This is a genomic window from Archangium lipolyticum (assembly GCF_024623785.1).
Classification (GTDB): Bacteria; Myxococcota; Myxococcia; order Myxococcales; family Myxococcaceae; genus Archangium; species Archangium lipolyticum.
On record NZ_JANKBZ010000008.1, the window covers coordinates 56,813 to 114,483 of the forward strand.

Consider the following 57,671-nt stretch of genomic DNA (forward strand, 5'->3'; position numbering starts at 1 on the left):
GCCTGCTCGGGGCTGATGCCTCCGAGCACACGCACACTGGCCTTGATCCGGGTGGGAGGCTGGCTCGTCGCTTCGAACTCGGGGGCGCCAAAGAAGGCGCAGCGGTGGCACACCCACCACAGCTGGCTCACACTGCCGAGTTTGCTGGCATCAACGTGGAGGCTGGCTTCGGCGAGCGCCGGGAGCGAAGGGGAGCCATCGCTCAGCAGCTCGAGGGGAAGCTCGAGCAGATGGGCGGAGCCGGTGGGTGCCGGTTGCGTCACGGCCTCCAGCCGCCACTGCTGGTTGGATTGACCGCTGCAATCCCACTGGACGATCTGCCCACCCACGGCCTGGCTCATGTCCTTCACGTCCATGCACTTGCCGCTGTGCGAAGCCTCGAACAGGTAGGCAGCTCCCACCGGGGTCACCCTGAAGCGTTGGTTGGGCCCACCGGTGTCGCTCCACTGCTGGAACGGCTCTCCATTGATCGGGGTGTTCCCGCGCACGTCCAGCGGCTTGTCACTGTGGACGCCACGCAACTGGTAGGTGCCCATCACCGAAGGCAGCACTTCGAAGTGTTGATGCGCCACGTTGCCGCAGTCAGCTTGCTGGACCCGGGTTCCATCGGCCGTGCTGGCGCCGGCGATCTCCAGGCACAGGTTGGAGCCCACCGAACGCAGGCTGTACTGGCCCACGGCCAGTGCGCCTCGGCCGTCGCCGCTCCGGGGGTAGAGCAGGAAGTGCTGCGGCGCCTGGCTGTCGCAACTGGCCTGCCGCAGGCCGGCCCCCTCGGTGCTGACTCCCCCCTCGATGGCCACGCATTTGTGGCTGCCCACGTTGACCAGGCTGTGGAGATTGCCCTGGTCACGTCGCAGCAGGAAGCGTTGGGCACTGGAGCCGTTATCGCTCCACTGTTGGATGACGGTGCCGTCCGCGGTGGAGCCACCGTTCAGGTCGAGCACGCGACCGGTGCCCACGTTGACGAACTTGTAGCCTCCGTCGGCTTCCCGGATCACCTCGAAGGTCTGGCTCGGGCCGTCGACGCAGGTGGCTTGCTGGATCCTACCTCCATCGGTGTTGCCGGGAATTGCCTCCACACACTTGCCGCTCAGCGCACTCATGAGCACGTAGCGGCCGGCGGGCAGCGCGGGACCAACATCGTCCGTGCGCATGGCGGCCGGCTGGGGGCTGCTTCCGAGCATCGCGGCTTCGGGGTTCGCCTTCGCCGCTCCCGGGTCGCCACGGTCTCCACATGCCGCCAGCAGGCCCACGACCGTCAACGCCATCGCCCCGCGCAGGATGTGGAGAAAGTCTTTCAAGGAATCATCCGATGTCTCGAGCACGCACTCAGGGTAGAGCGTCAGGCTTTGGGGGAAATCACCCGAAAGAGGGAGCGAACGCTCAAACGTGGTGGTGATGCAATCCGCGAACAGGAATGGGAGATGGGACGGCATGCAATTCCTGGATGCTGAGACGTCGCGAGCGGCCCAGGCGCATGTCCCGACCGCCCCCGCGCGTTGGCCTCTGCTCGGACATTCCTGGCCCCTGCTCACCAGACCGCGTGATTTCCTTCTGTCGCTGGAGAAGATCGGGAGTCTCGTCCGTGTCTACATCGGGCAGATGCCCATGGTGGTCATCACCGACCCCGAGCTCACGCGTCAGGTCCTGCATGACAGCGCCACCTTCGACAAGGGTGGCTCCCTTTACGAGAAACTGAGCGAGCTGACGGGAAATGGGCTGCTCACGAGCCAATCGGAGCCGCACAAGCGGCAGCGGCGACTGGTGCAGCCCGCCTTCAAGAAAAGCTCGATCAAGGACTACTCGTCCGTCATGGCCGGGGTCGCCGAGGGGGCGCTCCCACAACATCGTGATCATCCTCATGCGGCGGCACGGTCATCCGGAGCAGGAGGCGGTCCGTAGGGCGGAGCGGGAGGAGCGCGGACTGGCGCGAGCGTCCCATGGCCTGAATGAGGATACGAAGCGTTACATCCACGGCCTGAAGATCTGGAACCTGGCCAACTACTTCTGGTCGTTGAGATGCCGTCGCTTCATCGTCGGCCAGGTGGAGGAGGCGGCCCGCTGCCTGAGCTGCATCACCCGCGAGTCCCTGCCAGGCCTCACACCTTCACATCCTGACGGACCGTGAGCGGGTCTAAACGGTCCCCGCTGCACCCTGCTGGACTGGCTTGCGTCACCCAGCGGTGTTCACTAGAAGTGAATAACCCAAAAACGACATTCACTCCGGGTGGTAGAAGAAGGCAGCCTCCCTCCGCCCGGGAAGACGGCTTGCACCCACCTCATCCGCGGGAGTGCGTGCGCCTCATTTATCGCCGTCACCCGTGCCCTCTCCCTCACCAGCACAGGAGCACTCATGGCCCAGTGGACCCAGTTCGTCACCCCTGGCGGACAGATCGACTTTCCCGAGGATCCGATGAAGCAGCAGTCGCTCGTCCAACAGTGGACGACGAACCTGACTGGCTTCACCAACCAGGGCATCACTGGCAACCCGTGGACGTCCACGAACGCCGCCAACCAGAATTGGTATTTCAATCCGGTGACGACGGACACCAGTCAGGGCATATACGCCCCCATCCAGTGGAGTCCGTTCCCTGGCCGCATCCAGGCCTACAACCCCAGCATGCCGATGGGCCAGCAGTTCCAGCTGGCGGATACCGGCTACTACGTCGACTCCAACAACACGCGGCAGACGTTCCCCGCCATCACCACCAATCTCTGTCCGAATGGTGATGCTCCCGCCCAGCCCATTCCCTACGGCCCCTATGGTCCGCGCGGCTGGCAGGACGAGTACTGCGAGTGGAGCGTCCTGCGGGATCCCTCCACCGGGAAGATTCTCCGCATCGACTTCACCTGCGAGAACCCGGAGTACTGGAACACGCTGTGGATGGTTGATCCGTTGAAGGTGCTCGAGCTGTACCAGAAGACGCTCGACAAGCCGCAGATCCAGATGGATGACCTGTGCCTGCATGACAGCAACGGGCGAGTGGTGATGGATCCGTCCACCGGGCGGCCGGCCTACAACCCGCTCAACAAGTGGAACAGCGGCCCGTTCTCCACGGCCACGCAAGGCGGGGCGATGCACCTGACCAGCACGCCCAATACCATCCAGACGGAGATCGGCCTGGCCGCGGCGGCCACCATCCCGCGCACGGTGGGCAACGGCAATCCCACCACCCTCATCTGCTGTGCACAGTACGGCCAGATCGGCCGCAACAGCGATCCCACGATCGGCGCCTCGGTGAACCGGCTGACCGCGCCCCAGAGCGGAGAGCCCACCATGGTGACACTTGCCAACCCACCGGGCCTCTACATCCAACAGCCGGACTTCTCGAGCTACACGACGCCCGACAACACGCCCGCGAGCACCTTCTGGCGCATCGTGCGCGGCGCCCCGACGTTGACCGATCCCAACGGCACCCAGCTGCCCGGCAACTTCATCCTCCATGCCGTCTTCGAGGTGCCCCCCAGCTATGGCTATACCGTCAGCGACATCTCCATCAGCGGCGCGCCCATCAAGTGGGCGGGTCAGGTGGCGCAGACGTTCCAGATGCACATCATCGGCATGGGCATCCCCAAGACACCCGGGCAGACCGCGCAGCCCTGCGTCGACTCGCCGGCCACGCCCGCGCCACAACCGCTGCAGTTGTTCCATGCCTCGGTGTTCAACGCCCTGTACAACACGCCCGTCCCCAACCCCGTGGGCCAGCAGATGAGCCTGGCCAGCAACAGCACGCTGATCGCGCCGCTGGTGACGGTGGGCCAGCAGAAGGTGCCCATGGTGCTGGTGGTGGGCATGGATTTGTCGAGCCCCAAGCCCGACGTCTCCTTCGGAGATGGCATCACCGTCGAGGTGCAGGGAATGCGCAGCGTCACCTACGCCATCCCGGGCAATACCTATCCGTCCACTTCGGTGGCCGTGGACATCCTCGTCAGCGTTGCCTCCACCGCCATCTCCGGGCTCAAGGGCGTCACCGTCACCCCGTCAGGTCAGAATGCATCGCAGTTCGTCGCCATGCCCGCGCTCCTGAACGTGGTGGGCCTGTGAGCTGAGCAGGCCCTGCCAGGAATCCATCCCCGAGAAGTCCTCGCGGCGGGAGGAGCCTCTCCCGCCGTGATTCCTCGTCCTGTTCCATGAGGTCTCCCATGCGTTCCCGCCTGCTGCTCGTGTTGATGGTGTTTGCCACCGTGCTGGGCATTGGCGCCTGCGGTGCCAGGCGCTCGTCTTCCACACCCGCTCCTTCCACTCCCGCCCCCGGGCCCGATACCGAGAGCGCCTCCGGAACCAGCCTTCCCACAGCCTCCGCGCCCCCCTCCTTCAATTGCAATGGAACCGAGGTGCCGATCAACCCGGTCATCCCTCCAGATTTCTCCGAGAACACCCAGCAGGCGGCCAATTGCTTCGCGTGGTCCGAGTTCATCTCCCTCAACTGGCCGGTTTCGGCGCTGGATGGAGGGACGGATGCGGGCTTCGGTACCCCGGGAGATCTGAGCCCCACGCAGTGGCAGACGTTCATGAGCGCGGATGATCTCTTCCCTCCGGACGGGAGCGCGCCGCCCCCCTGGGGCACCCAGCCCCAGGTGACACCGGAGTGCGCCGCCGAGGCCGGACTCACCGCCGAGCAGGCACGCAAGGTGATGCCGCTGATGATGATCTCCAAGTTCTCCACGCAGTTCCGCCCCCCGGACAACGCGCAGGCGTTCCCGCAGAATGCGCCCTCGTGGCTCGGATCCCAGAATGGCAAGGCGGTCTGGTATGAGATCCGTGTCAGCCAGCCCGAGTATGACTTCGTCGCCAACAATGGGCTCTACACCGCGCAGGGCCAGCAGGCCTGGGTGGACGGCGGCACTGGCAAGCCCATCGTGCTCCCCAAGGGCAACCTCTCCACGGGAGAGCTCGGCTCCATCGAGCTCAAGGCGGCCTGGATGGAGGTGACGGACTCGCAAGATGCGAAGTGGAACCGCTACAAGCTCATGCAGGCGATCGTCCCGGATCTCGTCACCCAGAAGTGCCGCACGGCCACGGTGGCACTGGTGGGGCTGCACATCATCCACAAGACGAACAACCAGGACACCTGGGTGTGGGCCACGTTCGAGCACGTCGACAACGCGCCCACCCAGGGCCAGTCCCCAGGCACCACGGACTGGAACTTCCACAACCCCCAGTGCCAGCCCCAGGTGGTCAACAACGTCGCGCCGCAGTGCTCGCCGGACGGAGGAAGCTCCTTCACGATCGGCTGCACCCCGAACATACCGCCTCCCTATTACCTGGGAGCGGGCTGCCCGCCTCCAGTCCCCATCCAGGTCACGCGAGTGACGGCGATCGACTCGTATGCCGCGAGCCAGAATCAGGCCACGCAACAGGCGATCGCGCAGAACTACCCGGGCTCCGTCTGGCAGTACTACCAGCTCATCAACGTGCTCTGGTCCACCAACCCGACTCCGGAGCCGACCGCGCCCAAGAAGGTGCCGCTGACGTTCCAGAGCATGCAGCCCTCGTCCAACACCGCGGTGGCCAACACCACGATGGAGACCTACTTCCAAGGTATCGACCCGACGACCTACGAGGCCAGACACTGCCTGACGTGCCACAAGTTCGCGTCCATCGCCGGGACGACGCAGAACCCGAACCCGGGCTGGGACTCGGACTTCAGCTTCATCTTCGGCACCGCGGCGGATGTGTCCGCCACCGGCGCCAAGGCCGTGCCGAAGAGCTCCAAGCAGAAGGTCCCGCCGGCACGGCAGCCTCCCCAGATACGGCGGATCACCCGCTGACACCCACTCCGCTCATCGAACGCACGGCATTCCCGCGCCTCTCGAGCTTGGAGCCGCGTCGAGAAGTCCCTCGCGGCCGACGAGAAACCACCACGAATCATTATTCCAGGACCGTGGGGTGCGCACCGCCGCCGGAGAGCGCCGCTCAATGGAGCCACCAGGTTCAGCTCCTTCCTGCTTCAGACCCACACCGCGCTGCACCCGACCAGCTGGTGCCGTTGAACCAATGTCATGCCTCCGCCGGGTCGAACGATGCATGAACGCCGTCCCACGCGTGAGCCGATTCGCGCGCGGTGAGACGGTGAGACACGACCGTCCCGAGGGAAACACCGTCGGCACGCGTGTTGCTCTTGTCGCGCCGCGTGGACGGAGGGCGGGATGGAGAGGATGGCGGCGGTGGCGATGGTGGAGTGGGTGGAGTCCGCGGGCGATGGGTCGGTGAGGGAGGAGAAGGAGACGCTTGCGGAGGCGGAGAGCCCCCGGGAGCGCCTCTTCAGGTTGGGGGCGGCGGCCCTCACCGACCCGGAGCTTCTCTCCGTATTGCTGGGTTCGGGCTCGCGCACGCGGGCGCTGGCGGAAGCACTGCTCGCCACGAGCGGTGGGCTCAAGGCGCTGGTGCAGAGGGATCCACGCGAGCTGTGCACACGCATGGGGCCGGCGCGGACGGCGCAGATGATGGCGGCGCTGGAGCTCGGGCGTCGCGCCCAGCGCGTCACCGAGCGGCGGCCCCGCCTGCGCACCCCCAAGGAGATCCACGCCTATCTCGCGCCCCACCTGAGCGCGCTGCGGCGCGAGGTGTTCCACGTGCTGTGCTTCAACGCGCGCAACGTGCTGCTGCTCGATGCCCGGGTGGCCGAGGGCACCATCAACGCGTGCCCGGTGGACCCCCGCGAGGTCTTCGCCGCGGCCATCAGCTCGCGCGCCACCGCCATCGTGCTGGCCCACAACCACCCCTCGGGAGACCCGGAGCCCTCGGGGCAGGACCTGGGCCTCACCGCCCAGCTCATCGAGGCGGGCCGGGTGCTGGGCATCAAGGTGTTGGATCACGTGGTGGTGGGAGACGGGACGTACACCTCGATGCTCGAGCGGGGCGAGCTGCCGCTGCTGGGCGCGGAGACGCGGGGACCATGGAGCATGGAAGGAGGACGTGGATGATGCTGGGTGCGGTGGGCGTGGTGGCGTGTGGCGGTGGCGCGGTGCAGGTGGAGCTGCTGGAGGACGAGGTGGCGCAGGTGGTGCCCCTGGGCGGGGGCCCAGCACGCACGGTGCCTCGCTCCACCCTCCCCTCGAATGTGCGGGAGGGAGACGTGGTGCGGGACGGCCGCCTGGATGCCGAGCTGGGAGCCCGGCTGGCGCGGGAGGTGGCCGAATGGCGGGCGCGCCTGGCCGTTCCAGTACCTATCGGGCTGGACCTCGACTCAGGAGCCTCTGAGTCGTTGACGACCAGGAAGGAGTAGTGAATATGCGGCGGATGCCGGTGGCCCTGCCCTACTTCGAGCAAGCCCAGGAGGGTCTGGTCCGCCATTTCGGACTGAGCGAGTTCAGGCCCGGGCAGGCCCAGGTCATCAGCTCCGTGCTGAGCGGGCGTAACACCGTGGTGGTGATGCCCACGGGCGCTGGGAAGAGCCTGTGCTACCAGCTCCCCGCCATGCTGCTGTCCGGGGTGACGCTCGTCATCTCCCCCCTCATCGCGCTGATGAAGGATCAGGTGGAACAGCTCACCGCGCGCGGCATCTCCGCCACGTTCATCAACTCGTCCCTGTCGGACATGGAGCGCGCGGACCGCATCCGCCGCATGCGCGCGGGGGACTTCAAGCTCGTCTACGTGGCGCCCGAGCGCTTCCGCAGCCCGAGCTTCCTGGACGCCCTCGCCCAGGTGGGGGTGGAGCTGCTCGCGGTGGACGAGGCCCACTGCATCTCCCAGTGGGGCCATGACTTCCGGCCGGACTACGCGCAGCTCGGACAGGTGCGCAAGCGCCTGCGCCCGCCGCGCACCGTGGCCCTCACCGCTACCGCCACCCCCGAGGTGCGCGACGACATCGTCCGCTCCCTGCTGATGAAGGATCCGCAGGTGTTCGCCGAGGGCTTCGACCGGCCCAACCTCTTCCTCGAGGTGTTCGACGTGGGCGGGGACGAGGACAAGCGCCGGGCGTGCGCGGGGCTCGCGTCCCTGGGCGGCGGCAGCGGCATCATCTACTGCTCCACCCGCAAGTCGGCGGAGAACATGCACTCCTCGCTGCTCGAGCGGGGGGTGAACGCCATCCTCTACCACGCGGGCATGGAGGACGACGCGCGGCACCGCGCCCAGGACGAGTTCATGTCCGCCAAGGAGGCGGTGGCGGTGGCCACCAATGCCTTCGGCATGGGCATCGACAAGCCGGACATCCGCTTCGTCGCCCACGCCAACATCCCCAAGGCGGTGGAGGCCTACTACCAGGAGATCGGCCGCGCGGGCCGGGACAGGGGACCGGCCTTCGCCGCGCTCCTCTTCAACCACGCGGACGTCTACACGCAGGAGCGGCTCATCGAGAGCAACCACCCCTCCGAGGCCGTCATCTCGGATCTGTGGAACGTGCTGCGGAGCGTGCCCGAGTACGACAAGGGCCAGTACGTGCTGGCCGCCCAGGTGGGCGCCAGCGAGTTCGAGATCTCCGCCGCGCTGCGCATCCTGGAGCGCGAGGGGAAGATCGAACGTGGCAGCCGCGGCGAGGGCGAATACGGCATCACCCTGACGGAGAAGGCCGCCCAGGCGCAGCCGCATGCCCCGGATGCCCGGCGTCTGCTGGCCTCGCTGTTGGAGACGTTCCCGGTGGGGCGCTCCGCCACCACCGAGCTGCCCATCCTCGCGCGGCGCACCGGGCTCGCCAGTGATGAGATCCAGCACGCGCTGAAGTTGTTGGAACGGGCCGGGGCGCTGCAGGTGCGCCGTCCCTTCTCCGGGCGCACCATCCGCGCGCTGCAGCAGGTGCCCTTCCGCGAGCTGGGCGTGGACCTGAGCAAGGTGCGCGAGCAGGAGCGGCGCTCCATGCTGCTCCTCAAGCGGATGACGGACTATGCCTACACGAAGCGCTGCCGGCGCGCCTTCCTGCTCCAATACTTCGGACAGCAGGACGTGGAGGCCACCTGCGGCAACTGCGACACGTGCGCCGGGAGCCGGTTGAGGCGGCTGGAGGGCATGGGCCGCTCCTCCACCTCCGTGTCCCGCGCCGCGCCCGCGCCCGCACCGGGGCAGCCCAGGGGTTTCAGCGAGCTGGCCGCCACCGAGCTGCGCCGCTGGCGCAAGGAGCTCGCCCGCGAGCTGGAGATGCCTCCCTTCCTCATCTTCAACGACGAGACGCTGCGCGGACTCGCCGCCGCCCTGCCCATCGATCGCGAGTCCTTCCTGTCGGTGAAGGGCACGGGGGAGAGCCGCTGGGAGCGCTTCGGCCCGAAGGTGGTGGAGATCTGCCTCATGGCCCGCGCCGCCGGCCACGAGCCGATCCCCGTGGCCCCGGTGCCCCCCCGCGTGCGCAAGGCCCGGAGCGCCCGCCGCTGAAGCCAGGGGCCCGGGTCAGCGCCGGGAGGACTGGCGCACCACGATGCCGCGCAGCGTGCCCATGAACAGGCCCACCACCACCGCGAGCAGGAAGATGATGATGATGGTGGTGACGCCGAAGATGAGGCGCAGACGGAACGGGGAGATCTGGTTGTCGAGGTAGGCAGCGCGCAGCGGCTGCATCAACCTCACCATTTCCAGCGCCCGGGCCGGCAGCGAGTCGAGCGACAGCGAGAAATGAAGCAGGAAGGGGGAGCCCGGCCACACGTACTGCGCCCCTTCCACCACGATGCCCACCAGCAGGTAGATGACGGAGAGCAGGAAGGCATTGCCGCTCATGATGCGCATGAGCGGCAGGGGTGGCAGTTCGGGTGGGGGGGATTGCCGCACGCTACCGGCCCCCTGCCCGGCGTACGAGGGCCGGCAGGGCCTTCCTCACCCGGCCCGCCTCGGGAGAGGCCGCGGCCAGCTTCAGGAAGGTCTGGTACGCCTGCACCGCCCTCGCCAGCTCCGCGGGGTTGCGCACGAGCGCGTCCGCCTGGGCCAGCCAGGCCTGGCCGTCCACCGGCTCCAGCTCCACCGCGCGGGCGAACGCCTTCATCGCCGCCGCCTCGTCCCGCTGCTTCAGCGCCACCTGCCCCAGCACCAGGTGGTTGCGTCCGGAGAAGGGTGCCAGCCGCACCGCCTCGTCCGCGGCCGCGCGCGCATCCTTCGTCGCTCCGGCGGTGAGCAGCACCCGCGCCATGGCCGCCTGGGCGAACGCCTTGTCCCAGACGGTGGGCGCCTTGTCCGCGATGACCTGCAGCGCCTTCGCCGCGGCCCGCCCGCCCGAGTCCTTCACCCAGTGCTCGCCCACCTGGCCGCACGGGGCGTCCGGCCCCTCGCGCCGCGCCGCCTCGAAGGCCTTCTCCGCGTTGAGCTCGAGCCCCTGGCGCAGGAAGGCCAGGGCGATGCCGCAGAAGGTCTCCGCCGATCTGGAGTCCAGCCGGTTGGCGATCTCCAGCGAGCCGAAGCCCCCCTTGGTGTCCCCCAGGGCGAAGAGCACGTCCGAGCGCACGCGGTGCGCCTCGGGATCGTTCGCCACCAGCTTCACCGCGCGCCCGGACGCCGCCTCCGCGTCCTTCAGCCGCCCGGCGTGGTAGAGCGCCATCGCGAAGCCCTTGTGGGCCGTCGCCGCGCCCGGGTTGTCCAGCTGCCACTCCTCGAACTGCTTGAGGGACTCGTTGGTGCGGCCCAGCGACAGCAGCGCCCGGCCGAGCGCCTCGCGCGCCTCGCCGTGCGCGGCATTGCGCTCCACCGCCTGCGTCAGCGGCTTCATCGCCAGATCCGGCAGCCCCCGGGAGATGAGCAGCCGGCCCAGCGCGCACGGGGCCTCGTAGTCCCGCGCATCCTCGGCCACGGCCGCCTCGAAGAGGGTGCTCGCCTTGTCCAGCGCCTTGTCCTGCAAGTACATCTGCCCCAGCGCCGTGCGCACCTCGGCCTTGGCGCGCTTCGTCGCCGCGAGCGTCTTCTCCAGCGCCGTGCGCGCCCGGTCGCGCTCGCCCTCGGCGGCGTCCGCCTGGGCCAGGTAGACGATGGCCTCGGGGGGATAGTGGTCCTCCACGCGCGTGCGGGCCACCTCCACCCGGACGCGCTTCCAGTCGCCCAGCCGCGCGTACGCCGCGGTGCGCACCAGCGCCACCTGGCGGCTCTCGCCCTCCACCCGGGTGAGCACCTCGCGCTCACGGTCTCGGTCCAGCAGCGCCCAACCCAGACCCGCCTTGGCGTCCTCGCTGTCGGACTTCAGCTCGAGCGCCTTCTCGAAGGCACGCTGGGCGGCGGACATGTCTCCGGCGGCGCGGTTCGCCTCGCCGAGCGCGAGGAAGGTCTCGTAGGCCAGCGGCCCCTTCATTCCCTCTGCCAGCAGCGTCCGCGCGTCGCGAGCTTTGCCGAGCGCCGTCATCAACCGGCCCTGCACCAGCCGCTGGCGATCGCGCTGCGAGACGGGCAGCGCCGGGTCCCCGGCCAGGCCCTGCACGTCCGAGAGGGCCGAGTCCAGCTCCTGGCCGAGCTCCAGCCGGCCCTCCGCGACGCCGAGCTTCGCCACCGGGTGCTCCGGGGCCAGCTTCGCGGCGGAGGAGTACACCTTGAGGGCATTCACTGGATCCGCCGCGTCCCGGTAGTACGCACCGAGCGACACCAGGGCCCGCACGTTGCGGGGCGACAGCTTCAGGGCGCGCGAGAAGCGCTCCAGGGACTCCTTCGCCTTGCCCTGCTCCAGCAGGATGGCAGCGGCCAGCGCCTGGGCCTCCGAGGTCTCCACCTTCGCGCCCAGGAGGGCCCGGCGGGCGGCGTCACGGCCCTGGGCGTCGGCCACCAGCACGTCCACCACCAGGGCGAGCCCCGGCTGCTCCGCGCGCACGCCCGGCTGGTTCAGCGCGTCGAGGGCCCGCGTGCGCGCCTCGGCGGCGCCACCGTCCGCGAAGCGCAGGGCGTGGACGTAGGCCGTGAGGGCCCAGGCCCGGGTGTTGTCATCATCCAGCCGCACCACATGGGTGAGCAGCGAGAGCGCCTCCTGCCGGGAGGGCTCCGTGTCCTTCTCGATGAGCCGGGCGACATGGTCCAACGACGCGGCGAGCGCCTCGCCGCCCTGCTTCGCCCGGATGACGAGGAACACGCCGAACAGCACCACCAGGGCGCCCACCGCCGCCATCACCTTCAGCGTGCGGCCGGAGAAGATGGTGCCAGTGCCCTTGGGGAGGAGCTTCTCGCGCAGCTCCCGTTCGTAGGCCGCGGTGAGGGCCGCCACGTCCTGGACGGGCAGCCGGGTCACCGGGGCGGCGACCGCCGTGGGCGCAACCCGGGTCTCCGCCGTCGCCTCGGGCAGCTCCTCGAGCAGCCCGCGCCGGTTCCCCGCCGCCGTGAGACGATCGGTGAGGGCCTGCGGCGGAGGCGAGAGGACGGGCGCGCGCTTCTCCTCCAATGGAGGCAGATCCGCGAGCAGACCCCCTTCACCCGATGCGGCGGCCGCGTCCGGCGCGGCTTCCGCCCCACCGCCCACCTCGGAGGAGGCCTCCACGGGCGCGGCCGGCGGCTCCTCGTCGAAGGGCAGCTCCACCTCGGCGGTCATGACCGTCGAGGTATCTTCTTCCGGCGCGGCGCCCTCGGGACGAGCCGCCGCCTCCGGCGCGCTCACGCCCAGGGCCTCGTCCGGAATCGCCACGTCCGCGAGATCCAACACCGGCCCGGAGTTGTCCTCCGGGACCGGGGTGGGCGCCGGCCCGGCGGGCGCCGTCACCGCCTCGGCGGCCTGGGCCTCCAGAGCGGGCTCCTGGGGAGCCTCCGCGCCCGCCGCCTCGGAAGGAGCAGCCGGCCCCTCCGCCTCGCCCTCACCGGAGCCCTCCGCCCTGGCGGCGGACTCCTCGGCGGACTGGGGCTCCAGGGCGTTCAGATCACCGAAAGCCGGCGCGGGCCCGCCCGCGAGCGCGGCCTGGGCCTGCTCCATCCACCCGCGCACACGGCCGTCATTGGGCTGTAGCGCCAGCGCCTTGCGGAGGATGGGCAGCGCCGAACGGTAGAGGCCCCGCTGCAACAACACCTCGGCGATGAGGTTGTAGGCGTGCGGGTTCTCCTTGTCGATCGCCACCGCCTGATCGAACTGAGCCATCGCCTCCGCGGGGCGCCCCATGAGGATGAGGGCCTTGCCCCACAGCACCCGACCCGTCACCGAGTTGGGGTGGTGGGTAATGCCCTGCTCGCACACGGCGATGGCGCGGGCATGCTCGCCCTTGGCGACCAAGGCCTTGGCCAGCTCGACGAAAACGGAAGATGCAGGATCCTGGGCGAGGAGCTGCTCGTAGCGCTCCACCAACGATTTGGCCATGCGGCTCGGGACCATAGCACCGCGTCCCCTTCCGTTTCGCCCCCTCTGGAATGGGTGCTAGCGTCCTCCGGGTGATTCGCCTGCTTGCCGTGCTCCTGGCCCTCACCCTGGGTGGGGCCTGTGCCCACACGAAGAATACCTCGGACCTTCAGACGCTGCGTCCCGTGGTGGATGGATTCCACCAGCGGCTGCGCTGGAAGGACTACCGGTACGCCACCCGCTACATCGTCCCCGAGCGCCGCCAGGACTTCGAGAAGGCGCGCCGGGAGCGTCACGACGACAGGGACCTGTCCATCACCGACTACGAGATAGAGGACGTCCAGCTCGTGGAGGAGGGGCAGCGGGCCATCGTCACCAGCCGCATGGAGTGGATGCGCCTGCCCTCGGTGACCCAGCAGAGCGACACCGTCACCTCGGAGTTCATCTACCGGGACGGAACATGGCTGCTGGAGAAGCAGCGCGGCGGCCCCTTCGACGGCGAGCTGCCCTGAAAAAAAACCGCCCACCGCCTCGGGGCCGGCCGAAGCGGTGGGCGTCGGAGGCTCCCCAATGGAACCTCCTAACCAGGCTCGCGGGGTGAGGGGCTGAAGTGGCCCGCCCTCACCGCGCTTCATGCCTGCCCTACAAAGCAATGGGAGTGCCAACCTCGCGTCGGCCCGGTCTCTCCGTGAGATCAAGGGGTTGCGCCCCCACCCCCTGTGAAGCCCCGTGCCAGAAATGCCACGGCCCCTGACGCGCATGTCAGGGGCCGCTGGGAGTGACATCCGTGTCCGACCACGACACGGGTGCCAGGGGGCTAGTCGCCGATGACGGAGCGGATCGTCTCCCGCATGGAGTAGCGGGGGGACCAGGACACGTCCTTGCGCCAGCGCGAGCCGTCCACGTTGCAGAGGAACTGGATGTGATCCAGCTCGGGCGGAGGGAAGTTGGCCAGGCGGTATTTGAAGAGGAGACCGAGGAGGGGCCGGGCGACGGGGTGCGGCACGGGGACGGCGCCGTGGCCGAGCTCGCGGTGGATGGAGGACAGGGGCACCTCGCCGGGGCCGACCACGTTGTAGACGCCCTTGGGCTCGGGGCGCAGGGCGGCCTCCACCATGGCGCGGGCCACGTCCTCCACGTGGATGAGCTGCACCATGGGATCGAACCCCGCCAGCACCCACGGGTGGCGCAGCCGCAGGTAGTTGCTGGGGGCGTTCTTGATGGTGGGGCCCACGATGTGGACGGGCCGGAGGATGACCGTCTGGATGTCGGGGTGCTTCCAGAAGAAGCCGTGCGCGAGCATGTCGACTTCGATCAGATCCCGCACCCCCGAGAAGCGGCTGGCCGCCATGAGCGGCGCGTCCTCGGTGAGGAAGTTGGAGTTGTCCGGGCTGGGGCCGTAGACGTTGGCCGAGGAGAGGACGACCACCTTGGGCACGCGGTAGCGGGCGCAGTACTCGAGCAGGCGCGTGGTGCCCACCACGTTGAAGGAGTGGTGCTCCTCCTCGCTCATGCGCGGGTCGTGCATGATGCCCATGTGGATGACCGCGCGGATGTCGTTCTTGCGGAAGACGTCCTCGGCCTTCTTCTTGCGCAGGTCCAGCTGGTGCATCTCGACATCCTTGGGGCGGCCCACGAAGGGGCGCCGGTCGATGCCGATGATGCGCTCGTGTTTGTGCAGCAGCTTGGCGAGGGTTCTGCCCAGGTTGCCGCTGATGCCGGTGACGACGACGGCCGGTCTCTTGGAAGGATCCTGATTCATGGCGCGCGTGCCGGGCTCTACCAGAAGATGCCCTGGCGCTCCTTGAGTCCCTGGTTGAGCATGGACTGGATGGCGGACTTCACGGTGCGGACCTTCTTGTCCAGCTCGGAGTCCTCGTCGTCCGCGCGGCCGGTGAAGCGCAGCGGCTCTCCGAAGTAGATGCGGTACTTGGTGGGCAGGGGAAGGGGCATCCCGGTGACGGTGAGGGGGAAGGAGGGAAAGCCGAGCAGTCTCGCCAGGGGCTTCACGTCCACGAGGGCCGGGGCCTGCTCCTCGGCGCCCACCACGGCGATGGGGACGATGGGGGTGTCCGTCTCCAGGGCCAGACGCATGAAGCCCAGACCGAAGTCCTGGAGCTGGTAGCGCTGGGGCCAGAGCTTGCCCAGGCCGCGAACGCCCTCGGGGAAGACGAGGATGGCCTCATCGGCCTCCAGCAGGCGCCGGCAGTTCTCCGGGGTGCCGACGATCTGCCCCACCCGGGCCATGAAGGTGGAGACGTATGGCAGCGTGGGCACCCACTTCTCCACCATGCTGCGGATGGCGCGCGGCGGGTCTGCCTCCAACAGCAGGGCCACGCCGATCATCGCCCCGTCCATGGGCAGCTGGCCGGAGTGGTTGGAGATGAAGAGCACGCGGCCCTTGGGCACCTTCTCGATGCCGTAGGTCTCCACCCGGTGGTAGTTGCGGTACAACCAGAAGAAGGGGGCGAGGGCCGACAGGCTGTAGTCGAGGTTGAATCCGAAAGGATCCACCCCGTACTCGTTGCCGGTGCGAGCGAGCGCCTCCAGGCGCGCCTTGCGCTCCGGTCCCACCATGCGCTCCGTCCACTCCCGGAGCTCCTGCTTCACCTTGTCGCCGAGCTGCTCGAGCATGGAGCGTGTGTCTACACCATCGCCCCTGCCTCCGGGAGGGGAACGCGGCGGGGGGGACGCTCCGTTGCCATCCCGAGGACGCCCCCACCGGCCCCTCACCGCTTCTTCGGCTCGGGCGGGAAGCGCTCCAGCATCTCGTCGACGGCCCCGTTGATGAGCTTCTGGCTCTTCTCCGCGTTCATGTTCTCGGACAGCCGGGTCTGGGCCGAGCCACGCCAGACGAGCTTGTTGGAGTCCGCGTCCACGACATCGAGGATGAGCGTGCCCTGCTGGTACTCGCGGATGACGGTCTCGGGGACGAGTCCCGAGCCACCGTACGCGACCGGGCCGTAGAAGGGGTCGTACCAGGGATCCCAGGCGTAGCCGTAGAACCTGTTGATGGTCTCCGCCTCGACCTTGTCCTGGATGGCGCCGTGCCAGCCGATCTTGAAGTCCGGGTTCTCGCCCGGCTCCACCTTTTTATAGCCGCGAGACGCCAGCTCCTGGTCCACCGCCTGCTGGACGCGGGACTGGATGATGGGGTTGTAGATGCGGGTGTCCGCGCCGTCCTTCATGGCCAGCCAGGAATAGGTGCGGAAGGTGCCCAACGCCTGCACGGCGTTGGGATCGTAGTTCGTGCTCGTCTTGATGCCCGAGCAGGCGGTGAACCCCAACACCAACAGCGCTCCCACCAGACGCAATGGCAAGGACATGTCTTTCTCCTCCTGCTCCAAGAGCATCCACTCCTGGACGATAGGCATCCGGGAAGGCCCACACCCGAGGGACGCTCGCCTGCTCCTCCACCTGGACCGGTGCCCCCTGGGAGGGTTCCAGACCGCCTGAGCGCTACAAGGCTCCCCCCGTCCGGGGTATGACTGTCCGGCTGGCGACAGTGCGGACCCAGGAGGCAGGCACATGAGCGACGTGGAGCCGCGAGGGAACAGGGACGCGGACACCGGCGCCACGGAGGAGGCCCCCACCCTCATCCGGACCCAGGATCCGGTGCCGATGCCGGCCAACCCGGACGTGGACCTCCTGGGAGAAGCCGCCACCCAGGTCCGCTCCCTCTCCCCGCTAATGCCCTCCCGGGAGCCCGCCCCCCGGCCGTCCGGGCCCATCTCCCTGGCTCCCGGACAGACCCTGGCCGGCCGCTACACGGTGCTGAGCTCGCTCGGCCGCGGTGGCATGGGCGAGGTGGTGGCCGCCTACGACTCGCGTCTCGACCGGCGCGTGGCCCTCAAGCTGCTCCGCCGCGAGCTGGACTCCAGCCATTCCCCCCAGGATCTCGAGGCCCGGCTGTTGCGCGAGGCCCAGGCCATGGCCCGCCTCTCCCATCCCCATGTGGTGGCCATCTACGACGTGGGCACGCTGGAGGACGGCTCCATCTTCATCGCCATGGAGATGGTGGAGGGGCAGACGCTGCGGCGCTGGTGCGAGCAGACCCCGCGCTCCTGGCGGGACATCCTGGAGGTGTACCTGGCCGCGGGGCGGGGGCTGGCTGCCGCGCACGAGGCGGGTCTCGTGCACCGCGACTTCAAGCCGGACAACGTGCTGGTGGGCAATGACGGGCGGGTGCGGGTGACGGACTTCGGTCTGGCGCGAGCCGGAGCCGTCCCGGCGCCGGAGCCCCTCCCGAGCCTCACGCCCCTCCCCCTGCCCCAGGGAGCGTTGGACAGCCCCCTCACCCTGCACGGCACGCTGCTGGGCACGCCGCGCTACATGGCGCCCGAGTTGCTGCGAGCCGGCTCCGCCGATGCACGCAGTGACGTGTTCGCCTTCTGCGTGGCCCTGTACGAGGCCCTCTACCGGCGGCACCCCTTCGCACGAGCCACCCAGGCCGAGTCCATCCGCGCCCAGCGCGAGGGGCAGGTGAATCCCCCGCCCTCCGACTCGGACGTCCCCGGGTGGGTGGAGCGCCTGCTCCTCCAGGGCCTGAACGCGGACCCCGCGCAGCGCCCCGCGTCCATGCAGCAACTGGTCGCGGCCCTGGAGATCGACCCGATGAGACGGCGCCGGGCCCGGAGGCGCCTGGCGGCGTTGATGGCCTTCGTCGCGGGACTGACGGGGCTGGCCGTCTGGGGCTGGATGATGCGCGAGGAGGAGGCGGGATGCGCGCACGTGGAGCGCAGGCTCGCCGGCACCTGGGATGAGACGGTGAAGGCCCAGGTGAAACGGGCCTTCCTCGGCACCCGCCTGCCCTACGCGCGGGACACCTTCACGCGCGTGTCCACGCTGCTCGACGGCTACGCGGGAACCTGGGTGAAGCTGCGGACCGAGGCCTGCGAGGCCGACGAGGACCAGGCCACGTCACCCAGGGACCCGGCCGTGTTGCAGGTGTACTGCCTGGAGCGGCGGCGCGGCCAGCTGCGAGCCCTGACGGAGCTGTTCGCCCGCGGCTCCGATCCGGGAAAACTGTCGAAGGCCGTGCAGGCGGTGCAGTCGCTGCCGCCGCTGGAGGCCTGCACGGATGTCCGGTCGCTGATGGCGACGGTGCCTCCTCCCGAGGACGCGGCGGTGCGCGCCCGGGTGGACACGCTACAGGAGCAGGTGGATCGCCTGGAGACCCTGTGGCTGGTGGGCGAGTACCGCGAGGGGCTGTCGCTGGGCGAGAAGCTGCTGCTCGAGGCGAAGGGACTCGATTACCCACCGCTCCACGCACAGGCCCTGTACCAGGTGGCCAGCCTCAAGGACGCGATGGGCGACTACACCGGCGCCGAGACGATGGCGCGGCAGGCCATCCCCCTGGCCGCCCGGAGCAAGAATCTGGTGCTGGTCGCCCAGACCTGGAGCCTGCTGTTCCGGGTGGTGGGATGGCGGCAGGCGCACCACCCGGAAGCGATGGAGCTCGCGCTGGCGATGGAGTCGGCGGTGGAGTGCGCGGATGACGACCGCACCCGCGCGGACTCCCTCAACCAGTTGGGCAACGTGCTCCAGCAGATAGGGCGGTATGAGGAGGCACGGGCGCGATACGAGCACTCGCTCGCGCTCCGGTTGAAGGTGCTGGGTCCTGAACACCTCCTGGTGGCGGTCTCGCTCAACAACCTGGGGACCGTGCTCGGAGAGATGGGGAAGTACGAGGAGGCACGGGCCTCGTACGAGCGCGCCCTGGCCATCCGGGAGAAGATCCTCGGGCCCGACAATCCCCTGGTCGCGAACTCCTACAGCAACCTGGGCACCGCGTTCGACGCGATGATGAAGTACGAGGAGGCGCGCGTGCTGTACGAACGCGCCCTCGCCATCCGGGAGAAGGTGCTGGGGCCCGAGCACCCCGATGTCGCCACGCCCCTGAACAACCTGGCCATCGCGCTCGATGCGATGGGCCGGTACGAGAAAGCCAGGGCCCTGCACGAGCGCGCCCTGGCCCTGCGCGAGAAGGTCCTGGGCCCCGAGCATCCCGACGTGGCCATCTCCCTCGGAGGCCTGGGCAATGTGCTGCGGGGAATGGGCCGGTACGAGGAAGCCAGGGCCCTGCACGAGCGCGCCCTGGCCCTGCGCGAGAAGGTCCTGGGTCCCGAGCATCCCGACGTGGCCAGCTCGCTCGATGACCTCGGACTGGTGCTCCAGGCCATGGGCCGGTACGAGGAGGCACGCGCCCGATATGAGCGCGCGCTGCCGATCCAGGAGAAGGCCCTGGGGTCCAGTCACCCCGACATCGCCGTCTCGCTCAACGGGCTGGGCAACACGCTCCGAAGGATGGGCCGGTACGAGGAGGCGCGGGCTCGGCAGGAGCAGGCTCGGGTCCTCCGGGAGAAGGCGTTGGGCCCCGGTCACCTCCTGGTGGCGGAGTCGCTCGGGAGTCTGGGCCGCACCCTGGTGCGTCTGGAGCGATGGGACGAGGCCACTCGCGACCTGGAGCGTGCTCTGGCCCTCTGGGAGAAGGAGTCGAAGCCCCCGCGCCAGGGGTACACCGAGTCACTCCTGGGTATGGGCGAGCTCCTCCTGGCCCGCGGCCGGACAGCCGACGCACTCCCACGGCTCCAACGAGCCTTGGAGCTCGCCCCGGCGGACCTTCGTGAGGAGATCCAAGCCGCTCTGGAGCGCACGCATGTGCGGACGGTTCAGGCTCCCGTACCCTGATTCCACGGGCTCGATCCGGGGGTCGCATACCCTCACCCCGACCCTCTCCCAGAGGGAGAGGGGTGATTGGGCAGATAGGGGGGTTGTGATTACAGGGTCACGGAGAGGTGGGCGGCCGCGTCTCGCAGCGTCACCACGTCGTAGTCGGACTTCAGCCAGCCGAAGAGCGTCCTCAGCCGCTCGAGCTTGTTCCTGGCCGGCACCCGCAGATCCCTCTGCTGGCGCACCAGCTCGGGCGGGATGCCGTCCTCCGCGTCCAGCACGTCCACCGCGTGCAGCTCGAAGTTGAAGAACGTGTCTCCCCTGAGCGCGCGGTACGCCGCCCGGATGGCCGGCAGTGGCAGCGTGATGGCGAAGGTGCCGATGAACGGGAAGCGCACCCCGGGCGTCACCGCCATGGGCAGTTCCAGGACGGGTCCCGCCCCCCGCGAGTAGGGGCGCACCGGGTCCGGCCGGTAGGGCGTGCGTGGCGCGAGCAGCACACGCGGAGAGTCCAGCACCGCCCGCGAGGGCCTCCTCAGCAACGCCAGCGCCCCCATCACCGCCGCCTTCGCCGTGTAGTACGGGGCCGCGGGGAACGTGGATGAGCCGTAGCGGTAGCCGCGCTCCACGGTGGCCGCGTACAGGGCCGCGTTGAGCGTGTAGCCCGGCGCACGGAAGCCCACGGGCCGCGCGCCCGTGGCCGCCTCGAGTACCTCGTCCGCGCGCCGCAGGTCCTCTCGGATGCTCTCGGGGGCACGCCGCGTCAGCGCGTAGTCGTGCGAGAAGCTGTGACTCGCCACCTCCACACCCGCCTCGTGCGCCGAGCGCAGCGCCGCCGCGGCGCCCGCGTCCGCCGCCACGTCCTCGCCGATGGCGAAGAACGTCCCCGGCACCCCCACCGACGCCAGCAGCTCCCTCAGCCGGGGCACCGCCGTCGTGTAGACGAGCCCCCGCGCCCGCGCGTCCAGCAGCGACTCGGGCAGTCCGTGGATGCGGCAGTAGTGCGGCAGCGAGTCCAGATCGACGGAGATGGATGCGAGCCGCCGCGCCACCTTCGCCTCCTCAGGTGCCGCGGATGCGGATGACGTAGAACAGCTTGCCCACGTTCTTCAGCACGTTGGGCACGCGCTTGAAGAGGTGGATGGAGGGCTGGCGCTTCTCGTGGAGCTGGATGGGGATCTCCACCACCCGCAGCCCCTCGCGCCAGGCGCGGATGACGAACTCGCTGGCGAACACGTCCATGTCCACCAGGCACTTGGCCACCACCGGCAGCAGCGCCTCGCGCCGGAAGGCCTTCAGCCCGTGTGTGTCCGTGCCCTGGAAGCCCAGCGCCACCCGCAGCAACCCGTTGTGCACCCGCGTGGCCACGCGCCGCACCAGGGGCCGCTGGTCACTCGCCCCCTTCGCGGCCTTCGAGCCCACCACCATGTCCACCCCGCCCTTCTCCAGCAGCGGCAGCGCGGAGTCATAGAAGCTCAGGTCGCACAGGTCGATCTCGTCACAGAAGACGAAGGTGCCCCGCGCCTTCTCGATGCCGGCCTTCAGCGCCGTGCCGTAGTTGGGCCGCTCCGAGTGGAACCAGCGCAGGCGCGGGCTCTTCGCGCACATCTCCTCGAGAATCCGGGGCGTGGCGTCGCGCGAGCCGTTCTCCGCGAAGATGACCTCGTAGTCCCATCCTCGCGCGTCGAGCCCCTGGGTGAGCTCCGCCGCGGCGGTCGCGATGATGGAGGCCTCGTTGTAGACGGGGATGACGATGGACAGGTACGGGGACGCGGCCATGGGCAGCCGTGCCGCGTAGCACGCCCCCGGCGTTCCGTCGACGATCAAACTTCCGCCCCGCCCCCCTCCGTCAGCCGTTCAACCGGCGCGCGCAGGCCCGCCCGGCGAGGATGGCGTCCTCCATGGACGAGTACTCCCACTGTCCGTAGCGCCCCGCGGGGAGGATGCCCGCGTGCTCCAGGAACTGGAGGATCTCCGTCTTCGCCGGCCCGTATGCCTCGTCATAAAGGACATACGCGTGGGGAATCTCCCGCGCCCGGGCGAAGAGGATGTCCTCCGCCGAGTGCACCATCTGGGAGCCCACCAGGTCCTCCACCGCGTACCGCTCCGCCTGGGCCATGGAGAGCTCGCCGTGGTGGCTGTACTCCACGGAGAAGGTGGCGGTGTCCGGAGGCGCCAGCGGCGCATACACCGCGGAGGGCGCGCCGATGCGGTACGACTTGAACTCGGGCTCGGGCAGGTAGATCCAATGCCACGGCTGGCGGTTCCTGCCCCGAGCGGCCACGCACACGTACGTCACCGTGGTGGCACGCAGGCGTCCGGCGGCGGCCAGCACCGCGTCGGGCACGCCCGAGCCGCCCTTCGCCAGCAGCCGCACCAGCCCCGGCAGCGAGATGGAGGAGATGAGCAGCGAGTAGCCGAGCGTGCGCCCGTCCGACAGCGTGACCCGCCGGGCCTTCCAGTCGATGGCGGTGGGCTCCGTGTTGACGCTCAGCTCCCCGCCCCGCAGGCCGGCGAGCATGGCGCGGGCGAGGCTCTCGATGCCGCCCTCGCGCGGATAGAGGAAGGAGGCGTTGTAGCCCAGCGCATCGCTCCCCACGCCCAGCGCCCCATCCACCACTTCCTTCAGCGTGGGCCGGGGAACGAAGCGTCCCACCCAGGCGGCGGACAGCTCGGACGGGTCCACCGTCCAGAGCTTCTTGTTGTAGGGGACCATGAAGTTCTTCGCGAACCCCTCCCCCATGTAGCGCAGGATGAACTCGGTGAAGTTGCGCGGCTCGCGCTCGCGCAGCTCCCGGCCCTTCTCCCCGTAGATGGCCTCCACGTAGCCGATGAGGTTCTCCGCCACCACCTCGGCCGGCAGCCCGTGCGTGTTCACCTGGTACGGGAAGCGCGTGAAGACGCCCCGCGAGAAGATGGCCGCCTTGCGTTGGATGGTGACCAGCTGGCCCGGTAGCCAGCGGGTGTTCACCAGTTCCTTGATCTCCGGGTCTCTCAGGTGCAACCAGTGCCCGGTGGGGTCGAAGTAGCACCCGTCGAGGACCTCGGTCTTGATGAGACCGCCGACGCGCTCGGACTTCTCGATGAGACGCCAGGGGCGCTGGAGGAAATGGGCGGCGGACAGTCCCGCGAGGCCCGCGCCGAGGATGACGATGGGTTCCATGCCGTCCCCGGGTCTACCACCTTCGCCGCCAGGAGGGGCAACGGAGGTAGAATCCCCGTCCGCTGGCACGCGCTCCCCTGGCCGCCCGCCCGGCCGCCAGGGCGGTGTCCGATGCGGGTGTCGCGTTCTTTGCCGCCTGGAAAATCCCTCTGATAACCTTCGCGGGCCGCGGGAGTGCGGCCGCTCGCGTCCGATGGCCCCCGCTGAAGGAAACCCATGAAAGTCTCCTGCCCGTCTTGCCAGACGAACTACAACATCGATGACAAGCGGATCCCCCCGGGCGGCGCGAAGCTCAAGTGCGCACGGTGCCAGCAAACCTTCCCCATCAAGCCCGGCGAGGCGGTGAGCCCGCCCGCGCCGGCGCCCGCGGCCGTTCCGCTGCCGGGCCCCAGCGCGCCCGCCGCGGATCCGTACGCGGCCTACGATGACTTCCAGCGGCCCGCGGAGGCGGAGACCACGCGCGTCGTCTCCATGCCCCTGCCGAGCGCGGCCTACCGCGACGCGGCGCCAACCGTGGCCGTTCCGCTGCCGGGCCCCAGCGCGCCCTCCACCGGCTACGCGCCGGACCTGGCGTACAACGTCAGCGCGAGCACGGCGCCCCAGAGCGAAGCCATTCCCCTGCCGGGCGCGAGCGACCCGTACGCGGGCGGCTTCGACTACGGCGCGGACCCCTACGCCTCCGCCCCCCAGGCGGGCGCCATCGCCCTGCCTCCTCCGGCCTCGTCGGATCCGTACGCTTCCGCGGACCCCTACGCCCCGGCGGACCCGTACGCCTCCTCGGATCCCTATGCCTCGGCGGATCCGTACGCCTCCTCGGACCCGTACGCCAACGCGCCCCAGGGCTCGGACGCCATCGCCCTGCCTCCTCCGCCCTCCTCTGATGAGCCGTATCCGTACGCCGACGTGCCCGAGGCGCCTTCCGCGGATGGGTATGACGCGGCCGACCCGTTCGCCGCGGCCCCGCGCAACACGTCCGAGGTGGACGCGTTCGGACTGCCGCCCGAGCAGGACGGGGATCCGTACGCCGCCGTGCCCGTGGCCGAGGAGGATCCGTTCGCCCTGCCTCCTCCTCCCGCCGCGCCCGAGGAGGATCCGTTCGCCCTGCCTCCTCCTCCCGCCGCGCCCGAGGAGGATCCGTTCGCCCTGCCTCCTCCTCCCGCGGCGGCTGCGTACGCCGCGGCCGAGGAGGATCCGTTCGCCCTGCCTCCTCCGCAGGCCGACGTGACGAACCTCGACTTCTCGGAGGCTCCACCGGCTGCCCCCTCCACCGTGGACGTCGGCCTCGACTTCTCGGAGCCCCCGCCCGCGGCGCCGAATCCCTCCGCCGACTTCGGGGACGTGGACTTCGGCGCGCCCGCGGGTGCCACGCCCTCCATCCCCGACGCGCTCGAGTTCGATCCCTCCGCGCCCAACCTCCACGGGGGTGACGATCTGGAGGCGGATCTCTCCGCGCCGCTGCCGCCCCCGCCCGGTCCGGGCACGGCCGACGGCCTGGAGATGCTCAGCTTCATCGACGACGCCGCCAAGGACAACGGAGCCAACAAGGCCGCCAAGGGCAACGCGCGCCGCTTCCACGTGCGCCGCCGCTCGGGCAAGGTCTTCGGCCCCTTCGAGGAGGGCGTCATCGTCAAGATGCTCGAGGACGGCCAGCTCCTCGGCAACGAGGACGTCTCCACCGACTCCGAGTCCTGGACGCCCATCGGCACGGTGGCCACCTTCGCCACCGCCATCCAGAAGCTGATGGAGGGGCCTGGCACTCCGCCCGCTCCCGCCGCGGCGCCCGCGATGCCCGCCGCGGAGCCGGGTTCGAAGGCCAACGTGTCCGCCGCTTCCGCTGCCAGCATGGAGCGGGTGCAGCAGCTCTACGGTGGCCGCATGGCCTCGGTGTCCGTGGTGGACAGCACCTCGCGCTTCGAGATCATCGTCGGAAAGATCAAGAAGCGCCTGCCGCTGGTCATCGGCGCCGCCGCGGCGATGGCGGTGGTCGGCGTGGGCCTGGGCTTTGGCGCCACGCGCTACGGCGTCTTCGGGATGAAGAAGTTCTTCCCCGCCCAGGTGAAGCCCGGCTCCCCGGGCCACGCGGACGTGCAGGCCGCGCAGAAGGCGCTGCTCCAGGACACCTTCCAGAGCTACAAGCAGGCCTATGCCCTGAGCTCGAAGGTGCTGGCCGGCAACGAGTACCCCGAGGTGCGTGCCCTCTGGTGCCAGTCCGTCTTCTATTTGCAGCGCCGCTACTCGGCCGCCGAGAGCGCCGATTTCGTGCGCTGCCGCTCCGAGGAGGAGGCCGGGAGCCTCGAGCTGCTGGGCGAGAAGAACGTCGAGTACATCAAGTACCTCGCCGGCCGCGCCCTCACCGCGCGCGAGCCGGACAAGGCCATCCAGCAGCTGCGCGACGCCCTGAGCCGCGACACCAACCAGGGTGACACCGAGCTGTCCTTCCTGCTCGCCGAGGCCTACGCCGCCAAGAAGGAGCGTGACACGGCCATCTCGACGCTCACCCAGGTGCTGGGCAAGAGCCCCGACTCGGCCAAGGCCCACCACGCCCTGGGCAACCTCTACCAGGCCTCCAACAAGGCGGACGAGGCAGCCAAGGCCTACGAGGCCGCGCTCAAGGCGGACGCCACCCACATCATCTCCTCGGTGGAGCTGGCCGCGGTGGAGCTGCTGCTGCGCAAGGACGCCCAGAAGGGACTCGAGGCCGCCGAGCGCGCGCTGGACGAGAAGGCCCAGCCGCAGATGGGCCCGGCGGAGCTGGCCCGCGCCCGCACCCTCAAGGGCATCGCGCTCTTCCAGCTCTTCAAGCTCAAGGAGGCCGAGCAGGAGCTGCGCGCGTCGCTGGAGAAGGACCCCGACTCCTTCATGATCAAGAACTACCTGGCGCGCGTGCTGCACGCCCAGCGCCAGTTCAACGAGGTCCTCCCCTTCTACGAGGCGCTGATCAAGGCCGAGCCGGAGAACATCGAGTACGCGGACGGGTACATCACCACCCTGGTGACGCTCGGCAAGATGGAGGACGCGCTCAAGGCGGTGGAGCAGACCAGCAAGCGCTTCCCGGGCAACGCGCGCATCGAGTACCTCTACGGCCGCATCGACGAGGCGCGCGACAGCAACACCAGCGCCGAGGAGCACTACAAGCGCGCCATCAAGGCCGACGCCGAGCTCGTGGACGCCTACGTGTACCTCGGGCGGCTCCACCTGCGCCTGCGCCGCAACCCCCAGGCGCGCGAGCAGTTCGAGCTGGCCGCCGCCAAGGCGCCCGAGAACGCCGGCGTGCGCACCGGCCTGGGTGAGCTGGCGCTCGCCGAGGGCAACGTCCCCCTGGCCCAGGAGGAGTTCGATCGCGCCGTCGGGCTGGATCCCAACCTGGCCGACGCCCACCTGGGCCTGTCCCGCCTGGCGCTGCTCTCCGGAGACCTGGAGAAGGCGCGCAAGGAGGTCGACACCGCCCTGGAGCTGGACTCGCACACGCTCAAGGACGGCCGCCTGCAGCGCGGCACCGTGATGTGGCGCCAGGGCCAGCTGGACGAGGCCATCGCCGAGCTGGAGCAGGCCAAGAAGGAGGAGCCGCGCTCGGTGGCCATCCCCATGACCCTGGGAGCGGTGCAGCTGGCCAAGGGCAACCTCAAGGAGGCCGAGGCCAACCTGCTGCTGGCCCTCAAGGGAGAGCCCTCCAACCCCGAGACCAACTACTACATGGCCCAGGTCAGGGCGAAGGCGGGCGAGTACACCCAGGCGCTCGAGAACATGAGGATCGCCGTGGAGCGCGCCCCCGCCCCCAAGCGCGCCGAGTACCGCTTCGTCTACGGCACCCTCTTCCGGGACGCCAAGCAGCCGCTGGACGCCATCGATCAGTGGAAGCAGGCCGTGGCGCTCGACCCGAAGATGGCCAACGCCCACGAGGCCATCGGGCAGGCCCACCTGGAGCGCGGCGAGTTCGACCCGGCCATCGCCGCCTTCCAGACGGCGCTCAAGACGGACCCCAAGCTCACCCGGGTGTACGCCTCCATCGGCGACGCGCACTTCAACGCCACGCGCTGGCGGGAGGCCACCCGCGCCTACGAGCAGGCCCTCAAGGTGGACCCGAACCTCATCAGCGCCTACTACAAGCTGGGCCGCGCCTGGAGCGAGCTGAACCAGTACTCCAAGGCCATCGAGTGGCTCACCAAGGCCACCGCCGCCACGCCGGACAACGGCGAGGCCTGGCATGACCTGGGCTACGCCTACAAGGAGAAGGGCAAGAAGAAGGAGGCCGTCAAGGCCTTCCAGGAGTACCTGACGCGCAAGCCCGAGGCCGAGAACCGCAAGGAAATCGAGGACGAGATCAGCTTCCTCGAGTAGTCACTCGCCCCACCCGGGCGTCCGTTTCCGGGCGCCCGGGTGCGACATGCCTTGCCCGGCCCGCGCGGGGTGACTACAACCCGCCCCGCCATGCTGGATCTCAAGAACGTCGCGCAGAACTTCGATGCGGTGGTCGCCCGGTTGCAGTCCCGGGGCGGCAGCCTGGACCTCGGCCCCTTCAAGAACCTCGTGTCGGAGCGGCGAGACCTCTACGTGGCGATGGAGTCGCTCGCCGCGCGCCGCAACTCCGCCAACGAGGAGATGAAGCGCAAGGCCAAGGAGGACCCCGCCGCCCTCGAGGCGCTGCGCGGGGAGATGCGCTCCGTCTCCCAGGCCATCAAGGAGAAGGAGGCGCGCCTCAAGGAAGTGGAGGAGGAGCTCAGCCGCATCCTGCTCCTCATCCCCAACGTCCCTCACGAGTCGGTGCCCACGGGCTCCAGCGCCGAGGAGAACGTCCAGGTCCGCATCTGGGGCGAGAAGCCCAACCTGCCCTTCACGCCCAAGCAGCACTTCGAGCTGGGCGAGAAGCTGGGGATGCTGGACTTCGAGCGGGCCGCCAAGGTGTCCGGCTCCCGGTTCGCCTTCTACAAGGGAGCGCTCGCCCGGCTGGAGCGGGCCCTGGTGAGCTTCATGATCGACGTGCACACCTCCAAGGGGTACGTCGAGATGCTGCCCCCGTACCTGGTGCTGCGCGAGACGATGATGGGCACCGGCCAGCTGCCCAAGTTCGAGGAGGACGCCTTCAAGACGGTGGGTGAGCCCGAGCGCTTCCTCATCCCCACCTCCGAGGTGCCCGTCACCAACTACCACGCGGACGAGATCCTGGAGGGTGAGGCGCTGCCCCTGAAGTACTGCGCCTTCAGCCCCTGCTTCCGCGCCGAGGCGGGCTCGGCGGGCCGGGACACCCGCGGCCTCATCCGCCAGCACCAGTTCCACAAGGTGGAGATGGTGAAGTTCGCCACGCCGGACACCAGCCTCGACGAGCTGGAGAAGATGACGGACGACGCGTGCGACATCCTCCGGCGCCTCGGCCTGCACCACCGGGTGATGCTGCTGTGCACCGGGGACATGGGCTTCGCCTCCCGGAAGACGTACGACATCGAGGTCTGGCTGCCCGGCCAGGGAGCGTTCCGGGAGATTTCGTCCTGCTCGGACTGCGGTGACTTCCAGGCGCGCCGGGCGAAGATCCGCTACCGGGCCCAGAAGGGGGACAAGCCCCAGCTCCTCCACACGCTCAATGGCAGCGGCCTGGCCGTGGGGCGGACGACCATCGCCATCCTGGAGAACTACCAGCGCGAGGACGGAAGCGTGGTCATCCCGGAGGTGTTGGTGCCGTACATGGGGGGGATCAAGGAACTCCGTCCCATGTAGTCATCCTCCCGCTGTCAGATTCCGGGGCCCCACAACGTTGTTGCAATGGGCCCCGGATGATGTAGAAGGGCGGCCCACGCAGTTCGGTGGCCCGCGCGGCTCCAAGCAGCTGGAGGAGTGGCCGAGCGGCTGAAGGCAGCGGTCTTGAAAACCGCAGGTGGCGAAAGCCTCCCGTAGGTTCGAATCCTACCTCCTCCGTTTTTGTTCTTGCTGTACGCGGTTCTTTGACAGTAAAGGCAGTGGAGAGATGGCCGAGAGGCTGAAGGCACAGGTTTGCTAAACCTGCATACTCGAAAGGGTATCGAGGGTTCGAATCCCTCTCTCTCCGCCACTCATCTTGGTTGTGGTAGCGCGAAAGTGGTTGTGGTACAGAGTTCGCGATTGTGGTAGAGCGGTAGAAGGAAACGGCAAGCTCCCTTAGCTCAGCTGGATAGAGCGTCGGACTACGAATCCGAAGGCCGGAGGTTCGAATCCTCCAGGGAGCGCCAACCTTTCCCCTCTTCCCATTTCCCCATGAGTCTGGACGAAGCTTTCATGCAGCAGGCCCTCGCGCTCGCGCGGGAAGCTGCCGGGCTCGGGGAAGTTCCCGTCGGTGCTGTCGCCGTACACGATGGCAAGGTCATCGGCATCGGCTTCAATCGTCGGGAGATCGACCGGAACCCTCTGGCTCACGCCGAAATCTTCGCGCTGGACGCAGCGGCCAAGGCGCTGGGAGCGTGGCGGCTCACGGGTGTCACCCTGTATGTGACGCTGGAGCCGTGCGCCATGTGCGCCGGAGCCCTGGTCCAGTCCCGTGTGACGCGCCTGGTGTTCGGAACCTCGGATCCGAAAGCAGGAGCGGTCGGCTCGCTCTACAATCTCGCCGAGGAGCCACGGCACAACCACCGGCTCCAGGTGATGAGTGGAGTCCTGGCGGACGAGAGCCGCCAGATTTTGAAGGAATTCTTCGAGCGCCTGCGCGAGAAGAAACGCGAAAAGTGAATATTGGAGAGCTGGCCGAGTGGTCGAAGGCACCTGACTCGAAATCAGGCATACCGGGAACGGTATCGTAGGTTCGAATCCTACGCTCTCCGCAGAGTGTCTCATGGAGAGGTGGCCGAGCGGTTGAAGGCGCACGCCTGGAACGCGTGTATATCTGAAAGGGTATCGTGGGTTCGAATCCCACCCTCTCCGTACTTGTTGTAGATTTTGAAGAGCTTGTGGTCGGGACAACGTGGGGACGTGAACCCCGCCAGGTCCGGAAGGAAGCAACGGTAGCGCACCTCCGCGTGTGTCCCGGCCGTTCTTGTGAAGGAGCCGGGTCTTCTGAAAGGAAGACCCGGCTCCTTCTTTTTTTGCCCGCTCAGTCGCGCGCGAGCACCGTCTCCCGGCCCACCTGCTCCACCACCCGGAAGCCGGCCGCCTGGAGCTCGGGTACGGCCCGGCCCTCGAAGGTGACGGCGCGGTTGATGCGCCTGTCCTGCATGGCCGCCTGGAAGTTCGCATCCGAGGGGTGGTCACACGTGCCCCAGGGGATGTTCTTGCCGATGTAGAAGTAGCCCCCGGAGCCCCACAGGCCCTCGTTGACGATGAGCAGTCCGCGGGCGTTGTCGTCCCGGGTGGCCGAGACGATGGCGCGGAACTGGTCCCCGCGCAGGTCCATCGGCGGGTAGAAGTGCGCGGGCACCAGCGTGGCGAGCAGGGCCACCGTTCCCAGCCCCCACCTCGAGCGGGCGTCCGTCTGACCGAGGATGAAAGCCGCCAGGGACGGAGCGGCGGCCACCGCGACGAGCACCAGCCCCGGGTAGAGGAAGCGCTCCTCCTTGTGGGCGGTGGCGGTGATGGCGACGAGGTACACCCCGGCGCAGAAGAGCGGGAGCGACACGGCGAGCCGCTGGCGGAGCGCGAGCAACCCCAGGGGAGCCACGGCCCACATCCAGACGGGCAACCCGGTGACGAAGGGATGCAGGTAGAAGCCCGGGGGTGAGGCGCCGAACTGCCTCGCGGCCTGCCCGGAGAGGACGTTGAAGTCCACGTAGGCGAAGAAGGAGTGGAAGGGCTTGCCCCAGGTCGCCCAGTCGAGCGCACCCAGTCCCAGTGCGACGCCCAGCCCCGAGAGGCAGGTGAAGGCGAGCACCCGCCAGCGCCTCGCCGCCACCAGCCAGACGAGCGCCGCCAGCACCATCACCGCCGAGCCGTAGCGCGCCACCACGGAGAGTCCCAGCGCCAGGCCGCCCACCAGGCCCGCGCGCACCGGACGCTCATCGCGGTCGAGTGCCTCCATGGCCACCACCAGGAAGGCGGTGGAGAGGGACTCGCCGAGCGTCCGGCCCGCGAAGACGAGCACCGGCCCGTAGAGTCCCACCACGAGGAGCGAGAAGAGGCCACCCGCGTGTCCGGCCCGGCGCTCGGCGAAGCGGTACACGGCCCACGACATCCACCCGTGCAGGGCCACCTGGGGCACGGCGAGCAGCGCCCGGTATGCCACCGGGTGCGTGAGGCCCAGCGCGTCCGCCAGCCGTAACAGCCACGCGGCCAGTCCGGGCGCGGCCCAGTTGCGCAGGCCTACCCTCCACTCCCAGGCCAGCACCCCGTAGCCGTGCGCGCGGTGCCAGGCCGGCTCGAGCAACTGGTACACTTCGTCCGGGTGGATGCGCCCGAGCTGCGCCACCGCGATGACGGCGGGCAGCAGCCCTACCGTGCCCAGCAGCAGCATGAGCGGCCACCTCCGGCGCACCGCGGAGGGAGGCGCATCCGGGGTGGGCACGAGGGGAGGCGGAGGAGCGGTGACGGGCGCGGGAGCGGTCATCGGAGTGGGCTCGCGACTCTCCCCGTCCTCTCCAGGAAGCGCAAGCCGTGGAGCGCGAGTCCGCCCGCCCTGGGCTCGGCCGGTGTGCACCCGGAGGGCCTCGGACCTGGAGTGAAGCATCCGACTCCGTGGGTCCCATTCCTGGACGCCCGGAGATGACCCGAAAAGTAGAGCAGCGGTGCATGGAAATCGTGCGCCCGGGTGTTCTCCGTGTTTAGATTGCCGCCCCCCATGAGCTACCTCGTCCTCGCCCGTAAATGGCGCCCGCAGACCTTCGACGACATGACCGGCCAGGAGCACGTGGTCCGGACGGTCGCCAACGCCATCAAGATGAACCGGGTGGCGCACGCCTACCTGTTCTGCGGCCCACGAGGCGTGGGCAAGACGACCGCCGCCCGCCTGCTCGCCAAGGCGCTCAACTGCGAGAAGGGCCCTACCCCCGAGCCCTGTGGCAAGTGCCAGGCCTGCACGGAGATCGCCGCCGGGACGTCCGTGGACGTGGCGGAGATCGACGGTGCCTCCAACAACGGCGTGGAGAACGTCCGGGAGATCCGCGAGAACGCCAAGTACCTGCCGCAGCGCGACAGGCACAAGATCTACATCATCGACGAGGTCCACATGCTCTCGGGAGCGGCGTTCAACGCGCTCCTGAAGACGCTGGAGGAGCCGCCCGGACACGTGAAGTTCATCTTCGCGACCACCGAGGCGCACAAGCTCCCGGACACCATCCTCTCGCGTTGCCAGCGTCACAACTTCCGGCGCATCTCCGCCAAGGTGATGCTCGACCGGCTGAAGTACATCTGCGAGCAGGAGAAGGTGGCCATCTCGGAGCGGGCGCTCTCCATGGTGGTGCGCCAGTCCGAGGGCGGCATGCGCGATGCGCTCAGCCTCCTCGACCAGATCTTCTCCGCCTGCGGCCCCGAGCCCAGGGACGAGGACGTGGCCGACGCGCTGGGCGCCATCGACCGCACGGTGGTGCAGGACTTCGCCGAGGCGCTCGTGCGCAAGGACGCCAAGCGCGTGCTGGAGCGCGTGGAGGAGGTCTTCAACCGCGGCACCGACCTCAAGCGGCTGACGGAGGAGCTCGCGCTGCAGTTGCGCCACCTCTTCGTGGCCAAGACGCTGGGCGAGGCCCCTCCCGAGCTCGCCGAGTCCGAGCGCACCGCGCTCACCACGCTCGCCAAGGACGCGGATCCGGCGCAGATCTCCCGCCTCTTCGACATCGTGCACGGCTGCGTGTGGGAGGTGTCTCGAGCCCCCCAGCCCCGGCTCGCGCTGGAGATGGCGCTGCTCAAGGCCATCCAGCTCTCGCCGGTCGGCTCCATCCCGGAGCTCATCGCCCGGGTGGACCGCCTCGCCTCGGGGCTCGGGTCCGATGACGCTCGCAAGGTGGCTGCCGGAGCGCCCGGAGGTCGCTCCGGTCCCGCCAACTTTCGCGCCCACTGAGCGTCCCCCAGAGCCGCCCCGCCCCACCCCGGCGCCTCGCGCGCCCGAGCCCGCCGTATCTTCCGCGGCGGCTCCGGCCCCGTCGCGTCCGTGGGAGGCCGCTCGAGCTCCATCTCCTGGTGGCCCCCAGCCCGCTCCGGTTCGCGCCCAGGCCCCCAATGGCATGCTGTCCCCCAGGACGGCCTCCGCCCCATCACCCCGCCCGGAGATAGAGGCCCGAGCGCCCGTGCCCTCGCAGCCCGTGGTGCGCGTGACGAACGTGCGCCTGCCTCCACAGGAGACACCTCCCGTCGAGGACGAGCGCCTCTTCCCCGAGGAGGGCCCGGCCGATGGCTGTGCCTCGGGCGAGTGCCTGCCCGACGTGCCGCCCGTCCCTGCCGCCGAGCCGGAACCAGAAGCCGAGTCCGTCCGGCCCTTCGACGTCCACCACGCCTCGCGCGCCGCGGCCCCCATGGCCGCTTCGGGCCGCGACAACCCCCGGCGTCCCCTCCAGGACCGGTGGCGCGCGGCGGTGGACACCGTGCGCAACGCCTCCGGCCGGCACGCCAAGTCGCTCGCGTGTGGCCGCCTTTTGTGGATTCGAGAGGGCGAGGTGGCGGTCGGCTACACGCCCAAGGACGGCTTCCACAAGACCACGGTCTCCGGCAACGGGCGCGCCACCGTCGAGAAGGCCCTCTCCGAGCACTTCGGCCGCCCGACGAAGCTCGTGGTGCAGGATGTCTCCGAGGCGGACAAGGCCGCGGGCCCCGACGCGGGCGCGGGCCTCATCAGCATCGCCGAGCAGGACGCCCAGGAGCGCACCGCCTACGAGAAGAGCACCGAGGGCCGTGTCCGGGGACACCCCGCCATCCGGGCCGCGCTCAAGTTCCTGGGGGGAGAAATCGAGCACATCCAGGTGTACGACCAGCCCGTGCGCCCGGCCGCCGCCCCGGCGAGCGACACTCCCGACGACAGCGCCTGACAACGGACGCGCACGACGCTAGGGTGCGCCCTTCGCACCATCCCGAGCGGTCCCCGATGCCCGCTCGCACGCCATACGAGGAAGCTCATGCCCGGCATCGACCTGAACTACTTCATTCGTCAGGCCAACAAGCTCACGGAGAAGATCGAGCAGCGCAAGAAGGAGCTGGCCGAAGAGACCGTCGAGGCCAAGGCCGGTGACGGCCGCGTCACCGTGGTCGCCAACTGCGTGCAGGAGATCAAGAGCATCAAGATCGACAAGTCGCTCGTCGACCCCAATGACCTGGGCATGCTCGAGGACCTCGTCACCGCCGGCGTCAACGCTGCCCTGGCGAGCAGCCGTGAGAAGATGCAGCGCGAGCTCGGCAAGATCTCCGGCGGCGTGAAGATCCCCGGCATTACTTGATACCGGATGACTCCTGATCCTCTCAACCGCCTGGTCGCCCAGCTCGCGAAGCTGCCCGGTATCGGGGAGAAGACCGCTCAGCGGCTGGCGTTCCACATCCTCCGCGCTCCAGGTGAGTACGCCCAGGAGCTGTCGCAGGCCATCCGCGAGGTGAAGGAGAAGGTGCACCTGTGTGCCCGGTGCTTCTCCCTCACCGACTCGGAGCTGTGCGGCTTCTGCCGGGACAACAAGCGCGACGAGCGCGTCCTGTGCGTGGTGGAGACGTTCGCGGACCTGATGGCGCTGGAGCGCACCCGGGAGTTCAAGGGCCGCTACCACGTGCTGCACGGTGTGCTCTCGCCCCTGGATGGCGTGGGCCCCGAGCAGCTGCGCATCAAGGAGCTCCTCACGCGGCTCGGAGACGGGCACGTCGAGGAGATCATCCTCGCCACCAACCCGGACGTGGAGGGCGAGGCCACCGCGCTCTACCTCACCCGGTTGCTCAAGCCGATGGGCATCCGCGTGAGCCGCATCGCCCAGGGCCTGCCCATGGGTGGAGATCTCGAGTACGCCGACCAGGCCACGCTGGCCAAGGCGCTCAGCGCCCGGCGCGAGCTGTGAGGCCCCCGGCTACCGCGTGACGCGGTAGCCGAAGGGCAGCACCACCGTCACTTCCTTGTCCCGGTGCGCGGGGAAGCGCAGGCGCTCCACCTGCTTCTCCAGGCACTTGCCCACGGGCCGTGTCGCCAGCGCGCCCTGGGTGGCCGCGTCCGCCTTGCCCGACGAGTAGATGGTGAAGCGCACCTGCACATCCCCCTCGTCCGCGGGCAAGTCCCGCTTGTACTGCTCGAAGCACGCCATGATGCGCGCCCGGTTGCGCAACACCACGCGCTGGACGTCCGCGGCCTCCAGGGACACGCGCGTCTTCGGCGAGCGCGTGGACGTCTTCTCCTTCACCTGGGGCCGCGGCTCCGCCTCGTCCGGGGGCCGTGCCCCCGCGGCCTCGGATTCGGGGACTGCCTGGAAGGGCGGTTGGAGCTGGGCGGCCGGAACCCCGGAGGCCTCTGGAGCGGGAGTCGAGGGCGGCGGAGCCACCGGAATCACGGAAGCCGGCGGCGGCGGAGCCACCGGGGCGGACGGAGCATTCCCGACATTGCGCCCCACCACGAAGGCCACACCCGCCAGCAACAGACCGCCCGCCACGGCCGCGACGAGCAGCCCCCGCCGGCGCGGAGCCATCACCACCGTGCGGGTGCCAGTCACGGGCTGGACGGGAACGGCGCTCGTCCTCGCCTCCGCGTGCGCGGTGGGCGTGTCCATGGGGCGGAAGAATGAGCTCTCCGCGGGGACCACCTCCGGAATGGAGTGCCCGGCCTGCCCCAGCGTCGTGAGCGTGGGGATGCGCGTCTTCTCCGTATAGCGCTGCTCGCCGAAGCTGCCGCGCAGGTACGTGGCGAGGTGCGCGTTGGTGGGCGACTGGGACTCCAGCGCCAGGATGCCCTCCAGGTCGTCCGCGAGCTCCGCGGCGGTGGCGTAGCGCCGCGCGCGGTCGAACGCCATCGCCTTGAGCACCACCGCCTCCAGCGCCGGAGACAGGTCGGAGCGCAGCGCGCTCGGCGGCTGGAAGTCGCCCGACAGCAGGGCGTTGAGCACCGCCAGATCATTGTCCCGGGCGAAGGGCCGCACGTGGGTGAGCGCCTCGTAGAGGCACACGCCCAGGGAGAAGACATCCGCGCGCCGATCCACCTCCTCGCCCCGGGCCTGCTCCGGCGCCATGTAGACGTACTTGCCCTTCACCACTCCGGTGCGCGTGTGGGCCAGGCGCGACTCGGCCTTGGCGATGCCGAAGTCCAACACCTTCACCTGGCCCTCGTACGTCACGTACAGGTTGGAGGGCGAGATGTCGCGGTGGACGATGTTCAGCGGCCGGCCCGACTCGTCGGTGAAGTCGTGCGCGTAGTGCAGGCCGCGCGCCGCGTCCGCGAGCACGCGCAGCACCAGCGGCACCGGCACGTACTCGCCCCGGAAGCTCGCCGTGCGCACCGTGGTGGAGAAGTCCTCCCCCGGCAGGTACTCCATGCAGATGAAGTAGCAGCCCTCGGTGAAGCCCAGCTCGTGGATCTGCACCACGTTGGGGTGCACCAGCTTCGCCGCCAGCCGGGCCTCGTCGCGGAACATCTCCACGAAGTCCGGCAGGCCCGACAGGTGGGCCAGCATCCGCTTGATGACGACATTGCGCTCGAAGCCGTCCGCCCCGAGCCGCTTGGCGAGGAAGATCTCCGCCATGCCGCCCTCGGCCAGCTTGCGCACCAGCACGTACTGGCCATAGGGCCGGAGCGCGTCGGCGTTCCCTGCAGGTTCCGTCCGGGCGCGAGGGGTCGTCATCTCAGGGCCTCACTTCAGCGTGCGCACCGTATATACGTCCGGTGCACCAGGGCGAGACATCTTGAATACGACAACGGGAGGCTGTCCCGCCGACGCCACCCAGGTATCGAACCGGTGTTTCGAGTCGAGTGCCAGGGGCTTGCCGTTCACGGAGAGTCGTGCATCCACCGGTGCCACTCCCGTCACGCGGACACGAGCCCCCGCGCGCTGCCCCTCGCGAGGCGCGCTGACGATGAGCGTGGGCACCGAGTTGTCGAACACGAGCTCCAGCTTGTTCATCCGCCCGCCGCGCAGCGGCTGCCCCTGGGGGCCCAGCGGGGTGATGGACCAGAGGAAGCTGCCCTCCTTCAGCAGGCCCGCGTCGAGCGGCACCTGCGGCGAGGTGGCGGAGCGCTCCGCCACGGGCTGCCCGAGCGCTCCGCTCCGGTACACCGAGACCTTGTAGGAGGCCGCGCCCGCCTCCGCCTGACAGGTGAAGGTGATGGCCGGGGGCTTGTCCTGGAAGAAGATGGTCGTCTTCTCCGGCCCCTCGGGCACCCGGTTGCGCAGCCGGCCCAGCTCGCCCTTGGGAGAGCGCTCCGGCCCGAAGGACGCCTGGCCGTGGGTCAGCTCCGAGCCGTCCGGCCGCCGCACCTTCCAGTACAGCGAGCCCTTCGCGGGAGCCGTCACGTTGACGAAGCCGCGGCGGGCCACGCCCGACAGCACCAGCCGCTTGAAGTCGGAATCCGAGGCCACCTCCACCTGGACCTCGCCCTCCTCCTCCCACGTGAGGGCCACCTCCGACAGGCGCCGGTGGAACACCTGCTGGCCCTCGCGCGAGGCCAGCACGACCGGTGCCCGCGCCAGCGACTCGACCCGCGCGGCGGCCTCGCCCTTCACGGTGGCGCGCTCGCCCGCGCGCAGGGGCGCCCGGGCCTCGCCACGCACCAGCGTCACGTCACCCGCGCGCGAGTCCACGGTGAAGCCATCCCCGGTGCGCCGCACGTCGAGCCGGGCGGCCCCGCTGCTCTCCAGCAGGAGCCCCGGCAACACCACGCGGCTGACATGGCCCGGAGCCAGCGTCAGCCCCAGCTCGCCCTTGAGCAGGTCCAACCGCGCCTCGTCCGTCGCGCCGGAGCGGGCCACGCCCTCCACCACCAGCTCGCCGCCCTGGCCCAGCGCGAGCGTGGACTCCGAGCCCTCCAGGTTCAGCAGCGCCGTGCCCTGACGCGCGCGCACACTGTCACCGGCCCCGAGCACCTCGCCCTTCCGGTCCACCCCGCGCCACCGGGCCTGGCCCTTCTGGCGCCACTCCGCGCGGCCCGTCCCGGCGTGCACCGTCACCCGCACGGGCGCCAGCTCCAGCACCCGCGTCGTCACGCTCTCGGCCTTCACCGAGACTTCCTGCCCCTGGGCGGCCCGCACCGTCTGCCCGTTCTTCGCCACCACCTCCACGGAGCCCAGGCGCACTTCCACGTGGCTCTCGTCCTGGCCCACGTCCAACCGCACCTCGCTCTCCTCCGCGCCCTGGCGGGTGAGGCCGAAGGGCGTGAGGAGGGTGAGCTGGACCCGCGGACCCGCCTTCCGACCCACCGCAACCGCCGGGACCCGCGACAGGACGAGGCCGCGCGACACCATCACCACCACGCCGGTCGAGTCCTCGTCGAGGATGAAGCGCGCCTGCGCCCCCACCTCCACCGTGCGCCCGTCGGCGAAAAGCACCGTGGCGCTCGCGCCATCACCCGTCTCCACCGCGTCACCGCGCAGCAGGGGCCCCTGGCTCGCGGGTGCCTGCTTCCCTCCGCGCTCGAGCCGCACCTCGCCCGACATCGACGCGAGCCGCGCGAGCTCGGCCACGCCCGCGTCCACCTCCGCCGTCGCGGGAGCGGGCGCCACCGGCGGGGGCGCGGGAGGCAACGCCTCCTCCTCTCCACACGCGGCGGCGAGCAGCAGGCACAGCGCGGAGACGAGGGGAAGGCGGAAGGAGCTCACCGGGTCTTGGGAAAGAGATCGACGTTGAAGATGGCCTGCTCGCCGTCGCCCACGGTGATGACCTTCGTTTGAGACAGGTGGCCGGGAGCCGAGAAGACGAGACGATACCTACCTTGCTTGAGCTGGACCTGGAAAGTCCCCCTGGCGTCCGTGCGGCGGCGGAGCTTCGCCTCCGGGATGAAGAGCCGGGCCTGGAGCGGCTTCCCCCCACGGACGCTGCGTACCTGACCGGACAAGGTAGCGAGCGCTCCCTGGCGCCCATGGGTCAGTGACACGGACAGTTGCGACACGATGCCCGCGGCGATGACCACGGCCTCCTGCTCGGCGCGGAAGTCCGGGGCCGACACCTTCACTTCCAGTGGACCCGGTGGAAGCTCCTTCAGGAGGGCCAATCCCATCTCGTTGGTGGTGACCTCGGTACCACCCACGGTGACGAGCGCGCCCGGCAGGGGCGTCCCGTTGCGCCCATCCACCACGAACACCTCCAGGGTGCCCACGCGCGGCAGCGGATTCGTCCGCAGCACCAGCTCCGAGCGGCCACCGGCCGTCACCGTGGTGCGAGCCTCCAGGGGCAGATAGCCCTCCACGTCGACGCGAACGAGCACCTCACCCGGCGGCAGCTCCACCCCCGTCAACCGCCCGTCCGCGCCGAGCACGCGCGGCGCCTGCCCCACGCCGCCCACGGTCAGCACCACGCGGGCACCGGGCAGTGCCTTCCCCGACCCCTCTTCCACCACCGCGAGCACGAGCTCCCCCAGCCGCGGCCGCGAGGCCTCCCCACCCCCATGGGTCAGCTCGAACGCCAGCCCCGCGCGGCTGAGGACCTGCGAGGACTTCAACCCGTCCGCCGTCGTCAGCTCGTCACGCACGTACTGGTAGTCCAGCACCAGCGCCCCACCCCACTCGCCCCGCCGCATCACCGGCACGAGCAGCGCGCCACCGGCCGCGAAGCCCGTCGACGAGGCCCCGAGGGCCACGGGCACCTCGCCACGCACCTCCGCGCGCAGGCGCCAGGGCAGCGGCACGAGGACGCGAGCCCCCACCAGCGCGGCGTGGCGCGCCGAAGCCACGAGCCGTGCTCCTCCCTCGGCGCTGGCGAAGGTGGGCAGCTGCGCGAAGCCGTAGCCGGCGCTCACCTCGGCGCGCACCGGCCCCAGCGAGACACGCGCCGCCGGGCCCACCGAGGCCCGCAGCAGTCCCCCTCCGGTGATGAGCCGCGTCTCCTTCGAGAGGCTGAAGCCCTCGCGCTGCACGCTGGCCCACGCCCCCCACCAGCCCTCGCCGAACACCGCGGCCCACAGCGCCACGTCGTTGGGCGTCATGCCCCCATAGGACACCGCCGGCCCGGCCTCCTGGGCGCCCTCCCGGAAGGTCAACCCGTACCGCAGTCGCACCGTGGCGCGCTCCACGGACGCTCCCTCGGCCCTGGCGGTGATCGGCCCCCCCAGGGTGAGCACAAGTAGGAGAATGGAAAAAAAGGGGCGCGGAAGGAACGGCACGGCCAGAGTATAGTGAAGACTCGACAGGTCCCCTCGAAACAGGAAGCGCCCGATTTTCCCCGGCACCCCTTCATGCACGACGCGCTCCCCGGCTCGGCCCGGGCACCCCTACCCCAGGCGCTGGGCAGGCGGCCTCTGTGGGCATGTGCCTGCATGCCAGCCCCGGGAGCACGGGCTTCCACGGAAAGAGGTGGCTTCTTGCCGGGTTGAAAGGGCTTTGCTAAAGCTCCCCCGGTCGGGAGCGCCGCACCTAACCTCCGAAATTCATTCCGGAAACCTTCGGGGGCCGCGGGAGTCAAGGTCGAGCGAGACGCTTAGGAGCGTAAACGCCCATGGGCACGCAATTGGTGATGTATGAAGAGGAGTTCACCAAGATCAACGCAGTTTGCGACCGGCTGACCAAGGACGCGAACGCGAAGGTGGTGTTCCTCGTCGACAAGAACGGGCAGCTCATCTCCTCCGCGGGTCAGACGCAGAACATCGATACCACCTCGCTGGCGTCACTGACGGCCGGTAACGTGGCGGCGATGGGCGGCCTGGCGAAGTTGATCGGAGAGAACGAGTTCCCCCATCAGTTCCACGAGGGGGCGAAGGACTCGCTCTACATGACCATCGTCGGGAGCCGGGTGGTGCTCGTTGTCATCTTCGACAACCGGACCAGCCTCGGCCTGGTGCGCCTGCGCATCAAGAAGGCCAGTGACGAGCTGACCAAGATCTTCGAAACTCTGGTGAAGAAGACTGACGGTCCCGGGGTCGGCTCGCCGTTCGCCGAGATTTCCGACGACGATATCGACAACCTCTTCAGCGAGTAACCCGGGAAGCCATGTCCTTCATCAACTACTCGTCTCGCGAAATCAACTGCAAGATCGTCTACTACGGTCCCGGGTTGTGCGGGAAGACGACGAACCTGCAGTACATCTACAACAAGACCGCCGCGGAGACGAAGGGCAAGCTCATCTCGCTCTCGACCGAGACGGACCGCACGCTCTTCTTCGACTTCCTCCCGCTGTCGCTGGGTGAGATCCGCGGCTTCAAGACGCGCTTCCACCTGTACACGGTGCCGGGACAGGTCTTCTACGACGCCAGCCGCAAGCTCATCCTCAAGGGGGTGGACGGCGTGGTGTTCGTGGCCGACAGCCAGGTCGAGCGCATGGAGGCCAACATGGAGTCGTTGGAGAACCTCCGCGTCAACCTCGCCGAGCAGGGCTACGATCTGAACAAGATCCCCTACGTCATCCAGTACAACAAGCGGGACCTGCCCAACGCGGTGACGGTCGAGGAGATGCGCAAGACGCTCAACCAGCGCAACATCCCCGAGTACCAGGCGGTGGCGCCCACGGGCGTTGGCGTGTTCGACACGCTCAAGGCCGTGGCCAAGCTGGTGCTGACGGAGCTGAAAAAGGGCGGCTAGAGACGTCTGGCGGTCTCGCGGCCGCCAGCAGACGAGGTCGCTCCGTGCGCTCCCCTTCCTCCATCCACGTGCTGGCCCTCGCCAGCACGCTCCTGTGGGCCCCTGCGTTCGCGCAGACGGGCCCTGGTGGCGTTCAGGCTCCCGCTCCCGCAGCCAGCCCCGCTCCCACGGCCTCCACGGCGGCGGCGCCAGCGCCCGCGGAGCCTCCTCCCGGGCAGACGGCGGACGAGGCCTTCAGGACCCGGGTGAGGACGCTCGAGGAGCAGGTCGTCGACCTGAAGGAGAAGGTCTTCCGCTCCAAGGCCCGCCTGCAGCTGTTGCAGGAGACGGTGCTGGGAGGAGACCTCTCCACCGGAGCGAGCGCGGTCATCTTCCACCGCAACGAGATGGGAGACTCCTTCATCCTGGAGTCGGTGGCGTATGCGCTGGATGGCGCGCCCATCTTCACCCGCGCGGACGAGAACGGCAGCCTGGCCGAGCCGGAGGAACTGGAGATCTTCAAGGGCCGCATCGTGCCCGGCCAGCATCAGGTCGCCGTGCGGCTCGTCTACCGCGGCCATGGCTTCGGGGTGTTCAGCTACCTCGAGGGCTACCGCTTCAAGGTGCAGTCCAGCTACACCTTCAACGCGGAGCCGGGGAAGGTGACCACCGTGCGCGTGGTGGGCTTCGAGCAGGGAGGGCTGACCACGGATCTGAAGGATCGGCCGGCGGTGCGCTACGACATCGGCACGGCGCGCGACTCGAGCCCACTGCCCGCCCCGGATGCCGCGCCCGCCGCGGGTGCGCCCCCTCCTCCTCCGACCGCCACGGCCCCCGCCGAGACGAAGAAGTAGAGGGCCGGCCTTGAGCACGTCGCGCCTCCCAGCCCTCCTGCTCGCGGCGGCCACCTTCGCGGCCCCGGGGCCCGCTCGCGCCAAGGAGACTCCGCCCGCCCCCGGCCCATCCGCCGCCGAGCTGTCCGCGCGGCTGGAGCGGGTCTCCGGACAGGTCGGAGCGGCCGAGAAGGAGCTCCGCTTCGTCGAGGCGCAGTACACCGAGCGTCCCGAGCAGAGCGAGGACGAGGTCCGCCTGCGGCGCTTCTCCGACGGAGAGCTCCAGTACCTGATGAGCGACTGGGGCGCCGCGTCGGTGCTCTTCTACGACCTGGTGGGCGACCCGAAGTTCCGCGCCCACGAGCGCTACCCGGACGCGCTCTTCTACCTGGCGGACTCGCTCTACCAGCAGAAGAACTACATCGCCGCGCGCATCTACCTGCGCGAGCTGCTCTCCCTGAAGGACACCCGCCGCTACCGGGACGCGCTCACGCGCTACCTGGAGATCGCCGGCAGGCTCAATCAGTTCACGGGGCTCGACGTGCACATCCAGAAGGCGCGGAGCCTGTCCGGTGGGCAGATGCCGCCGGAGCTGGAGTACGTCTACGCCAAGTGGCTCTTCAAGCGGACGGACCTGCCGGACAAGGAGCGGCGAGAGCGGACCCGCGCCATCTTCCAGTCGCTGGCCAGCACGCCCGGCGGGCGCTTCCAGAAGCAGAGCGCGTACTTCCTCGGCGTGCTGTCCGTGCAGGAGGGTGACTACGCGGGCGCCGTGGAGCACTTCCGTCCCCTGGTCTCCGCGACGCCGGAGGCGCCGGAGCTCGCCGGGCTCGAGGACCTGGCCAACCTCTCCCTGGGACGGCTCCTCTACGAGCTGGGCCGCCATGACGAGGCGCTCGACCATTACTCGCGGATCTCCCGCCAGAGCGAGTCCTTCGTCGAGTCGCTCTACGAGATCGCCTGGGTCCACGTGAAGAAGGGGGACTTCGAGAAGGCGAAGAACGCCATCGACATCCTCCTGCTGGTGTCGCCCGACGGCGCGCTCGCGCCCGACGCCCGCCTCCTCCAGGGCAACCTTCAGCTCAAGATGCGCAAGTACGAGGAGGCCACCTCCGCGTACGAGGACGTCATCAGCACCTACAAGCCGGTGCGAGACCAGGTGGACGCGCTGCTGAGGGTGAACCAGGATCCCATCGCGTACTTCGACAACCTGCTGGCGAACAACGAGCGCACGTTGGACGTCACCATGCTGCTGCCCCCGCTGGCGCTGAAGTCCGCCACCACCCAGAAGGAAGTGGCGGACGCGGTGCGGATGGTGAAGGACGTCGACACCAGCCGCCAGGGAGTGGACGACTCGCGCGCCATCGCCGTGCGCATCCTCCAGGCGCTCGACGAGCGCGGCCTCCAGGTGTTCCCCGTGCTGCAGGAGGGCTACCTCCGGGCGGAGGCGGTGGACAGCGCGCTCGCGAGGGCGGAGCAGCTCCTGGTGCAGGTGGAGGCCGACGTGCTGCACAGCCGCCTCACCCCCGAGGAGCACACCGCCCTGGAGGGCGTGCGCCAGGAGCGGGAGGCCCTGCGCGCCCGCTTCGCCAGCCTCCCCGCCAGCCAGGAGGAGCTCGAGGCGCGGCGCGAGCGGTTGCAGACCCAGGTGGACGAGCTGGACCGCGAGGCCTTCCGGCTGGGCCATGAGCTGCAGAGCATGACGGCCATCTCCGCCGCGGTGCGCAAGTGGGTGCAGGACACGCGCGAGCAGCGCAGCGCCACCCCCGAGGAGGAGAAGGCGTTCCTCGACCAGCTCCGCCAGGAGGAGGAGACGGTGACGGTGCTCCTGGACGAGGTGCGGCAACTGCGCTCGCGCCTGGCCGACGAGCGCAACTCCGCCACTGCCTTCGTCTCGGGTGAGGGAGTCATCCGCGCGAAGTACCGCGAGACGCTCGAGCGGGAGCACGCGTTGCTGAGGGCCGCCGAGGACCGGCTGTCCGGGGACGACGCGGAGCTGGTGCGGCACACCCACGAGGTGCGCCAGCGCTCCGAGGCCCTGCGCGCCCGGGTGGAGCTGGCCCGGCAGGTGCTGCGCGCCCAGGTGGAGCGGCGTGGCAAGGTCATCCGGGACAAGGTGCTGGCCGAGCAGCAGCTCCTGCAGGGCTACGACCAGGAGGTGGCCAGCATGTCCGGCGACGCGCGCAACATGGTGGGCCGCATCGCCTACGAGAGCTTCCAGAAGGTGCGCCAGCAGTTCTATGACCTCGTCCTCAAGGCGGACGTGGGACTGGTGGACGTGGCCTTCACGCGCAAGCAGGACAAGACGACGGAGATGCAGAAGCTGTCCGCGCAGCAGAGCGAGGAGCTGCGCGCCCTGGAGAAGGAATTCGAGGGAGTCCGCGAGGACGCCAACTAGAATGCGACGCCCCCTGCTGCTCACCCTGCTGACGCTGGCCACCGCGCGTGCCGCCGCGCAGGACGCGGCACGTCCGGAGTCCGCCGCGCGGGCCCCGGCCCCGGAGCAGCCACGGGCACGCTCACGCTTCGAGGGCCTGGGCCGCACGCCCGAGCAGGAGAAGCTGTTGGAGGAGCTGAGCGAGGCCGTCCAGCGCTACGAGGAGGAGTCGCGCGCGTTCCGGCAGGAGGTGCAGCAGCTCATCGAGCGCAAGTACCAGCAGAAGCGCGACCAGGTGTCGAAGTCGTACGAGAAGGCCATCTCCGAGCTGGAGACGCAGCAGCGCCAGGATCGGCAGGAGGCCATCGCGCGCTTCGAGGAGTTCCTCCGGCGCTACCCCGACGAGCCGCGCTACACGCCGGACGTGATGTTCCGCCTGGCGGAGCTGTACTTCGAGCGCACCAGCGACACGCAGATGCTGGCCCAGCGCCAGCAGACGGAGCTGCTGAACAGCCTCCCCGAGGGGGCCGAGCCTCCTCCCGAGCCCAAGGCGGACTTCAGCCCCTCCATCGACCTCTACCGGCAGCTCCTCTCCCGCTTCCCGGACTACCGGCTCAACGACAGCACCTGGTACCTGCTCGGCTACTGCCTGGCGGAGCAGGGCTCCTTCGAGGAGAGCCTCGCCGCCTATCAGCAGCTCATCGCCCGCTACCCCACCAGCCGCTTCACCACCGATGCCTGGGTGCGCATTGGCGAGTACTACTTCGACGCCTACAGCGAGCCGGACGCGCTCGCCAAGGCGGCGGCGGCCTACGAGCAGGCCATCAAGAACACCTCGCACTCGCTCTACGACAGGGCCCTCTACAAGCTGGGGTGGACGTACTACCGCATGGACCGCTTCGACGAGGCGGTCACCCGCTTCGTCGCGCTGGTGGATTTCTACGAGGCCCAGAGCGCCGCCAAGGGCGACGAGGCGAACGGTGGAGATCTGCGCAAGGAAGCGCTCCAGTACACCGCCATCTCCTTCGCCGACGAGACGTGGGGTGGCCTCGACAAGGCCCAGGCGTTCTTCGCGAGGCTCGGCCCCCGGCCCTATGAAGCCGAGGTGTACCGCCGTCTGGGCGACGTCTACTTCGACCAGACCCACCACGACGCGGCCATCGCGGCCTACCGGCTCGTGTTGCAGAAGGACCCGCTCGCGCCGGACGCGCCGCTGGTCCACCAGAAGATCGTCCAGGCCTACCAGCGCGACCGCAAGCTGACGGAGGCCACCGCCGAGTCCCAGAAGCTCTCCGAGCTCTACGCACCCGGCTCCGAGTGGTACCAGAAGCACCAGAACGAGCCGGATGTGCTGGCCGCCGCGGACGACCTCGCCGAGAAGAGCCTCACCGCCAGCGCCCTCTACCACCACGAGCAGGCTCGGGTGTTCAAGAAGGAGGGCAGGTTCGACGAGGCCACCGCGAGCTACAAGACGGCCGCCATCGCCTACGGCAAGTACCTGCAGCGCTTCCCGCGCAGCAAGAACGCCTACGAGATGGAGTTCTACTACGCCGACTGCCTCTACTACTCGCTCCAGTTCGGCGAGGCGGCGAAGCACTACGAGGCCGTGCGCGACTCGACCCTGGGCAGGAAGTACTTCGCCGACTCGACCCAGAGCGCGGTGTTCGCCTGGCAGAAGCAGCTCGAGGCGGACATCAAGGCCGGCAAGCAGTCTCCACGCCCCACGCTGCTCTCCAGGGATCGCCCCGAGGGCCAGAAGGTGCAGCCCTCGCCGCTCTCCGACCTGGAAGCGAAGCTGGTGGCCGCCTCGGACGTATACGTGGCGAAGCTGCCGAAGGACGAGCCCGCCCCCAAGGTCGCCTACACGGCGGCGGAGCTGTACTACGCCCACGACGACTTCCCCGAGGCGCGCCGGCGCTTCGAGGCCATCATCCAGACGTACCCCCAGCATGAGGTGGCCCGCTCCTCCACCAACCTCATCGTGGAGACCTTCCTCATCGACAAGGACTGGAGGGGCCTCGAGGAGGTCAGTGGCAAGCTCGCCGACAACAAGGGCACCATCGACCCCAACAGCGACATCCACAAGGAGCTGGTCGGCCACAAACTCTCCGGCCGCTTCAAGCTCGCCGACCAGTTGCTCGCCGAGGGCAAGTACGAGGAGGCCGCCGCCAAGTACATCCAGCTCGTGGACGAGGCCCCCCAACACGAGTTCGCCGACAAGGCCCTCAACAACGCCGCCGTGGCCTACGAGAAGACGCGCCGCTTCGACTCGGCCCTCAAGCTGTACGAGCGCGTCTTCCGCGAGTACCCCTCCTCGTCCCTGGCCTCTGGAGCGCTCTTCCGCGTGGCGGTGAACGCGGAGAGCTCGTACGACTTCGACAAGGCGGTGACCAGCTACCAGAAGCTGGTGAAGGACTACCCCGCCTCGAAGGACCGCGAGGCCGCGCTCTACAACGCCGCGCGCCTGCTCGAGGGCCAGCAGCGCTACACCGAGGCCGCCGCCGCCTTCCAGCGCTACGCCGAGCTCTTCCCCAACGCCGAGGACGCCCCGCGCAACCAGTTCCAGGCCGCCATCGTCCTGGAGAAGCAGGAGGACTGGAAGGGGGAGATCCGCGTGCTGGAGGCCTTCGTCCGCAAGTTCTCCTCGCGGCCCGCCCAGGTGGAGCTCGTGGTGGACGCCAGGCGCCGCATGGGCAACGCGTGGATGAAGCTGAAGAACGAGAAGGAGGCCCTGCGCGCCTACGAGTCCGCCGCCTCCGAGTTCGACCGCCGCAAGCTCCAACCGGAGGCCCAACCGCTCGCCGCGGACGCCGCCGCCTACAGCCGGTTCCAGATCGCCGAGGCCGAGTTCCGCAAGTTCGACAAGCTCAAGATCGGTGGCAGCGGCAAGGCGCTGGAGCGCAGCTTCGCCGCCAAGAAGGCCGCGGCGAAATCCGTCACCGAGGTCTACACACGCGTCATCCCCTACAAGACCGCCGAGTGGACGCTCGCCGCGTTCTATCGCCAGGGCGATACGCTGGAACGCTTCGCCAACACCATGATCGAGACCCCCGTCCCGCCCGAGGTGAAGCGGCTCGGCGATGAGGCGGTGGCGGTCTACCAGGACGGGCTCGCGCAGGAGACGTCGGTGCTGCAGGACAAGGCCGTCGAGCGCTACGCCGGTACCCTCGAGCAAGCACGCAACTTCCGCATCTCCAACGAGTGGACGAAGAAGACGCTCGAGGCACTCAACCGCTTCCGGCCCACCGAGTACCCGGTGCTCAAGGAGGCGAAGAACGCCATCTCCTCGGAGCCGCTCTATCCCGAGGGCCTGTTGGACGGTCCAGGCAACACCCCACGGGCGCAGCAGCCGGTATCAGAGGAAGGTGCGAAATGAAGATGCGCCGACTGCTCGTTCCCGGCCTCCTCCTGCTCGCCTCCGCCTGCGCCACCACGCCCGATGTGGGCCCGGACACGAAGGCCCCCTCCCCAGCCGGTGAGTCCAGCAAGCAGACCGCTCCGGCTCCGGACCGGAAGGCAACCCCTCCCGCCGCCGACCTGCTGTCCGTGGCCCAGCGTGGCGAGCTGAACACCGCCGAGTCCGCGATGAAGACGAAGGCGGACCGGCAACCGAAGGACGCCACCGCGTGGACGAACCTCGGCATTGTCCAGGAGCGTCTGGGCAAGAGCGACGAGGCCGAGCGCGCCTACCGTCAGGCCCTGGCGCTGAAGCCGGAGCAGCAGGCCGCCTGGGACAACCTCACCCGCCTCCAGTGCCGCACCGGCCGCGCTGCCCAGGCCGAGGCGCAGCTCCGTGAGCAGCTCCAGGCGAAGCCCGATGCCATCGCCCCGCACATCGCGCTCGTGCAGGCACTGTTGTGCCAGAAGAAGCTCGACGCGGCCGCCACAGAGGCCAAGCGCGTCCTCAAGGCGGACGAGCGCAACGTGCGCGCCATGCAGTTGCTCGCCCAGGTGTACTACCGCGAGCGCAAGTACGAGCTGGCCAGGATGGTGCTGAACAACGCCCGGGAGATCGCCCCGGACGATCCCGCCACGCACAATGCCCTCGGGTTGGTGCTCCTCGGGCTCAAGGCGAAGCCCGCCGCCCTGGAGTCCTTCAAGAAGGCCTCGGAGCTGAAGCCGGACTTCGCCGAGGCGCGCAACAACCTCGGCGCCCTGCTCAACGAGGCCCAGGACTACCCCGCCGCCATCCAGGAGTTGGAGGCCGCCGTCCAGGCCGCGCCCGACTTCGTCTCCGCCCGGCTCAACCTCGGCAACGCATTGCGCGGCCAGGGAGACTTCGCCCGTGCGCTCGCCGAGTACCAACAGGTGCTCCGCCTCGCGCCGGACCTGCCGGACACCTACTTCAACCTCGCCATCCTCCACCTCGACGCCGAGCCGCAGGACCTGGACGCCATCGTCCGGCTCCAGACCGCCCTCACCTTCTTCGACCAGTACCGCTCGAAGGGCGGCCAGGACGAGCGCGTGGAGGATTACGTCAAGGAGGCCAGGAAGGGCATCACGCGGGAGGAGAAGCGGCGCGAGCGCGAGAAGCAGAACCAACTCCGCAAGGCCCAGAAGGCAGAGGAGGAGAAGAAGAAGGCCGCCGAGGCCCAGGCGAATACCGAGCCTCCGTCCAAGGCCGACACTCCGGCACCCGATTCCGCCCAGTCTCCTACACCTGCCCCCAAGAAGCGCACGCCCCCTGCCCGTCCGGCCCCGGGCTCGGGTACAGTGGCCGACGACAAGAAGTGAGCCCGCCCATGCGCCCAGCCCTCGCCCTGCTGCTGCTGCTCGCCTCCGCGCCCGTGCTGGCGCAGGAACCGGCCGCCTCTGGCTCCGAGTCCAAGGACAAGGAGACCAAGAAGAAGAAGGTCATCCGCCTGGACGCCATCACCGTCGAGGGCCGCATCCAGAAACCCCAGGCCTTCTACGTCCTCCCTCGCGGCAACCTGAGCTTCGACGAGCTCAACAAGGCCGAGAGCTTCGTTCCCAAGGTCGTCAAGAGCGTGGAGAAGGAACCTTTCTAGGGTAGGAAGGGTCCCAGAGAAGAAACATGGCTTCCCCTCAGCAGAGCCGGATCCTCCGCGTTGGCCTCGTCCAGGATGGGCGCATCCTCGAGGAGCGCCACCTGCGCAAGCCCGGCGACTTCACCGTCGGCCAGGATCCGAAGAACTCCCTCGTCCTGCCCCTTCCGGACCTGCCGGCCAGCTTCCCCGTCTTCGAGTACAAGGCCAACCAGTACAACCTGGTCTTCACCGACGACATGCAGGGCCGGGTGAACCTCGGCTCCTCGGACGTGGACTTCCAGGCGCTGCGCAAGCAGGGCATGGCCATGGAGCGGGCCGACCAGTACGTCCTGCCCCTTCAGGAGAGCGCCCGCGGAGTCGTTCAGCTCGACAAGGACCTGCGCCTCTTCTTCCAGTTCGTCACGCCTCCACCCGACTCCGAGAAGCCCAAGCTCCCTCCGGACCTCCAGGGTGGCAGCTGGCGGACCATGGACCGGATGTTCTTCGGCATCCTGGCCGCCTCGCTGCTGCTGCACTTCTCCGGCGCGGCGGTGATCATCGCCTCCGAGCCCCCGCCCGAGCCCGAGCTCGAGCTGGACCAGTTGGATGATCGCTTCGCCCGCGTGTTCATTCCGCCGCCCAAGCAGGAGGAGCCCAAGAAGCAGGCCACCGAGACGGCCCAGGCGGCCCCCGAGAAGAAGCCCGAGAAGCCGAAGGCCACGGAGGAGAAGCCCGCGGAGGCTTCGTCCAAGCCCTCCACCCCGGAGGAGGCCGCCGCCCGGCGCGCCGAGATGGCGAAGAAGGTGGCCGGCAAGGGCCTGCTGAAGATCCTCGGCTCCTCGGGCGGTGGCGGAGGCGCGTTCTCGGACGTGCTCGGTGGCAGCACCGGTGGCGGAGACATCGCGTCGGCGCTGGCCGGCGCGGGCGGCGTGGGCATCGCCAACCAGGCCGCGGTGGGCGCCAGTGGCCCGCGCGGCGGTGTCAGCGGCAGCGTGGCCGACATTGGCGAGCTCGGCACCAAGGGCGGCGGCAAGGTGGACCTGGGCACCAAGAAGGAGGCCGAGGTCTCCGGCCAGGTCACCAGCGCGACCCCCGAGGTGGACAGCGCCGAGGTGGATCGCGATGCGCTCAATCGCTACATCAAGGCACGCCTCAGCGCCATCCGGAACTGCTACGAGAAGGAGCTCAAGCGCAACCCCCAGCTCCGGGGCAAGGTGACGGTGCGCTTCAACATCATGCCTTCCGGGCGCCCCGCGGACATCGAAATCGAGGAAAACACCCTGGGCAGCGACGCGGTGGGCAGTTGCATCCGCACCGTCGTCCGCAGCTGGGTGTTCCCCTTCAAACCAGATGACGAAGTCTCGGTGGCCTACCCGTTCCTCTTCTCGCCCGGAGGGTAGGCTCGGATCGGGCAACCTGCATCCCGGGGGGTCGGGAGACATGGAAAAGCTGGCCGTCATTTCGTCCTCGCCGCTGTTCGAGATGCTCTCCAGCACGGAGCTGGCGCATCTGGCCGAGCTGGCCGAGCAGCGGCGCTACACCGCGGGAGAGCTCGTCTTCGAGGAAGGCGAGCTGGGCGACAGTCTCTACGTCATCGTGCGTGGCGAGGTGGAGGTGGTGCGGCGGGACGGCGGTGGGGTGCCCCGGCCCCTCACGGTGCTCACCGCTCCGGACTTCTTCGGGGAGATGAGCCTCATCGACAAGGAGTACCGCTCCGCCACGGTGCGGGCGCGCTCGGAGGCGGTGCTGCTGCGGCTCACCGCCCAGCATCTGTCCACCTTCCGTCAGAGCCACCGCGACGGCTTCACCTTCGTCGTCATCAACATCGCGCGCATCCTGTCGGCGCGAGTGCGCGAGGCCAATGCCCGGCTCGCGGCCAGGCAGGCGTGAGCGGCTCCGCGTTGACACCCCCGAACCGGCTCTCTAGCGTCGGGTCCGTGCGCTGCGGCCCAGGAGTGAAGGACATGCGCTACATCGGAATGCTGGCGGTGGTGCTCGTGAGCGGGCTGGCGGTGGCCCAGTCCGTCCCCCGTCCCGCGCCCGCCGCCCTGCCCATCCTGGAGAAGGCCAGCGACGTGCCGGCTCCGGACAAGCTCAAGCGCAGCACCCAGGCGCTCACCGGCATGCGCGACGTGCTCCGGGACGTGCTGGGCAAGCTCGAGGAGGCCCGGCGCGCCAAGGACGTGGTGAAGCTCAACTGCGTCAACGAGAAGCTCACTCAAATCAAGGGCTTGCTGCGCATCTCCGAGCAGTCCGACGTGGCGCTCCAGGAGGCCGTGGCCCGGCAGGAGACCTCCTCCAGCGAGCACGAGTACACCAAGGTGATGATCGCCCAGCAGAAGGTGACCCAGCTGCGCGGCGAGGCCGAGGAGTGCATCGGGCAGCTGGCCTTCCGCACGGACGAGAACCTGTCGGTGGAGGTGGAGGAGCCCAAGGACCTGCCCGGCGGAGACCCCACCCGGCCGCGCCCCATCGAAGAGGTCACCATCCGTCCGCCTCCCGCCAGCCCCATCGAATGATTCCAGTCCGGCTACTGCCCCTGCCTGCGAGCCTCCGAGGGCTTTTGAACACGAGGAAGTCATTTCAGCGGGCGGGGATGCGCGTGCTATGACCCCGGGCTCGGGGTTCCGACGGTTTTCATGACGCAGCAAGCCAACAAGAGGGCCCGGTCCAGGGCCGGGTGCCTGCTGGCGATGATGGCGCTGTGGCCCGCGCTCGCGCTCGGACAGACCTCGCCGATCGGTGTGGGCGGCAACGGCATCAAGGTGGGTGAGGGCCGGCTGCACCCGACGTTCGACCTCGAGACGCGGGTGGACAGCGCGGCCGGCTATTTCCCGCCACCGGGCAACACGGTCCCCGGTGTGGTGATGGACTCGCTCTCCAGCGAGGCCCTGCTGCACATCCGGCCCGGGTTCGTGCTGGAGCTGCCCGGCTCCTCGGTGTCCGTGAACATGACGGGCTACGTGGACTACGTCCACTACACCGGCCTGCTGACGCCCGGTTCCACGGCCGTCTCCCACGTCGAGGGGCTGGGGGACCTCAAGGTCACCTTCAACCGCGAGGCCCCCGTGTCCGTGGAGGTGGGAGACCACTTCGAGCGCTCGGACCGCACGACCAGCGCGGCGCTCGGCGCGGGCGTCCTGTCCCTCTTCAACGAGGCCCGGGTAGCCGTGCCGTTGCGGCCCGGCGGTGGCGCCCTGGAGGTAACGCCCCAGGTGTCGTGGGGTGTGGAGTTCTTCAAGCCGCTCGGAGCCGTGGCCCCGGTGGGTTGCGACGACACGCGCGCGTGCGACCCGCTGCAGGTGAACGACTTCGACTACAGCAACCTGCGGGCGAGCCTGCAGGGCCGCTGGCGCTTCCTGCCCAAGACGGCGTTGGTGGTGGACACCCAGTTCAACTACCGCAGCTACTTCCAGAGCGGCACCAACCCGGCCCTGCTGCTGAACGCCACGGCGGGTGTATCGGGTCTGGTCACTCCGAAGATCTCCGTGACGGCCCGGGCGGGCTGGGGCAAGGACTTCGGTGCCGAGTACGCGGGCACCCTGCTCGCGCAGCTCGAGGCCAGCTACCTGTTGAGCCAGACGGCCAGCATCAAGATTGGCTACTCGCGCACCCTGCAGCCGGTGGCGAAGTTCGACCTGTTCCGGGATGACCGGGGGTACCTGGAGGGACAGGCGCTGCTCGGTGGCCGGCTGACCCTGCGAGGCACCGTCTCCTACGACTACCTGAGCTTCCAGAACCCCGAATCGCTGGGCGCCGAGGGAGCACGGCGCGACACGCTCTTCCGGCTGGACCTGGGCCCCCAGTACCAGTTCGAGCGATGGCTCATCGGAGGGGTCGGCTACCTGTTGAACGTCCGGACATCCACGGACGAGCAAGCCGGGGGCATCAACTACACCCGCCACGAAGGGTATCTTCGGGTGACCGTGACGTATTGAGACGGCCTTCGTGATGCGCTCCCTTTCCCTGCTCGTGCTGCTGCTCGGCGCGCTGACCGCGTGCCGTACCACCGCTCCCGCCCCGGCGACGCTCGACGCCGCGGCCATCCCCACCTCCTCGGACCCCGACGCCTCCGATACCAGCCGCACCCTGGGCGCGGGAGACCTGGTGGATGTGCGCGTCTACCAGGAGCCGGAGCACTCGGGAGTGTGGGCCGTGTCCCCCGAGGGCACCATCGACTACCCGCTGTGCGGGAAGATCCACCTGGCGGGCCTCACCTCCGGCACCGCCGCAGACGCGCTGCGCCAGTGCCTGGCCCGCTACCTGCGGCACCCCGACGTGTCCGTCGCCATCCGCGAGTACAACTCCAAGAAGGTCTTCGTCTTCGGCGAGGTCCAGAAGCCGGGCACGTTCACCTACGTGGAGGGGATGACCATCATCGAGGCCATCACCATGGCCGGCGGGCTCACCAAGCTGGCCTCGCCCAATGGCACCCACGTGGCGCGGCAGGCGGAGGGCCAGCAGCAGAAGATCCGCGTCCCGGTGAAGGACATCCGCGACGGGCTGGAGAAGAACTTCTCCCTCCGCCCGGGGGACATCGTCTTCGTGCCGGAGAGCTTCTTCTAGGCGCTCAGGAGACCGGGGCCCTGGGCGTCCAGCCGATGTCGGCGAGGAAGCCCCGGCTCTCGGTGAGGAGCTGCTGGGCCAGGCCCGGCGCGCAGGCGAGCACATCGCCCACGCCCACCCGGAAGGGAGCGCCGTCGATGCGCACCATCGTCCCACCGGCCTCCTGGACGAGCAGCGAGCCCGCCGCCACGTCCCAGGGCTTGAGGCCGAACTCGAAGAAGCCGTCGAAGCGGCCGGCGGCCACGTAGGCCAGGTCCAACGCGGCGCTGCCCGTGCGGCGCATGCCCTGCGCCCGGACGATGAAGCGCCGCAGCAGCCCCACCGGGCCCTCGGGCCGCTGGTGCACGTCGTAGGGGAAGCCCGTGCACAGCAGGGCGTGCCCCAGCTCCGTGGAGCCCGAGGCTCGCAGGGGCTGGCCGTTGAGCGTGGCCCCCTCCCCTCGCGCCGCGGAGAAGAGCTCGTCCAACATGGGGTTGTAGATGGCCCCGGCGAGCACGCCCTCCGGCCCCTCCACGCCCACGCTCACGCAGAAGTGCGGCACCCGGTGCGCGTAGTTCGTCGTGCCATCCAGCGGATCAACGACCCACCGCAGGCCCGAGCCCTGCGAGGCCCCGCTCTCCTCGGCCAGCACCGCATGGCCCGGGTAGTGCTGGCGGATGAAGCCGAGCACCGTCTCCTCGGCCGCCCGGTCCGCGTCGGTGACCAGGTCGATGCCGCCCTTGTATTCGATGATGCGCTCGCCCTGGAAACGCTCGGCGAGCACCCGTCCGGCGAGCCGGGCTCCCTCCTCGGCGATACGGCGCAGGGTGGCGGGCGACTCGTCGGACATGGCGGCTCCTCCTTCTCCTAATTCGCGGGCTCGGCGAGCAGGTGCTCGATCTCCATCTGGTACTTGGCGAGGAACTCCTCGGCGAAGCCCTCGTGTACGTAGCGCACCATGCCCTTGCGGTCGATGAGTACCGTGGTGGGCATGAGGCGGACCCGCAGCACCTTCTCGGACACCTCGGCGTTGGCGTCGAGGAGCACGGGCAGGGACACCTTCGTCTCCTTCAAGAAGGCGGGGATGGCGCGGGTGTCCTCATCCACGTTGAGCGCGTACACCTTCAGGCCGCGCGAGGCGTAATGCTTCGCGAGATCCTCGTACATCGGCAGCGCATCGCGGCAGGGCTCGCACCAGGTGGCCCACACGTCGAGCAGCACCACGCTGCCCCGGTCACTGGCGATGGCATGGGGCTCGCCGCCGGGGTAGCGCTTCACGGAGAACTGGAGCGGCGCGGGCGCGGAGGACTCGGACGCCACCAGGGCACTGGAGGCGGTGGCGGGAGCCGGCCCGGTGAGCGGCGGCATCTTCGACGCGCAGCCGGACAGGGCGAGCGCGGCCAGGGTGAGGTGCAAAGGACGCATGTCTAGCGCTCCCCCACGCGCGTCTTCAGCGCGACGAGCAGCTTGTCGATGAAGCCCCCGAAGGCGCCGTTGCTCATGACGAGCAGCACGTCCCCGGACTTCGCCTCGCGCGCCACCCGCTCCACGAGCGAGGGCACGTCCGCGGCGTGGTCGGCGGCGATGCCCTGGGCCTTCAGCTCCTCGCAGACACGGGGCACGTCCAGCTCCTCGCCGGTGGGCACCTTGTCATGACGCTCGGGCACCTTGAGGCTGGCCCGCGCCGCGCCAGTGAAGGAGTGCGCGTAGTCCTCCTGGTGGATGTTGCGGCGGCTCGTGTTCGAGCGCGGCTCGAAGATGGCCCACAGCCGGCGCTCCGGGTAGCGGTGGCGGATGGCGGAGATCGTCTCGCGCACCGCGGTGGGGTGGTGCGCGAAGTCGTCCACCACGAGGATGCCCCCCGGCTCGCCACGCACCTCCTGGCGGCGCTTCACCCCGCGGAAGGTGGCCAGTCCCTTGGCGATCTCCCCGAAGGTGAGGCCCAGCCCGCGCGCCGCGGCGACGACGGCGAGCGTGTTCTCCACGTTGTGCATGCCGGAGAGCGGCAGCAGCGCGGTGCCCAGCGCGGTACCACGCTCGATGACCTCGAAGCGGGCGCCCTCGGGGCCGAAGCGGATGCCGCGCGGGGTGTAGTCGGCCGCGGCGCCCTCCTTGGCCACGTACGTCACCACCTGGCCCTGGCACGCCTTCGCGAGCTCCACGGCGTTGGGGTACGCGGTGCACACCACCAGCCGGCCATCCTTCGGAATCAGCCGGACGAACTTGTCGAAGGTGGCCTCGTAGTGCGGCAGATCCTTGAAGATGTCCGCGTGGTCGAACTCCACGCTGGTGAGGATGGCCGTCTTCGGGCGGTAGTGGAGGAACTTGGAGCCCTTGTCCCAGTACGCGGTGTCGTACTCGTCACCTTCGACGACGAAGTGCGCCCCCTTCCCCACCCGGTAGTTGCCCGAGTAGTTCTGCGTGACGCCGCCCACGAGGAAGCTCGGATCCCTCCCGGCCTCCACCAGCACGTGGGCCATGAGCGAGGACGTGGTCGTCTTGCCGTGCGTGCCCGCCACCACGACGGAGTGCGAGCGGTCCAGGAAGAGCGAGCCGAGCGCGGCCGGGAAGCTCATCTGGGGGATGCGGCGCTCGCGGACGGCGGTGGCCTCGGGGTTCACCCGGCGGATGACGTTGCCGATGATGACGAGGTCCGGCTTCGCCACCTCGAGGTTCTCCGGGCTGTACGGGGTGAGCGCCTGGATGCCCCAGTTGCGGAGCATGTCGCTCATGGGCGGGTAGACGTTCTCGTCGCTGCCGGTGACTTCGTAACCGGCGGACTTGAGCATGCCGGCGAACGAGCCCATGCCGGTGCCGGCCACGCCGACGAGGTGGATGCGGCGCACGGCGCCGGGGGAGATGGTTTCGAGGACGTTGCCGTTGTCGTCAGCCATGTGCTTTCGGGGTCAGGTCGTTGAGGCCGAGGGCTTCCACGACGAGGTCGTGGAAGACGGGACGGAATTCGCGGATGCGCAGCTCCTTGCGGCCGTGCGCCACGCGGTTGGTGACGAGCGCCACCACGAGGGTGCGGCGCAGGTCCACCCAGAGGCTCGTGCCGGTGAAGCCGAGGTGGCCCACCGCGCCCGGAGGAGTGTCGCCGATGAAGTGGCCCGCGCTGGACAGGCCCTGGGAGGGTGAGTCGAAGCCCATGGAGCGGGTGCTGCCCTGCACGATGGGATCCGACGCCAGCGCGCGGTGCCAGAGCGGGCCCGGGGCGAGGCTCGGCTCTCCCGCGCAGCCGGAGAGGACGGCCTGACCGAAGCGGGCCACGTCCACCGCGGTGCCGAAGAGCCCGGCATGGCCACTCACACCGTCCATCACCCAGGCGTTGTCGTCATCCACCTCGCCGGGCACGGCGGGACGCGAGGGCAGCTCGCCCCACAAGCCCTCCTGGCCGGGAGCGGGCTCGCGA

44 protein-coding genes, 5 tRNA genes and 1 other RNA gene (2 of these 50 running past the window's edge) are annotated in these 57,671 nt (G+C 69.4%); 33 read left to right on the forward strand and 17 right to left on the reverse strand.

The genetic code is table 11. The annotated features are described in order from the left end of the window. Positions 1–1,301 carry the 5' portion of an RICIN domain-containing protein gene (locus NR810_RS18850; protein ID WP_257454225.1) on the reverse strand. The gene continues 2,212 nt to the left of window position 1, outside the view, so 1,301 of the gene's 3,513 nt are visible here — the first part of the coding sequence; the start codon lies at positions 1,299–1,301; its stop codon lies beyond the left edge, outside the window. Positions 1,302–1,434: 133 nt separating this feature from the next. Here NR810_RS18850 and NR810_RS18855 point away from each other — a divergent pair, with 133 nt between their 5' ends. From NR810_RS18855 to NR810_RS18880, 6 genes are all read left to right on the forward strand, one after another. Next, positions 1,435–1,902, forward strand: coding sequence for a cytochrome P450 (locus NR810_RS18855; RefSeq protein ID WP_257454226.1), 468 nt, complete (start codon positions 1,435–1,437; stop codon positions 1,900–1,902). Between the two features lie 451 nt (positions 1,903–2,353). Beyond that, complete coding sequence (locus tag NR810_RS18860) at positions 2,354–4,045, forward strand: hypothetical protein (protein ID WP_257454227.1); 1,692 nt, start codon at positions 2,354–2,356, stop codon at positions 4,043–4,045. A 98-nt stretch (positions 4,046–4,143) separates the two neighbouring features. Beyond that, entirely contained in the window at positions 4,144–5,772 is a 1,629-nt protein-coding gene (locus NR810_RS18865; protein ID WP_257454228.1) for a cytochrome c family protein, read from the forward strand. Between the two features lie 378 nt (positions 5,773–6,150). After that, positions 6,151–6,927: a RadC family protein gene (radC, locus tag NR810_RS18870; RefSeq protein WP_257454230.1), complete on the forward strand. Its 777-nt coding sequence runs from the start codon at positions 6,151–6,153 to the stop codon at positions 6,925–6,927. Next, positions 6,924–7,229 carry a DUF3006 domain-containing protein gene (locus NR810_RS18875; protein ID WP_257454231.1) on the forward strand — a complete coding sequence of 102 codons (306 nt, stop codon included), beginning with the start codon at positions 6,924–6,926 and terminating at the stop codon, positions 7,227–7,229. The genes radC and NR810_RS18875 overlap by 4 nt, the downstream gene beginning before the upstream one ends. Before the next feature lie 5 nt (positions 7,230–7,234). Beyond that, complete coding sequence (locus NR810_RS18880; RefSeq protein ID WP_257454233.1) at positions 7,235–9,307, forward strand: RecQ family ATP-dependent DNA helicase; 2,073 nt, start codon at positions 7,235–7,237, stop codon at positions 9,305–9,307. Positions 9,308–9,322: 15 nt separating this feature from the next. Here the strand turns inward: NR810_RS18880 and NR810_RS18885 are convergent, their stop codons facing one another. Next, positions 9,323–9,697 (reverse strand): hypothetical protein, encoded by a 375-nt coding sequence (locus tag NR810_RS18885; RefSeq protein ID WP_326522510.1) that lies wholly within the window; start codon positions 9,695–9,697, stop codon positions 9,323–9,325. 1 nt (position 9,698) lies between these two features. Then, a complete protein-coding gene (locus NR810_RS52155; protein ID WP_306818311.1) occupies positions 9,699–13,169 on the reverse strand; it encodes a tetratricopeptide repeat protein in 3,471 nt (1,156 codons plus the stop codon). Between the two features lie 71 nt (positions 13,170–13,240). Here NR810_RS52155 and NR810_RS18905 point away from each other — a divergent pair, with 71 nt between their 5' ends. Further along, positions 13,241–13,660 (forward strand): hypothetical protein, encoded by a 420-nt coding sequence (locus NR810_RS18905; protein ID WP_257454235.1) that lies wholly within the window; start codon positions 13,241–13,243, stop codon positions 13,658–13,660. 305 nt (positions 13,661–13,965) lie between these two features. Here the strand turns inward: NR810_RS18905 and NR810_RS18910 are convergent, their stop codons facing one another. The 3 genes from NR810_RS18910 to NR810_RS18920 form a co-directional block, all read right to left on the reverse strand. Beyond that, a complete protein-coding gene (locus tag NR810_RS18910; protein WP_257454236.1) occupies positions 13,966–14,910 on the reverse strand; it encodes an SDR family oxidoreductase in 945 nt (314 codons plus the stop codon). Between the two features lie 17 nt (positions 14,911–14,927). Further along, positions 14,928–15,782 carry a lysophospholipid acyltransferase family protein gene (locus NR810_RS18915; protein ID WP_257454238.1) on the reverse strand — a complete coding sequence of 285 codons (855 nt, stop codon included), beginning with the start codon at positions 15,780–15,782 and terminating at the stop codon, positions 14,928–14,930. 95 nt (positions 15,783–15,877) lie between these two features. Continuing rightward, positions 15,878–16,474 (reverse strand): DUF4136 domain-containing protein, encoded by a 597-nt coding sequence (locus NR810_RS18920; protein WP_257454240.1) that lies wholly within the window; start codon positions 16,472–16,474, stop codon positions 15,878–15,880. 202 nt (positions 16,475–16,676) lie between these two features. Between NR810_RS18920 and NR810_RS18925 the strand changes: the two genes are divergently transcribed. Next, the gene (locus NR810_RS18925) at positions 16,677–19,838 is read left to right on the forward strand and encodes a serine/threonine-protein kinase (protein WP_257454241.1); all 3,162 of its coding nucleotides are present in this window, start codon (positions 16,677–16,679) and stop codon (positions 19,836–19,838) included. Positions 19,839–19,927: 89 nt separating this feature from the next. Here NR810_RS18925 and NR810_RS18930 read toward each other — a convergent pair whose 3' ends face one another. From NR810_RS18930 to NR810_RS18940, 3 genes are all read right to left on the reverse strand, one after another. Then, positions 19,928–20,872 carry a polysaccharide deacetylase family protein gene (locus NR810_RS18930; protein ID WP_257454243.1) on the reverse strand — a complete coding sequence of 315 codons (945 nt, stop codon included), beginning with the start codon at positions 20,870–20,872 and terminating at the stop codon, positions 19,928–19,930. 10 nt (positions 20,873–20,882) lie between these two features. Continuing rightward, positions 20,883–21,599 (reverse strand): glycosyltransferase family 2 protein, encoded by a 717-nt coding sequence (locus NR810_RS18935; RefSeq protein ID WP_257454705.1) that lies wholly within the window; start codon positions 21,597–21,599, stop codon positions 20,883–20,885. A 70-nt stretch (positions 21,600–21,669) separates the two neighbouring features. Next, on the reverse strand, positions 21,670–22,983 hold the full coding sequence (locus tag NR810_RS18940; RefSeq protein ID WP_257454245.1) for a protoporphyrinogen/coproporphyrinogen oxidase: 1,314 nt from the start codon (positions 22,981–22,983) through the stop codon (positions 21,670–21,672). A 216-nt stretch (positions 22,984–23,199) separates the two neighbouring features. On the opposite strand from NR810_RS18940, the gene NR810_RS18945 reads away from it, so the two are divergent. The 9 genes from NR810_RS18945 (at position 23,200) to ffs (ending at position 29,981) form a co-directional block, all read left to right on the forward strand. Further along, positions 23,200–27,321 (forward strand): tetratricopeptide repeat protein, encoded by a 4,122-nt coding sequence (locus NR810_RS18945; RefSeq protein ID WP_257454246.1) that lies wholly within the window; start codon positions 23,200–23,202, stop codon positions 27,319–27,321. A gap of 90 nt (positions 27,322–27,411) precedes the next feature. Further along, complete coding sequence (serS, locus tag NR810_RS18950) at positions 27,412–28,692, forward strand: serine--tRNA ligase (RefSeq protein ID WP_257454248.1); 1,281 nt, start codon at positions 27,412–27,414, stop codon at positions 28,690–28,692. A gap of 111 nt (positions 28,693–28,803) precedes the next feature. Next, positions 28,804–28,890 (forward strand) — tRNA-Ser (locus tag NR810_RS18955). Positions 28,891–28,933: 43 nt separating this feature from the next. Further along, positions 28,934–29,023 (forward strand) — tRNA-Ser (locus NR810_RS18960). 80 nt (positions 29,024–29,103) lie between these two features. Further along, positions 29,104–29,180: transfer RNA gene (locus NR810_RS18965), tRNA-Arg, on the forward strand. A gap of 25 nt (positions 29,181–29,205) precedes the next feature. Continuing rightward, positions 29,206–29,673 carry a tRNA adenosine(34) deaminase TadA gene (tadA, locus tag NR810_RS18970; RefSeq protein ID WP_257454250.1) on the forward strand — a complete coding sequence of 156 codons (468 nt, stop codon included), beginning with the start codon at positions 29,206–29,208 and terminating at the stop codon, positions 29,671–29,673. A gap of 5 nt (positions 29,674–29,678) precedes the next feature. After that, positions 29,679–29,765 (forward strand) — tRNA-Ser (locus NR810_RS18975). A 13-nt stretch (positions 29,766–29,778) separates the two neighbouring features. Continuing rightward, positions 29,779–29,865 (forward strand) — tRNA-Ser (locus NR810_RS18980). Positions 29,866–29,888: 23 nt separating this feature from the next. After that, an RNA gene (ffs, locus tag NR810_RS18985) (signal recognition particle sRNA small type) lies at positions 29,889–29,981 on the forward strand. A gap of 53 nt (positions 29,982–30,034) precedes the next feature. Here ffs and NR810_RS18990 read toward each other — a convergent pair. Then, positions 30,035–31,480 carry a glycosyltransferase family 39 protein gene (locus NR810_RS18990; RefSeq protein ID WP_257454706.1) on the reverse strand — a complete coding sequence of 482 codons (1,446 nt, stop codon included), beginning with the start codon at positions 31,478–31,480 and terminating at the stop codon, positions 30,035–30,037. A 231-nt stretch (positions 31,481–31,711) separates the two neighbouring features. Between NR810_RS18990 and dnaX the strand changes: the two genes are divergently transcribed. From dnaX to recR, 4 genes are all read left to right on the forward strand, one after another. After that, positions 31,712–32,926, forward strand: a complete 1,215-nt coding sequence (gene dnaX / locus NR810_RS18995; RefSeq protein ID WP_257454252.1) for a DNA polymerase III subunit gamma/tau — start codon at positions 31,712–31,714, stop codon at positions 32,924–32,926. Positions 32,927–33,152: 226 nt separating this feature from the next. Beyond that, on the forward strand, positions 33,153–33,887 hold the full coding sequence (locus tag NR810_RS19000) for a DNA polymerase III subunit gamma/tau (protein ID WP_257454253.1): 735 nt from the start codon (positions 33,153–33,155) through the stop codon (positions 33,885–33,887). 87 nt (positions 33,888–33,974) lie between these two features. Further along, entirely contained in the window at positions 33,975–34,292 is a 318-nt protein-coding gene (locus NR810_RS19005) for a YbaB/EbfC family nucleoid-associated protein (RefSeq protein WP_043399057.1), read from the forward strand. Positions 34,293–34,298: 6 nt separating this feature from the next. Continuing rightward, positions 34,299–34,892: a recombination mediator RecR gene (gene recR / locus NR810_RS19010; RefSeq protein WP_257454257.1), complete on the forward strand. Its 594-nt coding sequence runs from the start codon at positions 34,299–34,301 to the stop codon at positions 34,890–34,892. 9 nt (positions 34,893–34,901) lie between these two features. Here the strand turns inward: recR and NR810_RS19015 are convergent, their stop codons facing one another. Genes NR810_RS19015 through NR810_RS19025 form a run of 3 tightly spaced genes read right to left on the reverse strand, consistent with a single transcriptional unit; the run spans position 34,902 to position 40,021 of the window. After that, the gene (locus tag NR810_RS19015; protein ID WP_257454258.1) at positions 34,902–36,656 is read right to left on the reverse strand and encodes a protein kinase domain-containing protein; all 1,755 of its coding nucleotides are present in this window, start codon (positions 36,654–36,656) and stop codon (positions 34,902–34,904) included. 9 nt (positions 36,657–36,665) lie between these two features. Next, positions 36,666–38,627 (reverse strand): FecR family protein, encoded by a 1,962-nt coding sequence (locus NR810_RS19020; protein ID WP_257454259.1) that lies wholly within the window; start codon positions 38,625–38,627, stop codon positions 36,666–36,668. Then, positions 38,624–40,021 carry an MSCRAMM family protein gene (locus NR810_RS19025; RefSeq protein WP_257454260.1) on the reverse strand — a complete coding sequence of 466 codons (1,398 nt, stop codon included), beginning with the start codon at positions 40,019–40,021 and terminating at the stop codon, positions 38,624–38,626. Before NR810_RS19025 ends, NR810_RS19020 begins: the two co-directional genes overlap by 4 nt. Before the next feature lie 437 nt (positions 40,022–40,458). Between NR810_RS19025 and mglB the strand changes: the two genes are divergently transcribed. The 12 genes from mglB to NR810_RS19085 all read left to right on the forward strand — a co-directional run bounded on the left by mglB (position 40,459) and on the right by NR810_RS19085 (position 54,280). Then, positions 40,459–40,938 carry a gliding-motility regulator GTPase-activating protein MglB gene (gene mglB, locus NR810_RS19030; protein ID WP_204221035.1) on the forward strand — a complete coding sequence of 160 codons (480 nt, stop codon included), beginning with the start codon at positions 40,459–40,461 and terminating at the stop codon, positions 40,936–40,938. A gap of 11 nt (positions 40,939–40,949) precedes the next feature. Next, on the forward strand, positions 40,950–41,537 hold the full coding sequence (gene mglA, locus NR810_RS19035; RefSeq protein WP_204221036.1) for a gliding-motility regulator Ras-like GTPase MglA: 588 nt from the start codon (positions 40,950–40,952) through the stop codon (positions 41,535–41,537). 44 nt (positions 41,538–41,581) lie between these two features. After that, positions 41,582–42,370, forward strand: coding sequence for a dihydrolipoamide acetyltransferase (locus NR810_RS19040; protein WP_257454263.1), 789 nt, complete (start codon positions 41,582–41,584; stop codon positions 42,368–42,370). 10 nt (positions 42,371–42,380) lie between these two features. After that, the gene (locus tag NR810_RS19045; protein WP_257454265.1) at positions 42,381–44,747 is read left to right on the forward strand and encodes a tetratricopeptide repeat protein; all 2,367 of its coding nucleotides are present in this window, start codon (positions 42,381–42,383) and stop codon (positions 44,745–44,747) included. A 1-nt stretch (position 44,748) separates the two neighbouring features. Continuing rightward, positions 44,749–48,102 carry a tetratricopeptide repeat protein gene (locus NR810_RS19050; protein ID WP_257454266.1) on the forward strand — a complete coding sequence of 1,118 codons (3,354 nt, stop codon included), beginning with the start codon at positions 44,749–44,751 and terminating at the stop codon, positions 48,100–48,102. Further along, entirely contained in the window at positions 48,099–49,460 is a 1,362-nt protein-coding gene (locus NR810_RS19055) for a tetratricopeptide repeat protein (protein WP_257454268.1), read from the forward strand. Before NR810_RS19050 ends, NR810_RS19055 begins: the two co-directional genes overlap by 4 nt. An 8-nt stretch (positions 49,461–49,468) precedes the next feature. Then, on the forward strand, positions 49,469–49,735 hold the full coding sequence (locus NR810_RS19060; RefSeq protein ID WP_257454270.1) for a hypothetical protein: 267 nt from the start codon (positions 49,469–49,471) through the stop codon (positions 49,733–49,735). A gap of 26 nt (positions 49,736–49,761) precedes the next feature. Next, a complete protein-coding gene (locus NR810_RS19065) occupies positions 49,762–51,114 on the forward strand; it encodes an AgmX/PglI C-terminal domain-containing protein (RefSeq protein WP_257454272.1) in 1,353 nt (450 codons plus the stop codon). A gap of 40 nt (positions 51,115–51,154) precedes the next feature. After that, entirely contained in the window at positions 51,155–51,604 is a 450-nt protein-coding gene (locus NR810_RS19070) for a cyclic nucleotide-binding domain-containing protein (protein ID WP_257454274.1), read from the forward strand. 74 nt (positions 51,605–51,678) lie between these two features. After that, positions 51,679–52,233 carry a hypothetical protein gene (locus NR810_RS19075; protein WP_257454276.1) on the forward strand — a complete coding sequence of 185 codons (555 nt, stop codon included), beginning with the start codon at positions 51,679–51,681 and terminating at the stop codon, positions 52,231–52,233. 120 nt (positions 52,234–52,353) lie between these two features. Continuing rightward, a complete protein-coding gene (locus tag NR810_RS19080; RefSeq protein ID WP_257454278.1) occupies positions 52,354–53,652 on the forward strand; it encodes a hypothetical protein in 1,299 nt (432 codons plus the stop codon). Between the two features lie 13 nt (positions 53,653–53,665). After that, on the forward strand, positions 53,666–54,280 hold the full coding sequence (locus tag NR810_RS19085) for a polysaccharide biosynthesis/export family protein (protein WP_257454708.1): 615 nt from the start codon (positions 53,666–53,668) through the stop codon (positions 54,278–54,280). Positions 54,281–54,284: 4 nt separating this feature from the next. Here the strand turns inward: NR810_RS19085 and NR810_RS19090 are convergent, their stop codons facing one another. The 4 genes in view from NR810_RS19090 to NR810_RS19105 are tightly spaced (at most 17 nt apart) and all read right to left on the reverse strand, a layout consistent with a single transcriptional unit that may run on beyond the window. Further along, positions 54,285–55,109 carry an inositol monophosphatase family protein gene (locus NR810_RS19090; RefSeq protein WP_257454279.1) on the reverse strand — a complete coding sequence of 275 codons (825 nt, stop codon included), beginning with the start codon at positions 55,107–55,109 and terminating at the stop codon, positions 54,285–54,287. A 17-nt stretch (positions 55,110–55,126) separates the two neighbouring features. Next, entirely contained in the window at positions 55,127–55,684 is a 558-nt protein-coding gene (locus NR810_RS19095) for a TlpA disulfide reductase family protein (protein WP_257454281.1), read from the reverse strand. 2 nt (positions 55,685–55,686) lie between these two features. Then, entirely contained in the window at positions 55,687–57,153 is a 1,467-nt protein-coding gene (gene mpl, locus NR810_RS19100) for a UDP-N-acetylmuramate:L-alanyl-gamma-D-glutamyl-meso-diaminopimelate ligase (RefSeq protein ID WP_257454283.1), read from the reverse strand. Beyond that, positions 57,146–57,671, reverse strand: partial view of a serine hydrolase domain-containing protein gene (locus tag NR810_RS19105; protein WP_257454285.1) — the final stretch only. The gene runs 650 nt beyond the window's last position; the window shows 526 of its 1,176 coding nt (coding positions 651–1,176); the start codon falls outside the window, past its right edge; its stop codon occupies positions 57,146–57,148. The genes mpl and NR810_RS19105 overlap by 8 nt, the downstream gene beginning before the upstream one ends.

Excerpts from the sequence above, each read along its gene's own strand:
- NR810_RS18855 (WP_257454226.1), top strand. The coding sequence starts at position 1,435 with ATGCAATTCCTGGATGCTGAGACGTCGCGAGCGGCCCAGGCGCATGTC.
- NR810_RS18860 (WP_257454227.1), top strand. The coding sequence starts at position 2,354 with ATGGCCCAGTGGACCCAGTTCGTCACCCCTGGCGGACAGATCGACTTT.
- NR810_RS18865 (WP_257454228.1), top strand. The coding sequence starts at position 4,144 with ATGCGTTCCCGCCTGCTGCTCGTGTTGATGGTGTTTGCCACCGTGCTG.
- radC (WP_257454230.1), top strand. The coding sequence starts at position 6,151 with ATGGAGAGGATGGCGGCGGTGGCGATGGTGGAGTGGGTGGAGTCCGCG.
- NR810_RS18875 (WP_257454231.1), top strand. The coding sequence starts at position 6,924 with ATGATGCTGGGTGCGGTGGGCGTGGTGGCGTGTGGCGGTGGCGCGGTG.
- NR810_RS18880 (WP_257454233.1), top strand. The coding sequence starts at position 7,235 with ATGCGGCGGATGCCGGTGGCCCTGCCCTACTTCGAGCAAGCCCAGGAG.
- NR810_RS52155 (WP_306818311.1), bottom strand. The coding sequence starts at position 13,169 with ATGGCCAAATCGTTGGTGGAGCGCTACGAGCAGCTCCTCGCCCAGGAT.
- NR810_RS18910 (WP_257454236.1), bottom strand. The coding sequence starts at position 14,910 with ATGAATCAGGATCCTTCCAAGAGACCGGCCGTCGTCGTCACCGGCATC.
- NR810_RS18915 (WP_257454238.1), bottom strand. The coding sequence starts at position 15,782 with ATGCTCGAGCAGCTCGGCGACAAGGTGAAGCAGGAGCTCCGGGAGTGG.
- NR810_RS18920 (WP_257454240.1), bottom strand. The coding sequence starts at position 16,474 with ATGTCCTTGCCATTGCGTCTGGTGGGAGCGCTGTTGGTGTTGGGGTTC.
- NR810_RS18925 (WP_257454241.1), top strand. The coding sequence starts at position 16,677 with ATGAGCGACGTGGAGCCGCGAGGGAACAGGGACGCGGACACCGGCGCC.
- NR810_RS18935 (WP_257454705.1), bottom strand. The coding sequence starts at position 21,599 with ATGGCCGCGTCCCCGTACCTGTCCATCGTCATCCCCGTCTACAACGAG.
- NR810_RS18940 (WP_257454245.1), bottom strand. The coding sequence starts at position 22,983 with ATGGAACCCATCGTCATCCTCGGCGCGGGCCTCGCGGGACTGTCCGCC.
- NR810_RS18945 (WP_257454246.1), top strand. The coding sequence starts at position 23,200 with ATGAAAGTCTCCTGCCCGTCTTGCCAGACGAACTACAACATCGATGAC.
- serS (WP_257454248.1), top strand. The coding sequence starts at position 27,412 with ATGCTGGATCTCAAGAACGTCGCGCAGAACTTCGATGCGGTGGTCGCC.
- tadA (WP_257454250.1), top strand. The coding sequence starts at position 29,206 with ATGAGTCTGGACGAAGCTTTCATGCAGCAGGCCCTCGCGCTCGCGCGG.
- NR810_RS18990 (WP_257454706.1), bottom strand. The coding sequence starts at position 31,480 with ATGACCGCTCCCGCGCCCGTCACCGCTCCTCCGCCTCCCCTCGTGCCC.
- dnaX (WP_257454252.1), top strand. The coding sequence starts at position 31,712 with ATGAGCTACCTCGTCCTCGCCCGTAAATGGCGCCCGCAGACCTTCGAC.
- NR810_RS19005 (WP_043399057.1), top strand. The coding sequence starts at position 33,975 with ATGCCCGGCATCGACCTGAACTACTTCATTCGTCAGGCCAACAAGCTC.
- recR (WP_257454257.1), top strand. The coding sequence starts at position 34,299 with ATGACTCCTGATCCTCTCAACCGCCTGGTCGCCCAGCTCGCGAAGCTG.
- NR810_RS19015 (WP_257454258.1), bottom strand. The coding sequence starts at position 36,656 with ATGACGACCCCTCGCGCCCGGACGGAACCTGCAGGGAACGCCGACGCG.
- mglB (WP_204221035.1), top strand. The coding sequence starts at position 40,459 with ATGGGCACGCAATTGGTGATGTATGAAGAGGAGTTCACCAAGATCAAC.
- mglA (WP_204221036.1), top strand. The coding sequence starts at position 40,950 with ATGTCCTTCATCAACTACTCGTCTCGCGAAATCAACTGCAAGATCGTC.
- NR810_RS19050 (WP_257454266.1), top strand. The coding sequence starts at position 44,749 with ATGCGACGCCCCCTGCTGCTCACCCTGCTGACGCTGGCCACCGCGCGT.
- NR810_RS19055 (WP_257454268.1), top strand. The coding sequence starts at position 48,099 with ATGAAGATGCGCCGACTGCTCGTTCCCGGCCTCCTCCTGCTCGCCTCC.
- NR810_RS19060 (WP_257454270.1), top strand. The coding sequence starts at position 49,469 with ATGCGCCCAGCCCTCGCCCTGCTGCTGCTGCTCGCCTCCGCGCCCGTG.
- NR810_RS19065 (WP_257454272.1), top strand. The coding sequence starts at position 49,762 with ATGGCTTCCCCTCAGCAGAGCCGGATCCTCCGCGTTGGCCTCGTCCAG.
- NR810_RS19070 (WP_257454274.1), top strand. The coding sequence starts at position 51,155 with ATGGAAAAGCTGGCCGTCATTTCGTCCTCGCCGCTGTTCGAGATGCTC.
- NR810_RS19075 (WP_257454276.1), top strand. The coding sequence starts at position 51,679 with ATGCGCTACATCGGAATGCTGGCGGTGGTGCTCGTGAGCGGGCTGGCG.
- NR810_RS19080 (WP_257454278.1), top strand. The coding sequence starts at position 52,354 with ATGACGCAGCAAGCCAACAAGAGGGCCCGGTCCAGGGCCGGGTGCCTG.
- NR810_RS19085 (WP_257454708.1), top strand. The coding sequence starts at position 53,666 with ATGCGCTCCCTTTCCCTGCTCGTGCTGCTGCTCGGCGCGCTGACCGCG.
- NR810_RS19090 (WP_257454279.1), bottom strand. The coding sequence starts at position 55,109 with ATGTCCGACGAGTCGCCCGCCACCCTGCGCCGTATCGCCGAGGAGGGA.
- NR810_RS19095 (WP_257454281.1), bottom strand. The coding sequence starts at position 55,684 with ATGCGTCCTTTGCACCTCACCCTGGCCGCGCTCGCCCTGTCCGGCTGC.
- mpl (WP_257454283.1), bottom strand. The coding sequence starts at position 57,153 with ATGGCTGACGACAACGGCAACGTCCTCGAAACCATCTCCCCCGGCGCC.